Origin of the sequence: Streptococcus sp., from assembly GCF_041802885.1 — a bacterium.
Lineage (GTDB): Bacteria > Bacillota > Bacilli > Lactobacillales > Streptococcaceae > Streptococcus.
This window is the reverse complement of record NZ_JBHCHN010000066.1, coordinates 1-49,828: the sequence shown is the minus strand read 5'-3', so window position 1 is coordinate 49,828 and position 49,828 is coordinate 1. Positions and strand designations below refer to the sequence as shown.

At 47.2% G+C, this 49,828-nt stretch carries 55 protein-coding genes, 1 pseudogene and 1 riboswitch; of the genes and pseudogenes, 48 read left to right on the top strand and 8 right to left on the bottom strand.

Translation table 11 applies throughout. The features are described from left to right. From ACEYCN_RS08980 to ACEYCN_RS08880, 21 genes and pseudogenes are all read left to right on the top strand, one after another. Nucleotides 1–108 (top strand): IS3 family transposase (locus ACEYCN_RS08980; protein WP_373713498.1); only part of this gene is annotated, 108 nt, incomplete at its 5' end. Between the two features lie 114 nt (nt 109–222). Continuing rightward, nucleotides 223–720 carry an rRNA maturation RNase YbeY gene (gene ybeY, locus ACEYCN_RS08975; RefSeq protein ID WP_373713944.1) on the top strand — a complete coding sequence of 166 codons (498 nt, stop codon included), beginning with the start codon at nt 223–225 and terminating at the stop codon, nt 718–720. Beyond that, nucleotides 701–1,105 carry a diacylglycerol kinase gene (gene dagK / locus ACEYCN_RS08970; RefSeq protein ID WP_373713943.1) on the top strand — a complete coding sequence of 135 codons (405 nt, stop codon included), beginning with the start codon at nt 701–703 and terminating at the stop codon, nt 1,103–1,105. Before ybeY ends, dagK begins: the two co-directional genes overlap by 20 nt. A gap of 141 nt (nt 1,106–1,246) precedes the next feature. Beyond that, nucleotides 1,247–2,146 carry a GTPase Era gene (gene era, locus ACEYCN_RS08965; RefSeq protein WP_373713942.1) on the top strand — a complete coding sequence of 300 codons (900 nt, stop codon included), beginning with the start codon at nt 1,247–1,249 and terminating at the stop codon, nt 2,144–2,146. A 221-nt stretch (nt 2,147–2,367) separates the two neighbouring features. After that, nucleotides 2,368–3,877, top strand: a pseudogene (locus tag ACEYCN_RS08960) (C69 family dipeptidase); the annotation flags it as partial. Beyond that, entirely contained in the window at nt 3,865–4,530 is a 666-nt protein-coding gene (locus tag ACEYCN_RS08955) for an LPXTG cell wall anchor domain-containing protein (RefSeq protein WP_373713945.1), read from the top strand. The pseudogene ACEYCN_RS08960 and the gene ACEYCN_RS08955, both read left to right, overlap by 13 nt. Nucleotides 4,531–4,732: 202 nt before the next feature. Further along, nucleotides 4,733–5,509 carry an alpha/beta fold hydrolase gene (locus tag ACEYCN_RS08950; protein ID WP_373713941.1) on the top strand — a complete coding sequence of 259 codons (777 nt, stop codon included), beginning with the start codon at nt 4,733–4,735 and terminating at the stop codon, nt 5,507–5,509. Between the two features lie 2 nt (nt 5,510–5,511). Further along, nucleotides 5,512–5,982 carry an NUDIX hydrolase gene (locus ACEYCN_RS08945; protein WP_373713940.1) on the top strand — a complete coding sequence of 157 codons (471 nt, stop codon included), beginning with the start codon at nt 5,512–5,514 and terminating at the stop codon, nt 5,980–5,982. A gap of 115 nt (nt 5,983–6,097) precedes the next feature. Further along, nucleotides 6,098–7,216 carry an aminotransferase gene (locus ACEYCN_RS08940; RefSeq protein WP_373713939.1) on the top strand — a complete coding sequence of 373 codons (1,119 nt, stop codon included), beginning with the start codon at nt 6,098–6,100 and terminating at the stop codon, nt 7,214–7,216. A 104-nt stretch (nt 7,217–7,320) separates the two neighbouring features. Then, a complete protein-coding gene (locus ACEYCN_RS08935; protein WP_373713938.1) occupies nt 7,321–8,136 on the top strand; it encodes a transporter substrate-binding domain-containing protein in 816 nt (271 codons plus the stop codon). Between the two features lie 334 nt (nt 8,137–8,470). Next, entirely contained in the window at nt 8,471–8,962 is a 492-nt protein-coding gene (locus ACEYCN_RS08930) for a hypothetical protein (RefSeq protein WP_373713937.1), read from the top strand. Then, nucleotides 8,962–9,171: a helix-turn-helix domain-containing protein gene (locus ACEYCN_RS08925; protein ID WP_373713936.1), complete on the top strand. Its 210-nt coding sequence runs from the start codon at nt 8,962–8,964 to the stop codon at nt 9,169–9,171. The genes ACEYCN_RS08930 and ACEYCN_RS08925 overlap by 1 nt, the downstream gene beginning before the upstream one ends. 132 nt (nt 9,172–9,303) lie before the next feature. Then, nucleotides 9,304–10,179 (top strand): DNA-formamidopyrimidine glycosylase, encoded by an 876-nt coding sequence (gene mutM / locus ACEYCN_RS08920; protein WP_373713935.1) that lies wholly within the window; start codon nt 9,304–9,306, stop codon nt 10,177–10,179. Next, entirely contained in the window at nt 10,121–10,708 is a 588-nt protein-coding gene (gene coaE / locus ACEYCN_RS08915; RefSeq protein WP_373713934.1) for a dephospho-CoA kinase, read from the top strand. Before mutM ends, coaE begins: the two co-directional genes overlap by 59 nt. A 46-nt stretch (nt 10,709–10,754) precedes the next feature. After that, a complete protein-coding gene (locus ACEYCN_RS08910) occupies nt 10,755–11,990 on the top strand; it encodes a multidrug efflux MFS transporter (RefSeq protein WP_373713933.1) in 1,236 nt (411 codons plus the stop codon). Beyond that, nucleotides 11,987–12,136, top strand: a complete 150-nt coding sequence (gene rpmG, locus ACEYCN_RS08905) for a 50S ribosomal protein L33 (RefSeq protein ID WP_373713932.1) — start codon at nt 11,987–11,989, stop codon at nt 12,134–12,136. The genes ACEYCN_RS08910 and rpmG overlap by 4 nt, the downstream gene beginning before the upstream one ends. Before the next feature lie 46 nt (nt 12,137–12,182). Further along, on the top strand, nt 12,183–12,419 hold the full coding sequence (secG, locus tag ACEYCN_RS08900) for a preprotein translocase subunit SecG (protein ID WP_373713931.1): 237 nt from the start codon (nt 12,183–12,185) through the stop codon (nt 12,417–12,419). A 50-nt stretch (nt 12,420–12,469) separates the two neighbouring features. Beyond that, nucleotides 12,470–14,812 (top strand): ribonuclease R, encoded by a 2,343-nt coding sequence (gene rnr / locus ACEYCN_RS08895; RefSeq protein WP_373713930.1) that lies wholly within the window; start codon nt 12,470–12,472, stop codon nt 14,810–14,812. Then, nucleotides 14,775–15,242, top strand: a complete 468-nt coding sequence (gene smpB, locus ACEYCN_RS08890) for an SsrA-binding protein SmpB (protein WP_373713929.1) — start codon at nt 14,775–14,777, stop codon at nt 15,240–15,242. Before rnr ends, smpB begins: the two co-directional genes overlap by 38 nt. A 9-nt stretch (nt 15,243–15,251) precedes the next feature. Then, nucleotides 15,252–16,109 (top strand): SAM-dependent methyltransferase TehB, encoded by an 858-nt coding sequence (gene tehB, locus ACEYCN_RS08885; RefSeq protein WP_373713928.1) that lies wholly within the window; start codon nt 15,252–15,254, stop codon nt 16,107–16,109. A gap of 187 nt (nt 16,110–16,296) precedes the next feature. After that, the gene (locus ACEYCN_RS08880; protein ID WP_373713927.1) at nt 16,297–16,767 is read left to right on the top strand and encodes an N-acetyltransferase family protein; all 471 of its coding nucleotides are present in this window, start codon (nt 16,297–16,299) and stop codon (nt 16,765–16,767) included. Between the two features lie 7 nt (nt 16,768–16,774). Here the strand turns inward: ACEYCN_RS08880 and ACEYCN_RS08875 are convergent, their stop codons facing one another. From ACEYCN_RS08875 to ACEYCN_RS08865, 3 genes are all read right to left on the bottom strand, one after another. Next, nucleotides 16,775–18,046 carry a hydroxymethylglutaryl-CoA reductase, degradative gene (locus ACEYCN_RS08875; RefSeq protein WP_373713926.1) on the bottom strand — a complete coding sequence of 424 codons (1,272 nt, stop codon included), beginning with the start codon at nt 18,044–18,046 and terminating at the stop codon, nt 16,775–16,777. A 64-nt stretch (nt 18,047–18,110) separates the two neighbouring features. Then, nucleotides 18,111–19,271, bottom strand: a complete 1,161-nt coding sequence (locus ACEYCN_RS08870) for a hydroxymethylglutaryl-CoA synthase (RefSeq protein WP_373713925.1) — start codon at nt 19,269–19,271, stop codon at nt 18,111–18,113. Nucleotides 19,272–19,288: 17 nt separating this feature from the next. Further along, nucleotides 19,289–20,467, bottom strand: coding sequence for an acetyl-CoA C-acetyltransferase (locus ACEYCN_RS08865; protein ID WP_373713924.1), 1,179 nt, complete (start codon nt 20,465–20,467; stop codon nt 19,289–19,291). Between the two features lie 211 nt (nt 20,468–20,678). Between ACEYCN_RS08865 and ACEYCN_RS08860 the strand changes: the two genes are divergently transcribed. The 3 genes from ACEYCN_RS08860 to ACEYCN_RS08850 all read left to right on the top strand — a co-directional run bounded on the left by ACEYCN_RS08860 (nt 20,679) and on the right by ACEYCN_RS08850 (nt 23,393). Beyond that, nucleotides 20,679–21,374, top strand: coding sequence for a phosphoglycerate mutase (locus ACEYCN_RS08860; protein ID WP_373713923.1), 696 nt, complete (start codon nt 20,679–20,681; stop codon nt 21,372–21,374). An 83-nt stretch (nt 21,375–21,457) separates the two neighbouring features. Continuing rightward, the gene (locus ACEYCN_RS08855) at nt 21,458–21,841 is read left to right on the top strand and encodes a VOC family protein (RefSeq protein ID WP_373713922.1); all 384 of its coding nucleotides are present in this window, start codon (nt 21,458–21,460) and stop codon (nt 21,839–21,841) included. 157 nt (nt 21,842–21,998) lie between these two features. After that, the gene (locus ACEYCN_RS08850) at nt 21,999–23,393 is read left to right on the top strand and encodes a polysaccharide deacetylase family protein (RefSeq protein WP_373713921.1); all 1,395 of its coding nucleotides are present in this window, start codon (nt 21,999–22,001) and stop codon (nt 23,391–23,393) included. A gap of 28 nt (nt 23,394–23,421) precedes the next feature. Here ACEYCN_RS08850 and ACEYCN_RS08845 read toward each other — a convergent pair whose 3' ends face one another. Next, entirely contained in the window at nt 23,422–24,504 is a 1,083-nt protein-coding gene (locus tag ACEYCN_RS08845; protein WP_373713920.1) for a DEAD/DEAH box helicase, read from the bottom strand. Between the two features lie 124 nt (nt 24,505–24,628). Here ACEYCN_RS08845 and udk point away from each other — a divergent pair, with 124 nt between their 5' ends. The 10 genes from udk (at nt 24,629) to ACEYCN_RS08795 (ending at nt 33,404) form a co-directional block, all read left to right on the top strand. After that, nucleotides 24,629–25,258: a uridine kinase gene (gene udk, locus ACEYCN_RS08840; RefSeq protein ID WP_373713919.1), complete on the top strand. Its 630-nt coding sequence runs from the start codon at nt 24,629–24,631 to the stop codon at nt 25,256–25,258. A gap of 1 nt (nt 25,259) precedes the next feature. Continuing rightward, nucleotides 25,260–25,802, top strand: a complete 543-nt coding sequence (locus ACEYCN_RS08835) for a PadR family transcriptional regulator (RefSeq protein WP_373713918.1) — start codon at nt 25,260–25,262, stop codon at nt 25,800–25,802. A 269-nt stretch (nt 25,803–26,071) separates the two neighbouring features. Beyond that, nucleotides 26,072–27,619, top strand: a complete 1,548-nt coding sequence (locus ACEYCN_RS08830) for a 2-isopropylmalate synthase (protein WP_373713917.1) — start codon at nt 26,072–26,074, stop codon at nt 27,617–27,619. Nucleotides 27,620–27,637: 18 nt separating this feature from the next. After that, nucleotides 27,638–28,675, top strand: a complete 1,038-nt coding sequence (leuB, locus tag ACEYCN_RS08825) for a 3-isopropylmalate dehydrogenase (protein ID WP_373713916.1) — start codon at nt 27,638–27,640, stop codon at nt 28,673–28,675. Further along, nucleotides 28,672–28,944 carry a DUF1294 domain-containing protein gene (locus tag ACEYCN_RS08820; RefSeq protein WP_373713915.1) on the top strand — a complete coding sequence of 91 codons (273 nt, stop codon included), beginning with the start codon at nt 28,672–28,674 and terminating at the stop codon, nt 28,942–28,944. Before leuB ends, ACEYCN_RS08820 begins: the two co-directional genes overlap by 4 nt. Then, nucleotides 28,945–30,327, top strand: coding sequence for a 3-isopropylmalate dehydratase large subunit (gene leuC / locus ACEYCN_RS08815; protein ID WP_373713914.1), 1,383 nt, complete (start codon nt 28,945–28,947; stop codon nt 30,325–30,327). A gap of 5 nt (nt 30,328–30,332) precedes the next feature. Beyond that, nucleotides 30,333–30,926: a 3-isopropylmalate dehydratase small subunit gene (gene leuD / locus ACEYCN_RS08810; protein WP_373713913.1), complete on the top strand. Its 594-nt coding sequence runs from the start codon at nt 30,333–30,335 to the stop codon at nt 30,924–30,926. Between the two features lie 64 nt (nt 30,927–30,990). After that, a complete protein-coding gene (locus ACEYCN_RS08805; RefSeq protein ID WP_373713912.1) occupies nt 30,991–31,488 on the top strand; it encodes a GAF domain-containing protein in 498 nt (165 codons plus the stop codon). Then, nucleotides 31,488–33,161, top strand: coding sequence for a DNA polymerase III subunit gamma/tau (gene dnaX / locus ACEYCN_RS08800; RefSeq protein ID WP_373713911.1), 1,674 nt, complete (start codon nt 31,488–31,490; stop codon nt 33,159–33,161). Before ACEYCN_RS08805 ends, dnaX begins: the two co-directional genes overlap by 1 nt. 48 nt (nt 33,162–33,209) lie before the next feature. Further along, nucleotides 33,210–33,404 (top strand): DUF3272 family protein, encoded by a 195-nt coding sequence (locus ACEYCN_RS08795; RefSeq protein WP_373713910.1) that lies wholly within the window; start codon nt 33,210–33,212, stop codon nt 33,402–33,404. On the opposite strand, the gene birA is transcribed toward ACEYCN_RS08795, so the two are convergent. Further along, nucleotides 33,364–34,320 carry a bifunctional biotin--[acetyl-CoA-carboxylase] ligase/biotin operon repressor BirA gene (birA, locus tag ACEYCN_RS08790; protein WP_373713909.1) on the bottom strand — a complete coding sequence of 319 codons (957 nt, stop codon included), beginning with the start codon at nt 34,318–34,320 and terminating at the stop codon, nt 33,364–33,366. The two genes, ACEYCN_RS08795 and birA, sit on opposite strands and share 41 nt — an antisense overlap. A gap of 72 nt (nt 34,321–34,392) precedes the next feature. Here birA and ACEYCN_RS08785 point away from each other — a divergent pair, with 72 nt between their 5' ends. Beyond that, nucleotides 34,393–35,427 (top strand): M42 family metallopeptidase, encoded by a 1,035-nt coding sequence (locus ACEYCN_RS08785; RefSeq protein ID WP_373713908.1) that lies wholly within the window; start codon nt 34,393–34,395, stop codon nt 35,425–35,427. A 41-nt stretch (nt 35,428–35,468) separates the two neighbouring features. Here the strand turns inward: ACEYCN_RS08785 and ACEYCN_RS08780 are convergent, their stop codons facing one another. Further along, the gene (locus ACEYCN_RS08780; protein ID WP_373713907.1) at nt 35,469–35,825 is read right to left on the bottom strand and encodes a thioesterase family protein; all 357 of its coding nucleotides are present in this window, start codon (nt 35,823–35,825) and stop codon (nt 35,469–35,471) included. A gap of 8 nt (nt 35,826–35,833) precedes the next feature. Beyond that, nucleotides 35,834–36,739, bottom strand: a complete 906-nt coding sequence (locus tag ACEYCN_RS08775; protein ID WP_373713906.1) for a neutral zinc metallopeptidase — start codon at nt 36,737–36,739, stop codon at nt 35,834–35,836. Nucleotides 36,740–36,904: 165 nt separating this feature from the next. On the opposite strand from ACEYCN_RS08775, the gene ACEYCN_RS08770 reads away from it, so the two are divergent. The 11 genes from ACEYCN_RS08770 to ACEYCN_RS08720 all read left to right on the top strand — a co-directional run bounded on the left by ACEYCN_RS08770 (nt 36,905) and on the right by ACEYCN_RS08720 (nt 46,822). Continuing rightward, nucleotides 36,905–37,372, top strand: coding sequence for a cytidine/deoxycytidylate deaminase family protein (locus ACEYCN_RS08770; RefSeq protein WP_373713905.1), 468 nt, complete (start codon nt 36,905–36,907; stop codon nt 37,370–37,372). Between the two features lie 250 nt (nt 37,373–37,622). Then, a complete protein-coding gene (gene metK, locus ACEYCN_RS08765; RefSeq protein ID WP_373713904.1) occupies nt 37,623–38,813 on the top strand; it encodes a methionine adenosyltransferase in 1,191 nt (396 codons plus the stop codon). A gap of 130 nt (nt 38,814–38,943) precedes the next feature. Then, the gene (locus tag ACEYCN_RS08760) at nt 38,944–39,777 is read left to right on the top strand and encodes a GyrI-like domain-containing protein (protein ID WP_373713903.1); all 834 of its coding nucleotides are present in this window, start codon (nt 38,944–38,946) and stop codon (nt 39,775–39,777) included. Nucleotides 39,778–39,794: 17 nt separating this feature from the next. Further along, on the top strand, nt 39,795–40,724 hold the full coding sequence (locus ACEYCN_RS08755) for a DNA repair protein RadC (RefSeq protein ID WP_373713902.1): 930 nt from the start codon (nt 39,795–39,797) through the stop codon (nt 40,722–40,724). A 173-nt stretch (nt 40,725–40,897) separates the two neighbouring features. Next, complete coding sequence (locus tag ACEYCN_RS08750) at nt 40,898–42,157, top strand: UDP-N-acetylglucosamine 1-carboxyvinyltransferase (protein ID WP_373713901.1); 1,260 nt, start codon at nt 40,898–40,900, stop codon at nt 42,155–42,157. Nucleotides 42,158–42,228: 71 nt separating this feature from the next. Next, a complete protein-coding gene (locus ACEYCN_RS08745) occupies nt 42,229–42,807 on the top strand; it encodes a GNAT family N-acetyltransferase (protein ID WP_373713900.1) in 579 nt (192 codons plus the stop codon). After that, the gene (locus ACEYCN_RS08740; RefSeq protein WP_373713899.1) at nt 42,794–43,654 is read left to right on the top strand and encodes a methionyl aminopeptidase; all 861 of its coding nucleotides are present in this window, start codon (nt 42,794–42,796) and stop codon (nt 43,652–43,654) included. Before ACEYCN_RS08745 ends, ACEYCN_RS08740 begins: the two co-directional genes overlap by 14 nt. 61 nt (nt 43,655–43,715) lie before the next feature. Next, nucleotides 43,716–44,672: a YihY/virulence factor BrkB family protein gene (locus ACEYCN_RS08735; protein ID WP_373713898.1), complete on the top strand. Its 957-nt coding sequence runs from the start codon at nt 43,716–43,718 to the stop codon at nt 44,670–44,672. A 101-nt stretch (nt 44,673–44,773) separates the two neighbouring features. After that, the gene (locus tag ACEYCN_RS08730) at nt 44,774–45,394 is read left to right on the top strand and encodes a DNA alkylation repair protein (protein WP_373713897.1); all 621 of its coding nucleotides are present in this window, start codon (nt 44,774–44,776) and stop codon (nt 45,392–45,394) included. A 47-nt stretch (nt 45,395–45,441) separates the two neighbouring features. Then, a complete protein-coding gene (locus ACEYCN_RS08725) occupies nt 45,442–46,149 on the top strand; it encodes a B3/4 domain-containing protein (RefSeq protein ID WP_373713896.1) in 708 nt (235 codons plus the stop codon). A 61-nt stretch (nt 46,150–46,210) separates the two neighbouring features. Beyond that, a riboswitch (PreQ1 riboswitch) is annotated at nt 46,211–46,309 on the top strand. After that, nucleotides 46,307–46,822: a QueT transporter family protein gene (locus ACEYCN_RS08720; RefSeq protein WP_373713895.1), complete on the top strand. Its 516-nt coding sequence runs from the start codon at nt 46,307–46,309 to the stop codon at nt 46,820–46,822. (Overlaps the previous riboswitch by 3 nt.) Before the next feature lie 49 nt (nt 46,823–46,871). On the opposite strand, the gene ACEYCN_RS08715 is transcribed toward ACEYCN_RS08720, so the two are convergent. After that, on the bottom strand, nt 46,872–47,291 hold the full coding sequence (locus ACEYCN_RS08715) for a hypothetical protein (RefSeq protein WP_373713894.1): 420 nt from the start codon (nt 47,289–47,291) through the stop codon (nt 46,872–46,874). 81 nt (nt 47,292–47,372) lie between these two features. Between ACEYCN_RS08715 and ACEYCN_RS08710 the strand changes: the two genes are divergently transcribed. Next, nucleotides 47,373–49,502 (top strand): Tex family protein, encoded by a 2,130-nt coding sequence (locus ACEYCN_RS08710; protein ID WP_373713893.1) that lies wholly within the window; start codon nt 47,373–47,375, stop codon nt 49,500–49,502. After that, a partial coding sequence (locus ACEYCN_RS08705; protein WP_373713892.1) for a SprT family protein occupies nt 49,489–49,828 on the top strand: 340 nt, incomplete at its 3' end. The genes ACEYCN_RS08710 and ACEYCN_RS08705, both read left to right, overlap by 14 nt.

Here is a 49,828-nt window from a genome sequence, read left to right as displayed (position 1 = left end):
TTGGAACAAGCCATCACGGATTATATTTTTTACTACAACAACAAGCGCATTAAAGCAAAACTAAAAGGACTTAGTCCTGTTCAGTACAGAACCAAATCCTTTCACTAATTATTTTTTGTCTAACTTTTTGGGGGCAGTACAATTTCTCCCTTGGCTTTTTATCTTTCCATCTGATTTTGTGATATAATGAAGTGATAGAATCCTAGCGAAAGAAGAAAAACAATGTATGTAGAAATGGTGGATGAAACCGGTCAGGTTTCTCCAGAAATCATGAAACAAACCCTAGATTTGCTAAATTTTGCTGCAGAGAGACTGGGGAAGGAAAAAAAAGAGATGGCAGTGACCTTTGTGACCAATGAGCGCAGCCATCAACTCAATCTGGAATATCGGGACACCGACCGTCCGACCGATGTTATCAGCCTGGAGTACAAGCCAGAAATCCCCTTTACCTTTGAGGAGGAAGACTTGGCAGACAATCCTGAGCTGGCGGAGATGTTGGACGAGTTTGACAGCTATATCGGCGAGCTTTTTATCTCTGTCGATAAGGCCCAGGAGCAGGCGGCAGAGTACGGACACTCTTTTGAGCGGGAGATGGGCTTTCTTGCAGTACATGGCTTCCTTCACATCAACGGCTATGACCACTATACGCCTGAGGAAGAGAAGGAAATGTTTACCTTACAGGAAGAGATGTTAACAGCCTATGGACTTACGAGACAATAATCCACAGAAAAAGTGGAAAAATCGCGACTTGGTCGCCAGCATGGAATTTGCCATCACTGGTGTCCTGACAGCCTTTAAGGAAGAGCGCAACATGCGCAAGCATCTGGTATCAGCCATCTTGGCCTGTCTGGCAGGTCTGGTCTTTCAAATTTCTGCCATCGAATGGCTCTTTCTTCTCTTGGCTATTTTCTTGGTGATTTCCTTTGAAATTATCAACTCCGCCATTGAGAATGTAGTCGATCTGGCCAGTGGTTATCACTTTTCCATGTTGGCTAAAAATGCAAAAGACATGGCAGCTGGTGCCGTCCTGGTCATCTCAGGCTACGCTGTGCTGACCGGTTTGATTATTTTTATTCCAAAGATTTGGAAACTGCTTTTGGGATAAGACTGAAAAAAGAATAGAAAGGTGGGCAGCCTGTGTATCGAACATACATGGGCTGCGAACACTGTCACCATGAGAAAGGGCTCTGGATGCGGACCGTTTCATTGTTGGCTTTGTTTGCGGAACGCCCTTTGAATCATCATTATGACTTTTAAATCAGGCTTTGTAGCCATCTTAGGCCGCCCAAATGTTGGAAAATCAACATTTCTCAATCAAGTCATGGGGCAAAAAATCGCCATCATGAGCGATAAGGCCCAAACTACCCGCAATAAAATTATGGGGATTTATACAACCGAGACAGAGCAGATTGTCTTTATTGACACACCTGGAATCCACAAGCCCAAGACAGCCCTGGGGGATTTTATGGTGGAGTCTGCATACAGTACCCTGCGTGAGGTGGAAACGGTCCTCTTTATGGTACCTGCAGATGAGAAGCGGGGCAAGGGCGATGATATGATTATGGAGCGGCTCAAGGCTGCTAAAATCCCTGTTATTCTCGTCATTAACAAGATTGACAAGGTCCATCCAGACCAACTTTTGGAGCAGATTGATGATTTCCGTGGCCAGATGGATTTCAAGGAAGTAGTCCCAATTTCTGCCCTCCAAGGCAACAATGTGGAAACCCTGATGGCCATTCTCAAGGACAATTTGGAAGAAGGTTTTCAGTATTTTCCAGAAGACCAAATCACAGACCATCCAGAACGTTTCCTAGTCTCTGAGATGATCCGGGAGAAAATCCTCAAGCTGACAGAGCAGGAAGTTCCCCATTCCGTGGCGGTGGTGGTAGAGTCCATGAAACGGGATGAGGAAACGGACAAGGTCCATATTCGGGCTACCATCATGGTTGAGCGCGATAGCCAAAAGGGCATTATCATCGGCAAGCAAGGGGCCATGCTCAAGAAAATCGGCAAGATGGCCCGCCGCGACATCGAAATCATGCTGGGCGACAAGGTCTTCCTTGAAACCTGGGTCAAGGTCAAGAAAAACTGGCGCGACAAGAAACTAGACCTAGCCGACTTTGGGTATAATGAGAAAGAGTATTAAAAAACCATAGTGCGATGTTTTAATACTGCAATTTTCATCTAACCATTAGCAAATGCGGTATCTTATTGAACGAAAGACTTCCAGTAATGGTGGTCTTTTTATTTGGCTTAATAAAGTGGTGGAGCGTAAACTAGTAAGCGCTTGCAAAACCAAGCGTTTTTCGTTACACTAAAGGAGCAGAAGAAGAACAGGAAAATTAGACATTTAGAAAGGAGAAGTCTATGAAAAAGACTGTTATTCGCCTAGCGGTAGTTGTCCTATTGCTCTCTTTCCTCCCTTCCCAAGTGGTACAGGCCTGTTCGGGCTTTATCATTGGTAAGGGGCTGACGACAGACGGCTCGGTCATGTTTGGCCGAACGGAAGACTACCCCTATCCGCCAGATAATGGAGCACATAATAAGAATTACATTGTCAATCCTGCCAGAGATTATGCTGATGGGGATGTGTTAGTAGATGAAACCTTTGGCTTTACAGCTCCGCATTTAGCCCACGAGTTCAAATACACCTCCACGCCAGATGCGGCGCGTGGGGATGGATCCAATGGTATTTATGGCGCGCACGGTTTTAATGAACATGGCGTTTCCATGACAGCCACCGTGACAGCTATTCCAAATAATAAGGTTTTAAAAGTTGACCCCCTTGTTACCTCTGGAGGCTTGGGCGAACCCATCTTGATTGATTACGTTCTTCCCCGTGTTCAGACAGCCCGTGAGGGGGTGGAATTGATTGCAAAGACCATTGATGAAAAAGGTTCGGCAGAAGGCAATGTCATTATTCTGGCTGATAAAAATGAGTTATGGTACATGGAGGTTCTTTCAGGTCATCAGTACGTAGCCATCAAGTTCCCAGAAGACAAATATGCTATTTTCGCCAATACCTACTATTTGGGACATGTTGACTTGACGGATACCCCCAATGTTATTGCTTCAAAAGATGTTGAAAAAGTCGCCAAAGAAGCCAACAATTATGTTGAAATCGATGGCCAATTCCATATTGCCAAATCCTATGGTCCATCAAATTATGCGGAGGCAGACCGTTCCCGGGTCTATGCAGGCATTACCCTTTTGGATCCTCAAACGTCTGTGACCTATGAAGACAGTGTCTATGACCTCATGCGTTCCCCAACAGACCCTAACAGACGTTACAGCTTGCAGGATGTATTCGCCCTCCAGCGAAACCGTTTTGAACACCTGCCACAGTTTTTGCCAGATGACCTAGCTGGCAAGGTCAAGCAGGGGGATGACGGCTCCAATGACCAACCAACAGATGCCACCTACAAGTATGCCTTGGGGAATGAAAATGTAATTGACGCCCATGTCTATCAAATCAAGGACAGTCTGCCATCTGCCTTTGGCGGAGTGGTTTGGCTGGGCTTGGGTCAAACTCGCAATACACCCTATGTACCCTTCTATGGTATTGTGACCGATACCTACGAAGCCTTCAAGAACCGTAGCGCAAGCTATGACACCAACTCATGGTATTGGACAGTGCAGAATATCGATAAGATGGCATCCCAACATCCAGATGTTTTTGGTCGGGCCATCTTGGAAAAATGGCAGGCCTTGGAAGAGGAATGGATTGCCCATCAAGCCAATCTGGATAGTCAATATGCTGGCCTAACGGAAGAGGCCGCCATCGGTCTGGCCGACCCTATTACCAATGATACCCTTGCCCGTTCTGAACAAATCTTCCAACAATTGAAGGCAGTGGAAGCGGAAATGGCAGCCAAGCTGAAAGAAATCGATGATAATAAGAAGAATCCTGTAACCAAATTGACTGATGAGGCAACAGGCATTAGCATTGCCAACCCAAATCTAGCTGGTCTTGAAATGACCGTTCTTAGATTGGATTCAAATAGTGTCCAGGCACTGGCTGGTCAAAGCTACGATGCTTATGATATCCGTTTGGCAAAAACATCGAACAAGGAAGCTGTGACTCAACTTGAAGCAACCACCGTCACCATACCAGTCAAAGCAACGGCTCAAGTGGACAAGGTTGTCTATGTCAACGATGCAGGAGAAGTGCAATCTCTCAAGTTTACAAGTGATGCTGAAAAGAAAACAATCAGTTTTGTAACGTCACACTTCTCCATCTATGCAGTGGTCTATAAAGAGGCTCAAACAACAACAACGACCAGCGCTAGCACCAGCACTAAAACTGGAGCAACTACTGGGGCAGGCACGACCACAACCAGTGCCGTCACAAAACCAACGACAAGTTCTTCATCGGCATCAACTAAAACATCGAGTTCCACCACCACCTCAACCAAGAAAAAGGGGAAATTGCCAAGTACAGGAGAACAGATAAGCATGGTTCTTATCGGCGTTGGAATAGTTGGTTTGATAGCAGCCCTCTTCATCCTTAAGTCTAAGAAGAAGCAATAAAAAATAAAGGAGGGGCCTCCCTCCTTTTTGCGTGCCTTGACAAATGAAAGGGAGAGAGTATAATGGCATTAACTATAAGAAAAGTTTGAGTTTCGTGGAAAATCCAATGGAAAGAATCTCAATCACCAAAGAACACCAAAAACTAGGCTTTACAGAAGTGAGCGAAGTGTTCATTACATGTTGAACCTTACGGAGGAGGAATATGGTCAAACTGTTCACTAAGGAATATGGTCTTTCCAATGACCAAACGATTATTTTCCTGCATGCCTCGGGTTCAAGTAGCCGAATGTGGCGCCATCATGTAAAGGCCCTGAAAGAAGATTTTCACTGTATTACTGTTGATCTGCCAGGTCACGGCAATAGTCGAAATGTGGAGTGGACGACTTTTGACGAGGTGATAGGGCAGTTGGTTGAGCTTATTAAGGACAAGGCCCATGGCAAGCCTCATCTTGTCGGACTTTCCTTGGGCGGTAGCCTGATTTTAAAGCTTTTGGAACGAGAAGCGCATTTAGTGGATAGGGTCATTGTGGACGGAGCGTCCCCTCAGCCCATCAAAGGTTACCGAAAAGTGATTGCCTTGACCTATTTTTTATCTTTTTTAAAAAATACAAAACTGATTGCTGGCCTGATGACAAAAATGATGCAAGAGGATGGGGTTGCGGAAGAGGATTGCCGAACTTTTATTGCTGATTTGCAAAGGACCTCCAGAAAATCCTTTTGCCGGGCCATGTCTCAGGCCAATAGGCTCAAGATTGAAGGAAGATTTGACAACCCAGCCTTCTTCCTTTCGGGCGGCAAAGAATCTGAAACGATGCAGGAATCACATCGACTCCTAGCCCAACGAAATCACCAGTCGGAAGTTGCCATCTATCCTGACAAGGGCCATGCCTGGCTTTTCAGTGATGTTGAGACTCATATCCAATTGCTAAAGCATTTTCTGCAAGGAGCTGCTTTTCCAGAAAAACTAAGAGGTATTTGAAAATGGACTATATTTCCTACATCCGCTCCAAGGTGGGGCAGGAGAAGGTTATTTTGAATTTTGCTGGCGGGATTTTGGCCAATGAAGAGGGAAAAATCTTGCTCCAGCTCCGCGGGGATAAGAAGACTTGGGCCATACCAGGTGGTGCCATGGAATTGGGAGAGTCGACTCTGGATACTGCCAAACGTGAATTTTTTGAGGAAACAGGTATTCAGGTAGAGGCTCGCCGCCTTCTCAATGTTTACAGCAATTTTGAGGAGGTCTATCCCAATGGAGACATGGTTCAGACGGTTGTGTTTATCTATGAGATGGAGGCAGTTTCGCCCATCAGCCAGTTGGATTTTCATAATGAAGAAACCCTCCGATTGGACTTTTTCTCAAAGGAAGAAATCCAAGATTTAGAGAGTTTATCACCCAAGCACCGCCTCATGCTGGATGAATATTTCACCAATGAGTTTAAGATGGGGCATTAGAAATCGGAAAAACTGGATACTGGTCCAGTTTTTTTGCATGTCTATTCAGCTGACTTGCTTTTTTTGGCGGACTAACGTATACTGATTCAGATAAAAAGAAAGTGTAGAAAATAGTATGAAATTACCTCGTTTTGGTGTGGAGGAATGGCTCAATGTCCATGAACAGTCAGCTAGCTATGACCTGGCCTCAGTCTCTATCCGGTCCATGACTCTGGATGAACTGTTTGCGCTGACTCAGACAGACGGCTCTGCCTTTTTCCAAAAGCTTCAAAAGACAACCTTAAATTATGGATGGATCGAGGGGGCCCCGGCCTTCAAGGAGGCGGTGGCTAGCCTTTATGAGCACCAAAGTCCTGACAATATCCTGCAGACCAATGGGGCAACGGGGGGCAATCTGCTGGCCCTCTATAGTCTGGTGGAGCCTGGCGACCATGTGATTTCCCTCTATCCTAGCTACCAGCAGCTCTATGATATTCCCAAGTCTTTCGGGGCTGAAGTTGATTTTTGGCATATCCGGAAAGCCTTGAACTGGTTGCCAGACTTAGATGAGCTCCGTCGTTTGATTCGGCCCAATACCAAGCTCATCTGTATCAATAATGCCAATAATCCAACGGGGGCTGTGATGGATCGCGCTTTCCTGCTGGAATTGGTGGACATTGCCCGGTCTGTCGGGGCCTATATTCTCTCGGATGAAGTCTACAAGAGTTTTGATGACAGCTTGGAAGTGCCCGCTATCTGCGATCTCTATGATAAGGGGATTTCGGTCAATTCCCTCTCCAAAACCTATTCCCTGCCTGGGATTCGAGTTGGCTGGGTGGCTGCCAGCCCAAGTCTCTGTCAGGTCTTCCGTGATTACCGAGACTACACCCTGATCTGTGCGGGGGTCTTTGATGACATGGTGGCCAGCCTGGCCCTGCAGCATCAGGAGGCCATCCTCCAGCGCAATCGGGAACTTGTCCAGACCAATCTGAAAATCCTGACCGATTGGGTGGAGCAGGAGCCCCTGGTTTCCTTGATGGCACCGGCAGCAACCCCAACCTCTTTTATCCAGTTTCATTTGGACCAGGATGTGGAGGAGCTCTGCCTCTCCCTTTTGGAAGAGACGGGTGTCCTTCTGGTTCCTGGTAATCGCTTTGATATCCCTGGCCATGCTAGGCTGGGCTATTGCTGCGACACAGCTACCTTGCAAAAGGGTCTGGCCCTTCTGAGCAATTTTTTGAAAAAACGGGCATAGGTTTGAATTTTTATACAAAATTTTCTTGACTTTTGTATAAAAATAAGCTACACTAGAGTCTGTTGGACAACTCCAATGGATTTAGATGAAAATGAGGAATGATGATGAAACTGAAAAAACTTGCTCTTGGCCTCCTGACGGCCGTCTCCGCCCTAGCTCTGGCTGCCTGTGGTTCTTCGGCTGAAAAGACTGACAGTCTGACGGCTATCCAGGAAAAGGGAAAACTAGTAGTGGCTGTGAGCCCAGACTACGCTCCCTTTGAATTTCGTGCCCTAGTGGATGGTAAGGATACGGTGGTCGGCTCGGATATTGATTTGGCCCAAGCCATTGCTGATGAATTGGGTGTTGAACTGGAAATCTCCACCATGACCTTTGATAATGTCTTGTCCAGCCTCCAAACGGGCAAAGCAGACATCGCTATCTCTGGCCTTTCCTACACCGAAGAAAGAGCTAAGGTCTATGATTTCTCTGAAAGTTACTATACCACTGAAAATGCCATCTTGGTTGCGGCTGACAAGGCAGATCAGTTCCAAAGTTTGGATGATTTTTCTGGCAAAAGTATCGGTGTCCTAAAGGGTTCTATCGAAGAAACTCTGGCCAAGGAACAGCTGGAAGGTGCCAATGTGGTTTCTCTACCTGTGATGGGAGATGCCATCACCCAGCTCAAGGTTGGTCAGCTGGATGCTGTCGTGTTGGAAGCTCCAGTTGGGGAAGGTTATGTGGCCCAGAATCCTGATTTGGTGATGAGCCAAGCAGCCCTGACAGTTACTGAAGGAGATGCCAAGGTCATCGCCATGCCAAAAGACAGTCCAGAATTGAAAGCCGCCATCGACAAGGTGGTTGTCAAACTGGTCGAAGATGGTACCTACAAAGAATACATTTCAAAAGCGGCTGAGTTAACAGGGTCAGCCATTGAATAAGGCCTGTCTGCAAGTGGAGGAATTTCTATTTCCATGGGAGAATGAGTTTGGGACAAAATTAGTTCCAAACTCTTTTATGCTTGTTTTAGGTACTTATAGCACAGTGGTTGAGTGGGCTCTAATGCGCTGATAAATCAGCTTTTACAGCCCTACTCAACTGTGCGGAGGTGGGACAACGAAATCGAATTTCTTCGAAATTACCGATTTCTGTCCCACTCTCTTTTCTTTTGCTTGAAAAAATTATCGTTTTACGATAAAATGTTTGACAAAGGAAAATTATTGTTTTACAATAATTGTAAAAGAAGTATTTGCTCACATGATGTTGGAGGTGTCTATGAAAGCCAATCCGATTAAACAAGTTGTCACTGTCCTTTTCGGAATCGTTCAGGTATTTTGGATTGGATGGTTTTTCCTCCGTGCAGCCATCGCCTATCTGATGATAGCCTTGGACTGGCAAGGTTCTGGGATGACGCTCTATGAGCTAGGCTTTTGGAGTTTTGAGTTTTTCTGGGTAGGAGTTTTGCCCTTTGTCATCATCTGCCTTTCCAAAGGTCTGGTCCTGAGGCTGGTGGATAAAAAGGCATTTACCAATGAGGGATACAAGCTCAGCCTGTCTATCTTTATCTTGACAGGTCTAGTTGTTCTTTCCAGCCTGCTGCAAGATTTTTTCTATTATAAAAAACCTCATCAGGATTGGCTCACCGTGGTGGACCAGTACATTTTGCCTTATATAGGCGCATATCTGATTCTCTTGCTTCTGCTAATCTTGGTTTTTGTCATCAAAAATGGTAAAAGTGTGCAGGAAGATATGGATGGGATTGTCTGATGGGAAGGATTAAGGTGCATTTGGACAAGGTCCTGGAAGAAAGAGGCATGACCTCCAAGGAACTGGCTGAAATGATTGGCATTACCCAGGCCAATCTTTCCATTCTTAAGACCGGCAAGGCCAAGGGGCTTCGTTTTTCGACCTTGATAGCCATCTGCGAGATATTGGATTGCCAGCCAGCGGATATTTTAGAATATGTCAAAGACTAGAAAAACAGAAAGGCAAGCCCTCATGTCTTGAAGAAGGAACTCTGTGAAAATGGACACTTCATTCCAGGTAATTTGTTACCGTCCTTGAAGTTCCCTTTTCCTTGAGTTCCTAAAGGGCTTCGTATTGGAAATATGCCAGAATTACCTGAGGTGGAGACGGTTCGGCGAGGCTTGGAGCGCTTAGTTTTGGGCAGACGGATTGTCTCAGTAGATGTACGGGTGCCAAAGATGATCAGGACCAGTAGGGAGACCTTTTCCTTGGATCTGATGGGGCAAACCATTGAGGCGGTCCGCCGTCGGGGTAAATACCTGATTTTTGATTTGGGCCAGCAGGTCCTGATTTCTCATTTGCGGATGGAGGGCAAGTACCTGCTCTTCTTAGAGGAAGTTCCAGCCAACAAACATTTTCATTTTTTCTTTGGGCTGGATAATGGGGGGACCCTGGTTTATCAGGATGTGCGTAAGTTTGGCACCTTTGAGCTGATGGCCAAATCTCAAGAAGCAGCCTATTTTATCTCCAAAAAAATCGGCCCAGAACCGACCAGCCAGGATTTCAAATTAGCTCCTTTTGAGCGGGCAGTCCTAGCTTCTAAGAAAGCCATCAAGCCCCTGCTTCTGGAGCAAAAACTAGTGGCTGGTTTGGGCAATATCTATGTGGATGAAGTGCTTTGGGCAGCCAAGGTCCATCCAGAGCACCTAGCTGCTCAGCTGAAAAAGGCCGAAATCAAGCGGCTTCATGACGAGACCATCCGGATCTTGCAGCTGGGTATCGAAAAGGGTGGCTCCACCATTCGGACCTATCGCAATGCCTTAGGCCTGGATGGGACCATGCAGGACTACTTGCAGGTCTATGGTCAGACTGGTCAGCCTTGTCCACGTTGTGGCAGGGCCATTCAAAAGATTCAAGTAGGAGGGCGGGGCAGTCATTTTTGCCCCAAGTGTCAAAAAAATGACAAAAATAATCGGAATAACAGGGGGCATTGCCTCTGGCAAATCGACGGTTGTTGAGGAAATCCGCCAGGCAGGCTATCGGGTCATTGATGCGGATGCAGTCGTCCATGACTTGCAGGCCAAGGGAGGGCAACTCTATCAGGCCTTACTGGATTGGTTGGGCCCAGAAATCTTGACGGCAGATGGTCAGCTGAATAGGCCCAAGCTTTCCCAGCTGATTTTCTCCAGTCCTGAACATCAGGCCAGATCAGCTCAGCTGCAAAATGACATCATCCGCCAGACCCTGGCTAAGGAGCGGGATCGCCTGGCTCAGTCAGAAGACATTTTTTTCATGGATATTCCGCTCCTGGTGGAGTTGGATTATCTGGACTGGTTTGATGCCATCTGGCTGGTTTATGTGGATGAGGACAAGCAAGTCCAGCGACTCATGGAGCGAAATGGCTACAATCAGGCTCAGGCCCAACAGCGGATTGCTGCCCAAATGCCTCTTTTGGAAAAGAAAAAATATGCGACTTTGATTTTGGACAATCAGGGCAGTTTAGAGGATTTGCAACAACAAGTGCGGCAAGCCTTGAAAAATCTATAAGATAAGGAGAAAATGACCATTTTTCTCCTCTTTTTGTGTTATACTAATGACAGATAGTTGGAAAGAAGATGATTGTATCACAAGTGAAATAGATTGGAAGCAGAACTTACGAGTTACCTGGTTGGGTAACTTTTTGACTGGGGCCAGCTTTTCTCTGGTCATGCCTTTTATGTCTCTTTATGTGGAAGAGCTGGGCGCAAGGGGAAATGACATTGAATTATATGCCGGTCTGGCAGTATCTGTGACGGCCTTGGCCTCGACTATCATGTCGCCCATCTGGGGCTCCTTGGCTGACCGTTATGGCAACAAACCCATGATGGTACGGGCTTCGACCTGCATGCTCTTTACCATGGGTGGTCTGGCCTTTGTCCCCAATGTTTTTTGGCTCTTGCTGCTGAGACTCCTGACAGGGATATTTGCAGGCTATGTTCCCAATTCAACGGCCCTGATGGCCAGCCAAGTCCCTCGCCATCGGGCTGGCTATGCACTGGGAACCCTTTCCACTGGTTTGGTAGCTGGTAATCTCATGGGGCCTCTCTTGGGCGGCCTGTTGGCAGACACATTCGGGATGAGGTCCGTATTTCTCATCGTTGGCGGCCTTCTGTCGGTCTTAACTATCTTGACTATCTTTTTTGTCAAGGAAGACTTTACTCCACTCAAGGCTGGTCAGACCATGCCTATGAAGGAAGTCTTGAGTCGGGTCACAGATAGAAAGATTTTGCTGGGACTTTTTGTGACCAACATGATCATCCAAATGGCAGCCCAGTCTGTCATCCCCATTATGACCCTCTATATTCGCCACCTAGGGCAGGTCAACAACCTGATGTTTGTAGCTGGTCTCATCACCTCGGCCATGGGCATTTCCTCTATCCTGAGCTCTGGTTTTCTTGGGAAAATCGGCGACCGGATTGGGAATCACCGGCTCCTCTTGGCGGCCCTATTTTACAGTTTTATCATGTACTGGTTATCGGCCCATGCCCAGAACCCTCTCCAGTTGGGCCTGATTCGCTTCCTCTACGGCTTTGGAACAGGGGCCTTATTGCCATCGGTCAACTCTCTCTTGACCAAGATGGCGCCCAAGGAGGGCCTGGCTCGGATTTTTGCTTACAACCAGACCTTTACCTATATGGGAAGTGTCTTGGGGCCAATCTTTGGTTCTAGCGTGGCTGCCTATCTCGGCTACCCCTGGGTCTTTTATATGACGGCTGGCCTGGTCTTGATCAATCTGATCTGGTCGCTCATCATTTTTAGAAATTATGTGAAAGTTAAGGAAATCGTGTGAGAGTTAAAATCAATTTGCAATGTTCCCAATGTGGCAGCAAAAATTACCTAACCAGCAAGAACAGCAAGACCCATCCTCATAAGATTGAGGTCCTGAAATATTGCCCAAAGGAAAGAAAAGTAACCCTTCATATTGAAACAAAATAAGATTTGTGGTATACTGTTATGAGTTATCAAAGAAAGTGAAAGAAAAATGTATCAAGTTCTATTAACCACTCTTTTAGTTTTATCTGTTATTATTGTTGCTGTCATCTTCATGCAACCAGCAAAAAACCAATCCAGCAACGTCTTTGATGCGGCAGGCTCAGGAGCCCTGTTCGAGCGGACCAAGGCGCGTGGATTCGAGGCTGTGATGCAACGGTTGACTGCAATTCTGGTCTTCATTTGGCTCGTCATCGCACTAGCCTTGGTTGTCATTTCAAGTAGTTAAAACAGTGGGCTGGGACTTGTTCTTGGCTCTTTTTTATAGTAAAGGAAAAAATGAAAAACGACATTAAAGCATTATTAGAAAGCAGCGGTCCCCTACCCGTGGACCAGCTGGCAGATCAGCTAGGGGTTCTCAAGGCCAAAAACTTTACAGAACTGATTAAGTTGATTTCCAAGATGGAAAGCAGACGGGAGCTGGTCTTTACAAGGGATGGCAGGGTCGGCCTGCCTCCAAAAAAAGAAAAAAAAGCCCCTACTGTAACGGGGATTTTTAGGGCCCATAAAAATGGCTTCGGTTTTGTAACCGTGGATGAGGAAGAGGATGATCTCTTTGTCGGCCGAAACGATGTCAACCATGCCATCGAGGGTGACAAGGTCGAGGTTATCATCAAGAAGGTGGCCGACCGCATGAAAGGAACAGCAGCAGAAGCCAAGGTCATCGACATTTTGGAGCATGCCCTGACATCGGCTGTCGGCCTCCTGATTTTGGATGAGGAAAAACCTAAGTACGCTGGTTACATCAAGTCCAAAAACCAGAAAATCAGCCAACGGATTTATGTTAAAAAATCTCCTCTGGTTCTGGATGGCACTGAGATTATCAAGGTGGATATTGAAAAGTACCCCAGCAAAAAGCATGATTATTTCGTGGCCAGCCTGAGGGAAGTAGTGGGGCACAAGGACGATGTGGGCATGGATGTGCTGGAAATCTTGGAGTCCATGGACATTGTCTCTGAGTTTCCAGAGGCTGTCCTGGCAGAGGCTAATCAAGTGCCAGATGCCCCATCTGAGGCTGATATGGCAGGCCGGCTGGACCTGCGCCAAGAAATCACCTTCACCATCGATGGGGCTGATGCCAAGGACCTGGATGACGCTGTCCATATCAAGCAACTGAAAAATGGCAACCTGGAACTGGGTGTCCATATCGCAGATGTTTCCTACTATGTGACTGAAGGGTCAGCCCTGGATCAGGAAGCCCTCAGCCGAGGCACTTCCGTCTATGTGACCGACCGAGTGGTCCCAATGTTGCCAGAGCGCCTCTCCAACGGCATCTGTTCTCTGAATCCCCAAGTGGACCGCCTGACCCAGTCCGCCATTATGGAGATTGATCAAAAAGGGCGTGTCGTCCAGTCTTGGATTGGGCAGACGGTCATCAAGACCACTTATCGCATGACCTATTCAGATGTCAATGACATGCTGGCTGGTGATGCAGAAAAGATGACAGCCTATAAGTCAATTATGCCCAGCCTTGAGCTCATGGCTAAGCTCCATCATACTCTGGAAGCCATGCGGATTCGCCGTGGCGCCCTCAATTTTGACACCAGTGAAGCCAAAATCTTGGTCAATAAGGAAGGCCTGCCTGTTGATATTGTCCTGCGCCATCGGGGTATTGCAGAGCGGATGATTGAGTCCTTCATGCTGGCGGCCAATGAATGTGTGGCCGAACACTTTGCCAAGCTGGAGTTGCCCTTCATCTACCGAATTCATGAGGAGCCCAAGGCTGAGAAACTGCAGAAATTCATCGATTATGCCAGCAGTTTTGGTCTGGCCATTTATGGGACGGCCAATTCTATCAGCCAGCAAGCCCTGCAGGATCTGATGGAGCGAATCAAGGATGAGCCCTATGCGGATGTCCTCAGCATGATGCTCCTGCGCTCCATGCAGCAGGCCAGATACTCTGAGCACAATCAGGGCCACTATGGGCTGGGTGCGGACTTCTATACCCACTTTACCAGCCCCATCCGCCGCTATCCCGACCTCCTAGTCCATCGGATGGTACGGGAGTATGGCCAGCTGACCGATGAGAAAATCGCTCATTTTGACCAGATTATTCCTGAGATTGCCAAGCAGACTTCTAGCTTGGAGCGGAGAGCCATCGAGGCCGAGCGCGAGGTCGAGGCCATGAAAAAAGCCGAGTTTATGCAGGAATTTGTTGGTCAGGAGTTCGACGGCGTCATCTCCAGTGTGGTTAAATTTGGACTCTTTGTGGAACTGCCCAATACGGTGGAAGGTCTGATTCATATTACCAACCTGCCAGAATTTTTCCATTACAATGAACGGACCCTCAGTCTGCATGGGGAGAAGTCTGGCCTGGTCTTCCGGGTGGGTCAACCCATTCGCGTCCAGCTGACACGGGCCGACAAAATGACTGGAGAAATCGACTTTGCCCACGTATCGTCCGATTTAGATATTTTGGAAAAAGCCCCAAAAAGGGAGAAAAAAGCAGCCTTTCGTAAGGATCGAAAGACAGCTGACAGTAAGAAGGCTGGATTTACCCAGAAAAAAGACAAGAAAGCTTCGGCAGGCAAGTCAAGCAAGAAAAAGAAATTTTACAAGGAAGTAGCGAAAAAAGGAGGAAAGCATGGTCAAGGGCGAAGGAAAAGTCGTCGCGCAAAATAAAAAGGCACGTCATGATTACACCATTGTCGATACCATCGAGGCTGGCCTGGTCCTGACGGGGACAGAAATCAAGTCCGTCCGTGCCGCCAGAATCAACCTCAAGGATGGGTATGCCCAGATTAAAAAGGGAGAAGCCTGGCTGGTCAATGTCCACATCGCCCCTTATGAGGAAGGCAATATCTGGAACCAGGACCCAACCAGGACCCGAAAGCTCCTCCTCCACAAGAAGCAAATTGCCAAGTTGGAGGGAGAAGTCAAGGGCACCGGGATGACCCTGGTCCCCCTCAAGGTCTATATCAAGGACGGTTTTGCCAAGGTCCTGATTGGCCTGGCCAAGGGAAAACACGACTATGACAAGCGAGAATCCATCAAGCGCCGCGAGCAAGATCGAGATCTCAAACGGACCATGAAGGCTATCAATAGTCGTTAGGAGTAAGAGATGAAACGAATCGCCTACAAACGCATGCCTGTTTGGAATCGGGAAACGGTCCCGACTGAAATCACCCATAAGCACAATACCAAGGTGGGAACCTGGGCCAAAATCAAGGTTCTCAAGGGCCAGCTGCAATTTGAAGCCATTTCGGATGATAATGAGATCACATCTGTGACGGTCTATGATGCCCAATCAGATATCCCCATGGTCGAACCCCAGGCCTGGCATCGGGTGACCCTGCTGACAGAGGATACGGAATTTTTCCTGGAATTTTTCTGCACAGAAGAGGATTACTTGACCAAAAAATATGGCTATACCAGGACCCATTCGGAAGTCATCGAGGCTCTAGAAACTATCACCCAGCCCTGCAAGGTCTTGGATTTGGGCTGCGGCCAGGGCCGCAATGCCCTTTACCTGGCCAGAAAAGACTTTGATGTGATTGCGGTTGACCAAAATCTCCAGAGTCTGAACATCCTGCAGCAGGTCATGGAAGCCGAGGATTTGGACCTGCAAGTTGGGACCTACGATATCAACTCAGCTAGTCTGAGTCAGGACTATGACTGGATCATCTCGACGGTCGTCTTTATGTTTTTGCAAAAAGACCGAGTACCAGCTGTAATCCACAACATGCAGGAGAGGACCAAGCCTGGCGGTTACAACCTGATTGTGGCAGCCATGGATACCGCAGATGCTCCCTGCCCCATGAATTTCAACTTTACCTTCGCAGAAGGGGAGCTCAAGGAATATTACAAGGACTGGGAGCTCATCAAGTACAACGAAGACTTTGGCGAACTCCGCAAATTGGACGAACATGGCAACCGCCTGCGCCTGCGCTTTGCAACCATGTTGGCAAGGAAGAGATAAGGACCGATTTCGGATTAAAAAAACGAAAAATCCAGCTCAAAGCGAGCTGGATTTTTCAGGAGATTTATGAAAAATTTTAGGATACACTTATAGTATAAAGGATTTTTCAGATAAAACATCCGTCTTGAGACCTATTTTACAAAAAGAAGCTTTTCTGATAAGATAGAATACAAAATTGGAGGTTTTTATGGCGATTCGACAAGCGACAGTGGCAGATATTCCTGCCCTCAATCAACTTTTGCAGGAAATCTTATTGGTCCATCATGAGGCCAGACCAGATATTTTTCGACCGACCGGCCAGAAGTTTTCTTCTTCAGATTTGGCGGACATTCTATCCAATCCTGAAACCCCTATTTTTGTCTATGAGGTGGAAGGAAAGGTTGTGGGCCACATGTTTTGTCAGATTTCAGTTGCCAAGAGTCCAGTATTAGAGCCCGTCAAGACCTTTTTCATTGAGGATCTCTGTGTCGCTCAGGAGGCGCGTGGGCAGCAAATCGGGAAGAAGCTCTATGACTTTGCTGTGGACTTGGCCAAGAAGGAAGGCTGCCACAATCTGACCTTAGATGTTTGGGATGATAACCGTGGAGCCAAGACCTTCTACGAAAGGCAGGGGCTAGTAGCCCAAAAAACTAGAATGGAATTACGGTTAGACAACTAAAAGAGGCCTAGGCCTCTTTTTCTTTATCCCTTAATTGAGCCAAGAGTTGCTTGGCTGTTTCCAGGTTGGTATGCTTTTCCTTTCGCAGCTGCTGGGCGATGGTATCGGCTTCTTCCTCATTTGCTCCGGCTAAGATGGCTAGTGATTTGGCCTGGAGTTTCATGTGGCCGGCTTGAATGCCTGTCGTGACAAGGGCGCGAAGGGCTGCAAAGTTTTGACAGAGGCCGGTTGCCACGATAAGACTGGCAAGGGTTCTGGCATCTGGATGGCCCAGAATATCAAAAACTGCTTGAACCTTAGGATTGAGGCCGATTGAGCCACCGACCGTAGCAATCGGAAGAGGAAGGGTCATCTGCCCCAGAAGATAATCCCCCTCAAGGGTCCATGTCGACAGACCTCGGTACTGTCCATCCCGAGCAGCATAGGCATGGGCACTAGCTTCGACAGCCCGCCAGTCATTGCCCGTTGCGACCACCAAGGCATCGATGCCGTTGAAGATTCCCTTGTTATGGGTGGCGGCACGGTAGGTATCCACCTGAGCCAGTTGACTGGCCAGGGCGATTTTTTTGGCGGTTTCTTGGTTCAAAGCTGCGCTGGTTCCTAGACTGGAGATGGCTATCCGACAGCGAGCTGTGACCAGAGATTGACTGGCATAGTTGGAGAGAATGGCCATGAGGGCCTGCCCTTGACTCAGTTCCTCCAGATAATCCTTGATGCCTTCCAGCATGGTGTTGAGGATATTGGCACCCATGGCTTCTAATACATCAACTGACAGATAGACAATGAGGAACTGGTCCTTGATGTCGACCTGGATTTGACGGGCACCCCCTCCCCGCTTGACGATGGACGGGTGGGCCTGGTTGGCCAAAGATAGGATACTTTCCGTTTCTGCCAGAATCTTTTCTAGGGCTTCCTGAGGGTCAGGCACATCATAGAGGGCTACCTGGCCAATCATGAGCCTTTCCAGAATTTCTGAATGGAAGCCACCTGAGCGGCCGATGATTTTGGCTCCAAAAGAGCAGGCAGCTACGACAGACGGCTCTTCCGTGACCATGGGCAGGCTGTATTCTTGACCGTCCAGAAGGAACTCAGGAACGACTGAAAAGGGCAGCGAAAAGGTCCCCAAGTGGTTTTCCGTCATCTTGCCAGCGATTGCTTCTGGTAGATTTTGATCTTGCATCAGAATCTCCGCACTTTCTTGGCTGAAAGAGCGTTCTTGCTGGAGAATGGCAATCCGTTCCTGCCGTGTTTTTTTGTAAAATCCTGAAAATCGTGACATAGGGCCTCCTAATCTGCTAAAAAAATCAGCTGGCTTGCGCCAACTGACAGCCATTTGGCTAAGTTTATTTTTTGCGATAAATCCGTTTGTGATCTTGAATGTCAATGAGGGCAAAATCAGCTTCATCTGTAGGGATGTTAATAGCCTTTCCTGTCTCATCTACTTGGATTTCTTCAAAGAAGAGGGCTTCGTAATCCTCAACGGTCAATGGGGTGCGCTGGTTCAGACTTTCCAAGCGATTGTTGTCTAGCTGGTTTTGGTAACCCTCAACCAGGCGACCGCTAAAGAGTTCGCAGACCGCACCGCTGCCATAGCTGTAAAAGAGGATGTCATCTCCAGCTTTGAGGGCTTGGCTATTTTCCAGGAGGGAGAGGAGGGAGAGGAAGATAGAGCCAGTGTAGATGTTTCCGACTAGCTTATTGTAGACAATGGCTTCGTGGAAGCGGGCTGTTAGCCGATCCAAGGTTGCCTCATCCTCCTTGCCGATGGCCTGCAGGCCCTTGAGCCCTTGCTTGGAGAAGGGGATATGGAGGCACATGGCAGCAAAGTCTGCCAGTTTCTTGCCCGTCCGTTTTTGGTACTCAGCAAAGGTGGTGGTCAGGCAGTCCGTGTACTGCACTGTTGAAAATCTGCCATCAACGCGGGGATATTTGTCTTCGTTTGGTCGCCAGAAGTCCATGATATCACGGGTTTGGCAGACATTGTCATCGTGCAAGACCATGATGGCTGGATCTGCTGTCACCAACATGGCAACAGCCCCTGCTCCCTGGGTTGGCTCACCTGCAGAGGCAATACCATACTTGGCGATATCGCTGGCGATGACCAAGACCTTGGAGTTTGGAGACTGGGCGATGTGGCTCTTGGCTAATACCAGACCAGCTGTGGCCCCGTAGCAGGCTTCCTTGATTTCGATGGAGCGGGCAAAGGGGTTGATGCCCAGAAGCCCATGAATAAAGACTGCAGCGGCCTTACTCTGGTCAATGCTGGACTCTGTACCAACAATAATCATGTCAATTTGAGCCTTGTCCTCATTCGTAAGGATGGCTTGGGCAGCCTGGGCACCCAGAGTTACGATGTCTTGAGTAATAGGGGCAACAGCCATCTGGCTTTGAAGCAAGCCGAGTTTGTATTTATTGGGGTCAACCTGTCGGGCCAGGGCCAAATCTGCCAAATCTAAGACATAACCTGGGGCCGCAAAGCCGATTTTATCAATACCGATTTTCATCTTTATTCCTTATTGTGTTATTTTGCATTGGAAACAATCATGCTGATGCCTTGTCCGCCTCCGATACAGAGGGAACAGAGGCCCAGATGGCCATTTCTTTTTCCTAATTCATGAATCAAAGTCACCAGAATGCGGGCACCGCTGGCACCGATGGGGTGACCAAGAGCAATGGCACCGCCATTGACATTGGCTTTTTCAGGGTCAATGCCCAGTTCTGTCAGAACGGGAATAGACTGGGCTGCGAAGGCCTCGTTGATTTCAAAAAGGTCAATGTCTGCGGTGGTTTTCTGGATTTTTGCCAGGGCTTTTTTGCTGGCCTCAATCGGACCCAATCCCATATAATTGGGGTCTAGGCCACTGCTGGCAGAGGCTTCGATATAGGCTAATACTGGAATTCCAAGCTCGACTGCCTTATCTTGGGACATGAGAACCAAGATGGCGCAGCCGTCGTTGATGCCAGAAGCGTTTCCAGCCGTCACAGTACCATCTTTTTTGAAGGAAGGCCTCAGGTTTGCTAATTTCTCCAAGCTGGTTTCTCTAGGGTACTCATCTTGGTCAAAGAGGACTTCCTTGCGCCCCACCTTCACTGTCAGCGGCACAATTTCATCAGAAAAGCGGCCGTCTGCGATAGCCTTGAGGGCTTTTTCTTGGCTGGCCAAGGCAAATGCATCCTGTTCCTGGCGGGTCAGCTGGTATTTTTCAGCTACATTTTCAGCTGTGATGCCCATGTGTTCTCCGCTAAAGGCATCAGTCAGGCCATCTGTTAAGAGGCTGTCCTCAAGAGAAATGCCGCCTAATTTTTTACCGAAACGACTGTCTTTGGATAGGTAAGGGGCCTGGCTCATGATTTCGATGCCACCAGCCACCACTACATCCTGATCACCGGCCAAGATAGACTGGGCCGCCAGTTGGACGGCCTTTAGGCCAGATCCACAAACCTTGTTGACGACAAAGGCAGAAGTGGTTTCGGGAATGCCGGCACCCAGTGCAATCTGCCGGGCAACATTCTGTCCCTGACCTGCACCAAGTACATTGCCAATGATAACTTCCTCTACTAGATTAGGAGAAATAGTTGATTTTTCTAAGGCATAAGTAAGGACTTGCGCTCCCAAATCTGCCAGTTTTATATCTTTTAGACTGCCGCCAAAACTGCCAATAGCAGACCGGTAGGCAGCAACAATCGCAACTTTTTTCATGGATGCTAGTTCATCTTTCTGACAATATCATGTATTTCAACCTTACCATTATACCATTTTTAAGGATAAAATTGACAAAATAGTCTCGGTCTGGGGGCTGATTTTCTTCCAAAGGAGATGAAAACGCAAACAGGACATAGAAAGACTAGCTTTTTTTTAGGTTTTTGGGTAAAATAGAAACCGTAAGTAAATTAAATAGAGGAGTTTTACAATGGTAAAATTGGTTTTTGCTCGCCACGGTGAGTCCGAATGGAACAAGGCTAACCTTTTCACTGGTTGGGCTGATGTAGATTTGTCAGAAAAAGGCACTCAACAAGCCATCGATGCTGGTAAATTAATCAAAGAAGCTGGTATTGAATTTGACAAGGCCTACACTTCTGTATTGACACGCGCTATCAAGACTACAAACTTGGCTTTGGAACATTCAGACCAACTCTGGGTTCCAGTTGAAAAGTCATGGCGTTTGAACGAGCGTCACTATGGTGGCTTGACTGGTAAAAACAAGGCAGAAGCAGCTGCAGAATTTGGTGATGAGCAAGTTCACATCTGGCGTCGTTCATACGATACCCTGCCTCCAAACATGTCTAAAGATGATCCATACTCTGCTCACACAGACCGTCGTTATGCTCATCTTGATGACTCTGTTATCCCAGATGCAGAAAACTTGAAAGTAACCTTGGAACGTGCCCTTCCTTTCTGGGAAGATAAGATCGGTCCAGATTTGGTTGACGGCAAAAATGTTTTCGTGGGTGCACACGGTAACTCTATCCGTGCCCTTGTAAAACACATCAAAGGCTTGTCAGATGATGAAATCATGGATGTGGAAATTCCAAACTTCCCACCGCTTGTTTTCGAATTTGACGAAAAATTGAATGTAACTGCTGAGTACTACCTTGGTGGTGAATAAGAAGAAGAGGACTGAAATCTGATTTCAGTTCCTTTTTTCTAGCTTGTGATATACTAAAGTTATCAAAATAAAAGGAGTTTCTTATGGCTAGTTTAAAAATGTTGCATGCCTGCTTGCGGGTTGAAAATTTGGAAGCATCGCAGAAGTTCTATGAGGAAGGTTTTGGTTTCAAGGAGACCCGCCGCAAGGACTATCCAGACCATCAATTTACCCTTGTTTATTTGGCTCTTCCAGGCGATGACTTTGAAATCGAGTTGACCTATAACTATGATCATGGTCCCTACATCGTGGGAGATGGTTTCTCTCACCTGGCCCTCTCTTCAGATGACCTTGAGGCTGACAATGCCAAGCACAAGGCGCTTGGTTACCCAACAACAGATATCAAGGGCTTGCCTGGCAGTCCAGGCCGCTATTATTTCGTAACGGATCCAGATGGTTATCGGGTTGAAGTCATTCGGGCTGATTAATTTTTTGTAATGATTTGAACTTGGGCTCGGTTTGGTCCAAGTTTTTTTCTTTGTGAAGAAAATCGCAATTTTTTTCAAAAATTAGTGCCCTATCCATTGACAGGACAAAGCCAATATATTAGTATAGTTTGAGATAGGGAAGAGAGAGTTTTGAAAAGTGAAAAAGATTGTACTAATTATTGTAAACTTACTGCTGGTTACCCTTCTTTGTGTATCCAGTTTTTATTTGTATAAGGTCCTGCAAAATCGGCAAATTACTCGGTTTATCAAAGAAAAAGAGAGTCATTTACTGGTTCATGGCCAGTACGAAGTTGAGAATGGCAATATCGGACACCGTCATTTAACCGTTTGCTTTCCTAAAGATTCAGAAGGCAACCGCATTGTTCCAGTTGAAATATTGATGCGTCAACAAATCAAGGATTCATTAGGAAGCAACAAACCAACAGGAGAAATCGATGAGTTGGTTTTTGTGTCCACTTCGGATATGTCGACCAATATTCCAGGTGTGAGGCGTACGGAAATTTCCTCTCAGACTTACAAGGTTTCTGGTTTTAAGTTTCAATCTTTGGGAAAGAAAAAATCTCGGTCAATTTTACTAACAGCGGCTAATCAACGCTTTAGTCTAAGCGATTTATTGGCTGATTTTGGAAAGGGAAAATCCTTATTTACCGAACGTATCAAAACTGATTTAGAGGCCAAGCAAGTTGCTCCAGAGCAAGTTGGAACCTACCTTACTGCCTTTGAACAGATGGATTTACAACAGGCAGAATTTAGTTACGAAGCCAGTCAAGTGATTCTCCACTTATCAGAGCAAGCAGTCGGTCTTTCCCAAGTGACAGTAAATATCAGCAGCTTCTTTGATATGGTGAATGGGCAATATCTGACCGATACGGACCGCCAAGCCTATGAAGCTTATCAGGCTGAAAAACAGCGTCAGGCCACAGAGCGGATGGTTGCTCTAACATTTGACGATGGTCCCAATCCAAAGACAACTCCTATGCTCCTAGACATCTTGAAAAAATACAATGCCAAGGCAACCTTTTTCATCCTAGGGCAAAATATCCCTGGAAATGAAGAGATTGTTAAACGCATGGTGGCAGAGGGTCATGAGGTAGCCAATCACTCCTGGAGTCATCCTAATTTTAAAACACTCTCACCAGAACAAATCAAACAAGAGGTTGAGCAGACGCAATCTGCTCTTGAGAAGATTACGGGGCGCAGACCCATTATGATTCGCCCGCCATATGGTTCTGTGAATCAGATGGTTATGGATGCAATGAATCTGCCAGCAATGTATTGGTCTGTTGATAGCTTGGATTGGAAAAGTCGAGACCCTAAAGCTATTTTAGAGGTTGTAAAGGCCAATACCCGTCCAGGAAGTATCATCTTGATGCACGATATTCACCAATCAACTGTGGATTCGATGGATTCTGTGCTGCAACATCTGCAAGCACAGGGATATTCACTAGATACCCTTCCAAACTTGCTTGGTCCAAATCTTGATCCAAAGCTCATTTATTATGATCGTGACTCAAGACGGCCAGCTCAATAATAAGAAAAAACGACCTTCAGGGGTCGTTTTAGACTTTATACAATTGTTGGTTTTTCAGCACTAGTTCAGAAACGGGTGCATATTTTTTCAGGACTTTGAGGTCATTTGGATTGGAAATCAGGGTGATAACTAGACCTTCTTTACCCATGCGACCTGTTCGTCCAGCGCGGTGAGTGTAGGCTTCCTGATTACGTGGGAGGTCAAAGTTGAGGACACATTCCAAATTGTCAATATCAATACCCCGAGCAACCAAGTCGGTGGCCAAAAGCAGGGCGATTTCCTTGTTTTTGAATCGCTCGATGATGATCTTTCGGAACTTGACATTGACATCTGAGGCTAGGGAAACGACATTGGCCTGACGGTAGGTCAGCTTGTCTTCACTAGCTCCCAAATCTGATAAACTATTAAAGAAAGTTAGGGCTCGAAAATCAGAGATATTGGCAAATTTTCTCAGTAATTCTATTCGGTCCCGCTTGTCTACTAGGATATAGCTGTGCTGGATATTGTCCAAGGCTTGCTTGGTCAAATCAATGGTTAGAACATCTTCAGCAATTTTTTTGCGGTCAAATTTGGCTGTAGCACTCATGTAAATGAGCTGGTGGTCTCTTGCCACATGATGGAGAATCTTATCTACAAAGTGAAACTGGGAGTCGCTAAAAAGCTCATCAAATTCGTCCAGAACGATGGTTTCGACAGTCATCATCTTAATTTTTTTGAGCTTGATCAATTCATAGATGCGGCCCGGCGTCCCAATCAGGATTTCTGGGCCTTTTTTTAAACGTTCAATCTGCCGTTTCTGACTGGAGCCAGATAGAAAGAGCTGAGCAGTCAGACCTAATGGTTCAGCCCAGCTTTTACAAACCTCAAAGATTTGACCCGCTAGTTCGGTGTTGGGAGAAAGGATGAGAAGTTGCTGCGATTTTTTGGGAGTCAACTTTAGCAGGCTGGGCCAGAGATAGGCCAGAGTTTTTCCAGTACCTGTAGGACTGATCCCTAGCAGATTTTTTCCTGCAAAAATAGGTTTATATGCTTCTTTTTGAATGGGAGTGGCTTCTGAAAAGCCTAGTGTTTGGAGCTGGTCCCGCCAGCTTTTTGGAAATTCTTGGTACATGTTTGCTTCTTTCTAGTCTCTCAAACAGGAAATTATCTGATTTTTCCCTGTTTTTTGGACATTTCATCTTTTATTATACCATGTTTTGTGGTAATATAGGTGCAGTAAAAAATAGGAGAAAATAATGACTAATAAACCGATTATAATTGGTGTAACAGGTGGCTCAGGAAGCGGAAAAACAAGTGTATCTCGCGCCATCTTAGATAATTTCCCAGATGCCCGTATTTCCATGATTGAGCATGATTCTTATTACAAAAATCAATCTCATCTGACCTTTGAAGAGCGCGTGCGGACCAACTATGACCACCCGTTGGCCTTTGATACCGACCTGATGATTTATCATTTGAGTGAGCTCTTGGCTGGTCGTGCGGTGGATATCCCTATTTATGACTACACCCAGCATACTCGCAGTGATAAGACTTATCATCAGGAGCCGCAGGATGTCTTTATCGTCGAAGGGATTTTGGTTTTGGAAGACAAGCGCCTGAGGGATTTGATGGATATCAAACTCTTTGTGGATACGGATGATGATATTCGGATTATTCGTCGGATTAAACGCGATATGGTAGAGCGTGGCCGGAGTTTGGAGAGCGTTATTGAACAATATACTTCGGTTGTCAAACCCATGTACCATCAATTTATCGAGCCTAGCAAGCGGTATGCGGATATCGTCATTCCAGAAGGGGTATCCAATATTGTTGCTATTGACCTCATCAATACCAAGGTAGAAAGTATTTTACGGGAAAGAAACTAAGATGTCTAAACAAAGAATTTTACCTCATATCATTCTCGGTGTCATTTCGGCTAGCGGAAGTCGGATATCCGGCAAGCAGATTACAGATTATGTTTATCGGGAAATTGGTGAGTTTTGGCAGGTGGCCCACAGTCAAGTTTATCCTGAACTCAAGCGTATGGTGCAAGAAGGCCTACTAGAGGTTCATGCAGTTCCTGACAATGATAAAGAAAAGCATTACAGCATGACAGAACAAGGTCAATCCTTATTGGATGAGTGGCTGACAGTTCCCAACGAAGAGACCCCCCAACAAAAAGATATCTTCTCCTTGAAAATGTTCTTTATCAGCAAGATGGATGATGAGCGGATTGTAGGACATTTAGAGGGACAGATAGTCCTTTTAGAAAAGCACCTCCAGCATCTGCTCAACCGCAAGGAAACCCTCTTCGATGAAACCTACATTGCCAATAATTATGGTCACTACTTAGTCCTGGAAAGAGCCATCGCTAGAAATAAAGGTCAACTCAAGTGGCTCAAAACCACCTTAAAGAAACACAAAGGCTAACAGTAGTTGGTCTTTTGTTTTTGGATAAATTATCAGATAATTACAACAATAAAGAAAATTCTTGACATACCTTGCGAAATACAGTAAAATATAGCTATTCTATCTCAAGGAGTCAGCCAAATGAGTCGTTATAGCAGCCAAAATCTATTGTTGCGACGAGAGGACTAGTGCATACCAGCATTAGTCCTGTTTGGCTTACCAAGCGGGAATGAAAACATCCCGCTTGTAAAGTGGGATGTTTTTATTTTTTTAAGAAGCGAGGGAAGATTATGCGAACAGTTGAATTTTTAGATACCAGTCTTCGGGACGGTGAGCAGACACCGGGTGTCAATTTTTCCATCAAGGAAAAGATTGCCATTGCCAAGCAGTTAGAAAAATGGGGAGTCTCTGCCATCGAGGCTGGCTTTCCGGCGGCCAGTCCTGATTCTTTTGCGGCGGTTCAGGCTATTGCCAAAGTGATGACAAAGACGGCAGTGACGGGCTTGGCTCGCTCTGTCAAGTCAGATATCGATGCCTGCTATGAAGCTCTGAAGGATGCCAAATTCCCTCAGTGCCATGTCTTTATTGCGACCAGCCCTATCCACCGGGAGTTCAAGCTCAACAAGACCAAGGAAGAAATTTTGGCGGCCATCAAGGAGCATGTTTCCTATGCTCGGACCAAGTTTGATGTGGTCGAATTTTCACCAGAAGATGCGACTCGGACGGAGTTGGATTTCCTTTTGGAAGTGGTGCAAACAGCTGTCGACGCAGGAGCCAGCTACATCAACATCCCAGATACCGTCGGTTTTACAACACCAGAAGAGTATGGCTCTATCTTCAAGTATTTGATTGAAAATGTCAAAACGGACCGCGATATTCGCTACAGTCCCCACTGCCACAATGACTTGGGCATGGCCGTGGCCAATACCCTTTCTGCTATCAAAAATGGGGCAGGCCGAGTTGAGGGCACCATCAATGGAATCGGTGAGCGGGCAGGGAATGCAGCCCTGGAAGAAGTGGCCGTAGCCCTCAATATTCGTGAGGATTACTACCAGATCCAAATCCCCATCGTCCTCAAGGAAACCATCAATACTTCTGAAATGGTTTCTCGTTTTTCTGGTCTTCCTATTCCTAAAAACAAGGCTGTGGTGGGGGGCAATGCCTTCTCCCATGAGTCTGGGATCCACCAGGACGGTGTCCTTAAAAACCCTCTTACCTACGAAATCATTACACCAGAGTTGGTCGGTGTCAAGTCCAATTCCCTGCCACTTGGCAAGCTTTCTGGCCGTCATGCCTTTATCGAAAAGCTCAAGGAATTGCAGCTTGATTTTGAAGAAGCGGAAATCAAAACCCTCTTTGTCAAGTTTAAGAATCTGGCAGATAAGAAACATGACATCACTGATGCGGATATTCGCGCCCTTGTCGCAGGTACAACAGTTGAAAATGTGGAAGGCTTCCACTTCAGCAACCTCAAGCTGACCTCAAATGCGGATGAAACCATCACAGCCACTGTCACCATGATCAATCAGGAAGCTGAAACGGTTGACTTGCTGGCCAATGGTCAGGGTTCTGTCGAGGCAATCTTCAATGCGATTGATAAGTTCTTCAATCAAACAGTCCGTCTGGACACCTTCAACATTGATGCGGTGACAGAAGGAATTGATGCCCAGGCTGCTGTAAATGTAACCGTTGAAAATGTGGATACAGACACCATCTTCAATGCGACGGGTATTGATTTCGATGTTCTCAAAGCGGCTGCCATTGCCTACATCAACGCCAATATTATGGTGCAAAAGGAAAATGAAGGCCAATTGGCAAGGCTGTCTGAAAAAGACTAAGTTAGAAAGTGTTGTAAAATGACCAAAAAAATTGTAGCCCTGGCTGGTGACGGCATCGGGCCAGAAATCATGGCAGCAGGCTTGCAGGTCTTAGCTGCAACAGCAGAAAAGATTGGTTTTGATTACCAGGTTGAGGAGAAGCCTTTTGGTGGTGCAGGGATTGATGCCGTAGGCCATCCTCTGCCAGCAGATACCCTGGCAGCAGCCAAGGAGGCGGATGCCATCCTGCTAGCCGCCATCGGTGGTCCCCAGTATGATCTGGCCCCTGTTCGGCCAGAGCAGGGTCTCCTAGCCATCCGCAAGGAGCTGGAGCTCTATGCCAATATCCGTCCGGTCAAGATTTTTGAAACTCTGGCCCATCTTTCCCCCCTTAAGGCGGAACGGATTGCTGGCGTGGATTTTGTCATGGTGCGGGAATTGACAGGGGGCATCTACTTTGGCGACCATATTTTAGAAGAAGATAAGGCGCGGGATATCAATGATTATTCTGCAGAGGAAATCGAACGCATTGTCCGTCAGGCCTTTGAGATTGCCAGTCGCCGCCGTAAACTGGTGACCAGCATTGACAAGCAAAATGTTTTGGCAACCTCTAAACTGTGGCGCCAGGTAGCGGAACAGGTGGCCAAGGATTATCCAGATGTGACCTTGGAGCACCAGCTGGTAGACAGTGCAGCCATGCTCATGATTACCAAGCCATCCCATTTTGATGTCCTTGTGACAGAAAACCTCTTTGGGGATATTTTATCGGATGAGGCCAGTGTCTTGCCGGGCACCCTTGGGGTTATGCCATCGGCTTCCCACTCAGCAAATGGTCCTAGTCTTTATGAACCTATCCATGGTTCGGCCCCTGATATTGCAGGTCAAGGCATTGCTAATCCTGTCAGCATGATTCTCTCTGTGGCCATGATGCTGAGAGAATCCTTCGGTCGAGAGGAGGGGGCTGAACGCATTGAGCAGGCAGTGGATGCGGCCTTTAAAGAAGGGGTATTAACAGCAGATTTAGGAGGAAGGGCTTCGACGCAAGAAATGACGGAAGCCATCATCAAGAACTTATGACAAGACAGCAAATATTGAGCTTTGCCCTGTTACTCTGGAACCTTTTTGTCTTTTTGGTCTATGGTTTGGACAAGGGTAAGGCCCAGAAGGGGCAGTACCGGATTCCTGAAAAAGTCTTACTGGGTATGGCCCTGGCTTTGGGTGGTTTAGGAGCAGGATTTGCAGGCTACTTTTTCCACCACAAGACTCGCAAGTGGTATTTCAAACTGACCTGGCTGCTGGGAATCGGCTTGGTCTTGGGCTGCTTTTACATGATTTGGAGGTACTAAATGGCAGGACAATCGATTTTTGATAAACTTTGGGACCGCCATGTCGTGACAGGTACACTAGGCCAGCCCCAACTCATGTATGTGGACCAGCATTATATCCATGAGGTGACCAGTCCCCAGGCCTTTCAAGGTCTCAAGGAAAATGGTCGCAAGGTTCGCAGGCCCGATTTGACCTATGGAACCTTTGACCACAATGTTCCGACGGTGGATATTTTTGACATCCGGGATGCCATTTCCAAGGCTCAGATGGACAAATTGGCTGAAAATGTCATTGAGTTTGGCATTGACCATGCCGCCCATGGGTCAGAAAAACAGGGCATTGTTCACATGATTGGCCCAGAAACAGGCCGGACCCAGCCTGGGAAATTCATCGTCTGTGGTGATAGCCATACGGCCACCCACGGAGCCTTCGGTGCCCTAGCTTTTGGTATTGGCACCTCTGAGGTGGAGCACGTTTTTGCCACCCAGACCATCTGGCAGGTCAAGCCCAAGAAACTCTTGATTCGCTTTCTTGGCAGTCCGCCCAAGGGCGTCTATGCCAAAGATTATATTTTAGCCCTCATCGCCCAGCACGGGGTGGCTTTGGGAGTTGGTTATGCGGCCGAATTTGTGGGAGAGGCAGTGGATGCCCTCAGTATGGAAGAACGCATGACCATCTGCAATATGTCCATCGAATTTGGCTCTAAAATCGGCATCATGAACCCTGATCAGACCACCTTTGATTATCTGAAAGATAAGGCCTGTGTGCCAAAGGATTTTGAGGCGGCAGTAGCGGATTGGAAGACTTTGGTCTCGGATGCGGATGCCTCCTATGACAAGGTGATTACGCTGGATGTGTCGGATTTGGCACCCATGGTGACTTGGGGAACCAACCCTTCGATGGGCGTGTCTTTTGACCAAGCCTTTCCAGCCATCAAGGACATGAATGATGAGCGGGCCTATGCTTATATGGATTTGCAGCCTGGGCAAACACCAGCAGATATTGAGCTGGGCTATATTTTCATCGGCTCTTGTACCAATGCCAGACTCAGCGATTTGAAACTGGCCGCCAGCTTTGTAAAAGGTAAGAAGATTGCCCCAAATCTGACCGCTATTGTGGTGCCTGGTTCACGACCGGTCAAGCGGGCGGCGGAAAGCCTTGGTCTGGACAAGATCTTCATGGAGGCCGGCTTTGAATGGCGGGATCCAGGATGTTCCATGTGCCTGGGGATGAACCCTGATAAGGTACCAGAGGGTGTCCACTGCGCCTCCACCAGCAATCGGAACTTTGAGGACCGACAAGGCTTCGGGGCCAAAACCCACCTTTGCAGTCCAGCCATGGCAGCAGCTGCGGCCATTCATGGTCGCTTTGTGGATGTGAGAGAATTGGTAGAAGGGATGTGAGGGGCATGGAAAAATTTACAGTCTATACTGGAACAACTGTTCCTCTTATGAATGACAATATCGATACAGACCAGATTTTGCCCAAGCAGTTCCTCAAACTCATCGATAAAAAAGGCTTTGGCAAGTACCTCATGTATGCCTGGCGTTACTCAGACCATCTCTACACAGAAAATCCTGACTTTATCTTCAATAAGGAGGAGTACCGAAAGGCCACCATCTTAATCACCGGAGATAATTTCGGGGCAGGTTCTTCCCGAGAACATGCCGCCTGGGCCCTAGCGGACTATGGTTTTAAGGTGGTCATCGCAGGTTCCTTTGGGGACATTCACTACAACAACGAACTCAACAACGGCATGCTGCCCATCGTCCAACCACTAGAAGTGCGCCAAAAGCTGGCCCAGCTGGCTCCGACAGATGAGGTCACGGTTGACTTGTTCAAGCAGCAGATTATCAGCCCAGTTGGGACCTTTGATTTTGACATCGATGGTGACTGGAAGCACAAGCTCCTCAATGGCTTGGATGACATCGGCATCACCCTCCAATATGAGGACCTGATTGCCGCATACGAAAAAAATCGTCCAGCTTACTGGCAGGAATAAAGAAGTACCGAAAGGCTTGTGTCTTTCGGTTTTTTACTGGCTTGATTTGTGCTATAATGGTTTCATGACACATTCAGAAAAAATTTCAAACTACCAGCTCTTGCTGGCCCAGCTGGAGGCTCTCCTAGAGGGTGAATCCAATGCCCTGGCCAATCTAGCCAACGCTTCAGCCTTACTCAACCAAGCCCTGCCAAATTCGGTCTTTACAGGCTTTTACCTCTTTGATGGGGAGGAGTTGATTTTGGGGCCTTTTCAAGGCGGGGTTTCCTGCGTTCATATTGCCCTAGGTAAGGGCGTTTGCGGAGAATCTGCCCAGACCCAGAAAACCATCATCGTGGACGATGTGACCAGCCATGCCAATTACATTTCCTGCGATGCGGCGGCCATGTCAGAAATCGTGGTGCCCATGATAAAAGACGGTCAACTCTTGGGCGTTTTGGACTTGGATTCCCGCTTGAAAACCGATTATGATGCCATTGACCAAGAGTATCTGGAACAATTTGTTACCCTTTTGCTTGAAAAAACCGACTGGAATTTTGCTATGTTTGGAGAGAAAAGCTAATGTATCAAGCCCTTTATCGCAAGTACCGCAGCCAGACCTTTGAGGAAATGGTGGGCCAAGAGGTGGTCGCCACCACCCTTCGTCAGGCCATCGAGCAGGGAAAAATCAGCCATGCCTATCTGTTCTCAGGTCCGAGGGGAACGGGGAAGACTTCTGCTGCCAAAATCTTTGCTAAGGCTATGAACTGCCCCCATCAAGTGGGTGGGGAGCCTTGTAATGATTGCTATATCTGTCGTGCCATCACAGAAGGTAGTTTAGAAGATGTCATCGAGATTGACGCAGCCTCTAACAACGGGGTTGATGAAATCCGCGACATCAGAGACAAGTCCACCTATGCGCCTAGCCTGGCCCAGTATAAGGTCTACATCATCGATGAGGTTCATATGCTGTCCATGGGAGCCTTCAATGCCCTCTTGAAAACTTTGGAAGAACCGACGGAGAATGTGGTTTTTATCCTGGCGACGACGGAACTGCACAAGATTCCTGCCACCATTCTCTCGCGGGTCCAGCGCTTTGAATTCAAGTCCATCAAGGTTCAGGATATTGAGCGCCACCTAGCCTCCATTCTGGACAAGGAAGGTGTCCGCTATGATCCGCAAGCCGTCAGTATGATTGCCAGACGGGCCGAAGGCGGGATGCGGGACGCTCTTTCCATCTTGGATCAGGCCCTCAGTCTAACGGCTGAAAATCAGTTGACTCTGGAAACGGCAGAAGAGATAACAGGCTCCATCAGCCTGCGGGCTTTGGATGATTATGTGTCCTTTATCCGTCAGGGAGATGTCCCTCAGGCCCTCCAACAGCTCCAAATCATTTTTGACAATGGCAAGAGCATGAGCCGATTTGCGACTGACCTGCTCTACTACCTAAGAGACCTGCTCATGGTGCAGACGGGTGGGGAAAATACCCATGTCAGCCCAGTTTTTGAGGAAAATCTAGCCTTTTCCAGAGAGCAAATCTTTGCCATGATTGAGCGGGTGACGACGGGACTTCAGGATATCAAGACCAGTCCACAGCCCAAAATCTATGCAGAGATGATGACCATCCGGCTGGCAGATGCCCCTGAAAGCTCAAGTGCTACAAGCAAGCTACCGGCAAATCTCCTGGCAGAAATCGCCCAGCTCAAGAGCCAGGTAGCCCAGCTCCAAGAACAGCTGGCCCAAGGAGCCGCCAAACCTTCTGAGGCCAAGCCTGTATCACGCCAGCCCCAGCAGCCTAAGAAGTATCGCCTTGATACCAATCGGATCCACACCATCCTCCAAGAGGCCATGGAAAATCCCCATCAGGCCAGAGAAAATTTGACCCGCCTGCAAAATGCCTGGGGAGAAGTCATCGAAAGCCTGTCGGGGGCTGACAAGGCCCTGCTCAGCGGTTCTCAGCCTGTGGCGGCCAATGAAAATCATGCCATTCTGGCCTTTGATTCACCCTTTAATGCCGAGCAGACCATGAAGCGGGACAATCTCAATATCCTCTTTGGCAATATTCTCAGCCAGGCCGCTGGTTTTTCACCCCAAATCCTGGCTATTGCCCAGGAAGATTGGGTCCACATCCGGGCTGAATTTTCAGCCAAGGCTCGTGGCAGCAAGGAAGAAGAGGTGGTGGAAGAAGCGCCAGCCAATGACCTGCCCGAAGCCTTCCAATTTCTAGCCGATGAGGCGACGATTTTGGAGGACTAAAGAAAGCAAAAATCAGCCCTCGAGCTGATTTTTTGATATACTAGAAGTATGAGAATACCAGAATTTATCTTTCTAGCCTTGATAACGGGCCTGGCCACCTACTGGATGAATGAATCCATCCTGGCAGGTTCCTATCTCTGGGCTAGCCTTTACGGGGCTATTGTGGCCCGCAATCTTTATTTTTCCTATCGGGTCAGCCGCTTTATTCGTGTGGTGGAAAATCTGACCAAGAAGAAAGACTGATTTCTCCACTGGAGAGGATCTTTTCCTGACCATCCTCGAGGCGCACCACCAGATGACCAGCATCCGTTACCTGGGTGGCCAGGCCGTGATAGGTTTTTTCCTGCCGGACAAAGCTCACTTGTTTCCCTAAAACGAGTGAGTTTTCTTTATAGATGGCCATCAATTCCTCCTCTGAGGACTGAAAGAAATTGTTCCAGATTGCCGTTATCAGCTCTTGGCGGGTGATGGTCGGTTTTTCTTGGAAAAGATTACCGGCTTTTTTGGCCAAGTCTTTTGGAAAGCTGGGCAGATGGAAGTTGATGCCAACGCCAATGATAACATCAGTCACCGTTTGGGCCTCCATGGAAGAAATGGCCTCGGTCAGGACTCCAGCAATTTTTTTGCCCTGGAGATAAATATCATTGACCCATTTAATTTGAACGGGGAGCTGGGTCAGTTCCTGAATGGTTTTGACAATGGCAGCCGCCACTAGAATGGTATAGGGTTTGAACTCGGTCAAGGGAACATCTGGTGCCAGGTGTAGGCTCATGTAGATGCCCCCTGTTTTGGCAGCATAGAAGGGTCTGCCATAGCGGCCCTTGGCCGCTTCTTGATGGGGAGCCAGATAGAGGGCAGGTGTTGGATGGTTGTGGTCAATCCCCAACTTGGCGTCCATCTGGGTGGACTGGCTTTGGTCATGGTAAAAGACGGGGATATTTAAGTCCTGGCTGAGCTGGCTGGGCACCAGCAAATCCCCTTCGAGGAGCTTGTAGCCATGGTGTCTGGCGGATTCGATGACCAGACCTTTTTTTTCTAGAGTCTGAATGCCCTTCCAGATGGAAGTTCTGGAAACCTGAAGCTGCTGGGCCAGGTCCTCTCCGCTCACATAATCCTGTTTTTCCAAAAGGGTGTAATAGATTTTTTCGTAGGTTTTCATAGGTCCATTATAGCAAAAAAGCTGCTGAAAATGGTAGAATAGGATTTGACCAACTGTTTTGGAGGAGAAAAGATGAAGACCCTTGATTATATTGTAAAACTAACTACTACCCCGTCACCAACAGGCTATACAGCAGCCATTATGAACTACATTCAGTCCGAAGTGGAGTCCTTTGGTTACCAAGCTAGCAAAACTCCTAAAGGCGGTATCCTGGTCACTGTTCCAGGAATCAATAAGGACCAGCATCGCATGGTGACAGCCCATTTGGATACTCTGGGTGCCATGGTTCGAGCCATCAAGGCTGACGGCCGTCTCAAGATGGACCTGGTAGGTGGCTTTGGCTACCCCTCTATCGAAGGGGAAAATTGCCTGATCCATGTGGCCAAAAATGGACGGACCTATACAGGAACCATCCTTATGCACCAAACCTCAGTCCATGTCTACAAGGATGCCAGCACCGCGGAGCGCAACCAGACCAATATGGAAATTCGTCTGGATGAAAAGGTTAAGACAGCCGAAGAAACTAGGGCTTTAGGCATCGAAGTGGGGGATTTTATCTCCTTTGACCCTCGGACGGTAGTCACAGAAACGGGCTTTATCAAGAGCCGCCACTTGGATGACAAGGTGTCGGCCGCCATCCTCCTCCACCTGCTCAAAACCTACAAGGAAGAAGGCATCGAGCTACCATATACAACTCACTTCTATTTTTCAAACAATGAAGAAATCGGCTACGGGGCCAATTCCAGTATTCCCAAGCAAGTTGTCGAGTACCTGGCAGTCGATATGGGAGCCATGGGCGATGACCAGCAGACGGATGAATACACGGTCTCCATCTGTGTCAAGGATGGTTCGGGCCCCTATCATTATGAACTGCGTCAACACTTGGTTGCCCTGGCTGAATACCATCAGATTCCTTACAAGTTGGATATTTATCCCTACTATGGTTCCGATGCCTCAGCAGCCATGCGGGCTGGGGCGGATGTCCGCCATGCCCTTCTTGGAGCTGGTATCGAATCCAGCCATTCCTATGAACGGACTCATCTGGATTCAGTCCAGGCCACAGAACAAATGGTCGATGTCTACTTAAAATCGGCCATGGTGGAGTAGATTCTATGAAAAAACCGCCTCGGATTCCGGGGCGGTTAATTTTATGAACATTTTCCTAAAAAGCGCTCAACATTTACCACGAAGCGGCTATGCTGGGCGGTGGCAATGAGGCGATTACCAACATGGGCTTGGAGATGGAAAGTGTATTTGTGGCCTTCTGTCTGCCAATCAGTGATTTGAATGTGAATGGCTTGAGAAGTCAAGGATGGGGCCAGATGGTCTATAATCATTTGGGTTCCGACCGAAGATTTTTCAGGAGACAGTTGTTCCTGGAGAGCTTCAAAGGCCAGATTTTCCATAAAGGCCACAAGGGCTGGGGTGGCTAGGACTTCTAAACCACCTGATCCCATGATTTTGGCACTGTGTTCAGGCTGAGGTTGATAGACTTTTTCTTTCATTGATTCACCTAAATATTTCCCGAAAATGTATCGCCATGGCGAAGGTCGCCGTATTGGTAGCCGCGTTGGAACCATTTTTGGCGCTGCTCGGATGTGCCATGGGTAAAGCTGTCTGGAACCGTGGTACCATAAGCTGCTTCTTGCAAAGTATCATCGCCGACAGCGTGGGCGGCACTCATGGCCTCTTCGATATCGCCGACTTCTAGTAGACCTTGACCCTCAACATAATTGGCCCAGGCACCAGCGTAATAGTCGGCCTGCAATTCCAGGCGGACATTGAGGGAGTTGGCTGCTTTTTCAGACAGACCTTGCCGCTTTTGGTTGTAAGCATCCATGGTTCCCAGCTCATTTTGGACATGGTGGCCGACTTCATGAGCGATAACATAGGCCATGGCAAAGTCCCCAGCTGCTTGGTACTTGGTCGAAAGGTCCTGGTAGAAAGTCAGGTCAATGTATACCTTGTTATCCGCTGGGCAGTAGAAGGGACCTGCACTGGCCGAACCCATTCCACAGCCACCTGTCGGTGTCGATTGGTCATAGATGACCAGAGTCGGTGGATTGTAGGTCAGGCCTTCTTTTTCAAATTCCTGGGTCCAAAATTCTTCCGTGGAAGCAAAGACCTTACTGATGAAGATGGCATCCTCATCGGAAACCGTTGAAGGCGTGTAATTTTTTTCGTAACTGCTTTGGTAACTGTTGAGGCCAATCAAGTCACCCAACTGACCACCACCAGCAAAGAAACTAAGGAGCAAGATTGCGATAATAATCCATTTGCCTTTACCTCTTGAAAAAAGCAGTTGCACCAAAAGTCCGCCCATACCATTGCCGCCTGATGAACCGCCACCATAGGAGGAGCCAGACTGGCCTCGACGGTCCTCGACACGATTACTCTGTTTTAAATCATCTAATTTCATATTCTATCCTAACTTTCGATTTCTCCTCCTATTATAAAGGAAGTTAAGCCAAAAGGAAAGAAAATTTGTCGGAAATTCTCGATATTACTGGAGGAAAATGCAAATTTCACTTTGTTTATAGGCTCAGAAATTGTATAATGGTCAAAAAGAATTGTGAGGTGGATTATGTCAACAAATCGTTTAGCCTGGGATGAATATTTTGCGGCCCAAGCCCTACTTATTGCCAATCGGGCAACCTGCAAACGGGCCAAGGTCGGAGTAGTCTTGGTCAAGGACAACAAGGTGATTGCGACGGGCTACAATGGTTCTGTTTCTGGAACGGAGCACTGTTTGGATCAAGAATGCCTCATGGTGGATGGCCACTGTGTGCGGACCATTCATGCTGAAGTCAATGCTATCTTGCAGGGTGCTGAGCGTGGGATTCCCAAAGGTTTTACGGCCTACGTGACCCATTTTCCTTGCCTGAACTGCTCCAAGCAACTTTTGCAAGTAGGCTGCAAGCGGGTGGTTTATATCAATCCATACCGTATGGATGACTATGCCCAGTACCTGTATAATGAAAAAGGCTGTGAGCTTGTTCATCTTCCCCTTGAACAAGTCAAGCAAGCTATTGCAGACGCGGAGTTTATTTAAGGAAAACATGAAGATATGTTCTTCTATTTTAAAAAATAGCAATGATTTCCAGTTTTCTTGCTAACTTGTGGTACAATAGAGAGGTTATTAAGTCCCGAAAAGGCGACTGAAGGAGTGCTTTGCTCTTTGTCTTCGACAACTCGCAAATTCTGGAACAGCTTTGCGAGATGTCTTTGACATTTCCCGAGTCACTTCTTTCAGTCGGTGCTTTGTAACCTTGGTAACAATTTATTTTAAGGGGGACATTTTTATGTCAGAACGTAAACTTTTCACGTCTGAGTCTGTTTCGGAGGGGCATCCGGATAAGATTGCAGACCAGATTTCCGATGCGATTTTGGATGCCATTTTGGCCCAGGATCCGGAGGCCCATGTGGCTGCTGAAACGGCTGTTTATACCGGAAGCGTCCATGTTTTTGGAGAGATTTCAACCACAGCCTATGTGGACATTAACCGTGTGGTGCGCGATACCATTGCGGAAATTGGCTACACCAAGGGCGAATACGGTTTTGCGGCAGAATCTGTCGGGGTTCATCCGTCATTGGTTGAGCAGTCGCCTGATATTGCCCAAGGGGTCAATGAAGCCTTGGAGGCGCGTGAGGATGACAGTCAAGATCCACTGGATTTGATTGGAGCCGGTGACCAGGGGCTCATGTTTGGTTTTGCGGTGGATGAAACGCCTGAACTCATGCCACTGCCTATCTCGCTTTCGCATAAGCTGGTGAAAAAATTGGCTGATTTGCGCAAAGCTGGCACCATTTCCTACTTACGTCCAGATGCCAAGTCTCAGGTGACCGTCGAGTATGATGAGAATGGAAGACCAGCTCGAGTGGATACGGTTGTCATTTCGACCCAACACGATCCAGATGTGACCAATGAGCAAATTCATCAAGATGTGATAGAAAAAGTCGTCAAAGCAGTCATTCCTGCTGAATACCTGGACGAAAAAACCAAGTATTTCATCAATCCAACCGGCCGCTTTGTCATCGGTGGCCCGCAAGGGGATTCTGGTTTGACAGGTCGTAAGATTATCGTCGATACTTATGGCGGTTATGCCCGCCATGGTGGCGGTGCCTTCTCTGGTAAGGATGCGACCAAGGTAGACCGCTCGGCCTCCTATGCTGCTCGTTATATCGCTAAAAATATCGTGGCAGCAGGTTTAGCCAGCAAGGCAGAGGTGCAGTTGGCCTACGCCATCGGTGTGGCCCATCCAGTGTCTGTACGGGTGGATACCTTTGGCACCAATACGGTCCCTGAAAGCAAGATTGAAGCAGCTGTCCGTCAGATTTTTGACCTCCGTCCAGCAGGCATTATCCAAATGCTGGACCTCAATCGCCCGATTTACAGACAAACTGCGGCCTATGGGCACATGGGCCGGACCGACATTGATTTGCCTTGGGAAAAATTGGACAAGGTAGAGGCTTTGAAGGAAGCGACCAAATAAGATCGTCAGGACATCGTTCCAGCTTTGCTGGGGCGGTGTTTTTTACAATCAGAATCCCATTATCTTTGTTCAAAAAATCTGGGGCAGGCCAATGTGATTTCTGTTATACTGTCTATGAGAGGTGAAGAAGATGATGCATCATTTTAATCAAACCATGAAATATTTGGAGACTGTTCTGGATTCGGAAATGGATCCGAAGAAAATCCAGCAGCTGTCTGGCTATCCCTATGCCATGTTCAGTAGGCTTTTCTCCATTTTGGCGGATATGACCCTGGCAGAGTACCTGAGAAATCGCAGGCTTTCGCAAGCGGTCCATGATTTGACCCAAACATCTGCCAAGATTATTGACATCGCTCTAACATACGGCTACGATTCGGCCGATGCCTTTAGTGCGGCCTTCAAAAAGTTTCATGGGGTGACACCTTCTCAGGTTAGGAGCGGAAGTGCCTATAAGGTTTTTCCGACCCTGCAACTATCCTTGAAAATCACAGGAGGAAAAAATATGGATATCAAAATTGCACAAAAACCGGCCTTTGCTGTGGCTGGCGTCTTGCTAGAAGCTATCGACAATAGCCTGTGTCCCTCTGCTTGGAATCAGCTTTTTGAAAAACAGTCTTTTGAAACGCTGGCCAGTCTTGGAAATGGCCAATCTTATGGTGTCTGCTCAGATGTCAAAGAAGGAGAAATTATCAACTACATGGCTGGCTATGATGTGACCGATCAGAGAAAAGCCAAAGCATTGGGCCTGAATATCTTGGAAATTGAGGCAGCAGAATATGCCATCATCCCAGTTAAAGGACCCATTCCGGGTTCCATTCATCAGGCTTGGAAGTATGTTTTGGAAATCTTCTTCCCTGAAACAGGTTATCGCCATTCCGGAGCTCCAGACTTTGAAGTCTATGCAGAAGGAGATATGGATAGCCCTGACTATGAAATGGAACTTTGGATTCCCATTGTCAAATAGGGGAAGGAGCGATGCACATGCAGCTTTACTACGGGGATATTCCCCTCTGCTATACACATTCGGTGGCCATGGTCCTGCATGCCAATGGTTATGATTTTCAACCTCCCTATTTGGAAGCCTTGATGGCTATGGGAAACGGGGCAAGTTTTCTAAACGATGACCCAAAGCATCCCCTTGTTTTCTTTGACAATGGTGAACCGGATATTTCGATTAGCAACTGTTTGCAAATGCTGGGATTTGAATATGACGAGTATTACTTGAGACCTTCTGATGAAATGGATATCGTCAATATAAAAGAAAACTTGGCTTCTTCATTGAAAAATGGGCCTGTCATTGTCGGTCCTCTGGATATGGGGCATCTGACCTACAACCCCAATCATGGATATCTAAAAGAGGTAGATCATTTTGTCACCATCTATGATTCGATTGGGGATGAACTCTGTCTCCACGACCCAGCTGGCTATCCCTGCATGCAGATGAATTTTACTGATTTCTTGCCCGCCTGGCAGGCAGAATCAATCGCTTATAAGAGAGGTTCCTTTTCCATGTGGGGGAATTTGCGGCGAGCAGAAACTCCAAGTCCAGCGGAGATTTATCATAAACTCTCTCTAACCATGAAAAAGCGCTACGAATCTAGTCAAAGCAATGTGATACAAGCCTATGCAGATTCTATTCGAAGCCATGGTCTTAATTCGCAACAAAAGCAACTGCATGACTTCTTTTCATTCAGATTAGCATCTGCAAGAAGCAATTATCTGAGTCACTTCCTCCGAAAACACGATCTTGAAAGAGCAGTCTTGAAAGAAAAGATGGCTGACCTGTTCGGGCAGGTACATTTGGCTAGCTTGCGGGAGGATTTCATCTCGCTCGCAGACATCCTCCAGGATATTGCACAATTAGATAATCAATTTAAGGAAAAATGTCTACAATACAAGGGAAGAGAATAAACAAAAAACGCGCTTGAACAGGTCAGCAAGCGTGTTTTCATTCTTTCTTCTGCAGCCCCATCTTGGAAGAGGCTATGTGGCTTATTTAAATAACTCTACTAGCAATTTTTCAGCCATTGTGATACAATAAATCGTATGCCTTTTTGGCGAAAATGAGAAAGAGAATGATTCGTATGAGAAAAATCATCATAAATGGTGGGCGACCGTTAGAAGGAAGAGTGACGGTCAGTGGGGCAAAGAATTCAGTTGTTGCCCTGATTCCAGCCATTATCCTGGCAGACGGGGTTGTAACCTTGGATGGAGTCCCTGCCATTTCAGACGTTGACAGCTTGATTGACATAATGGAAACGATGGGGGCAAGTGTCCGCCGTGATGGAGAGTGTTTGGAGATTGATCCGCGTGGTGTCCAGGACATGCCTATGCCCTTTGGGAAGATCAATAGCCTTCGGGCATCTTATTATTTCTACGGTTCTTTGTTAGGTCGTTTTGGTCAGGCCATCGTTGGTTTGCCAGGTGGCTGTGATTTGGGACCACGTCCCATTGATTTACACATCAAGGCCTTTGAAGCCATGGGAGCCAGCATGACCTATGAGGGCTCCAACATGCACTTGGTAGCTAACGATAAGCAGCTCCGCGGTGCTCATATTTTCATGGACACTGTCAGTGTTGGAGCGACCATCAATACCATGTTGGCTGCTGTTAAGGCCAAAGGTCGAACAGTTATTGAAAATGCGGCCCGCGAGCCAGAAATCATTGATGTGGCGACCCTCCTCAACAACATGGGAGCCCGCGTTCGGGGTGCTGGTACAGATGTCATCATTATTGAAGGGGTGGACAGACTTCATGGAACACGTCATCAGGTCATTCCTGATCGGATTGAAGCTGGGACCTACATCGCTTTAGCCGCAGCAGTTGGCAACGGTATCCAGATTGACAATGTCCTCTATGAACACTTAGAGTCCTATATTGCCAAGCTGGAAGAAATGGGTGTTCGTATGACCATCTCGGAAGACAGTGTATTTGTCGAAAAACAAGATCAACTCAAGGCAGTGTCCATCAAAACATCACCTTATCCGGGAATGGCAACAGACTTGCAACAGCCTCTGACTCCGCTTTTGCTTAAGGCAAAAGGTAATGGGCGCGTTATCGATACCATTTACGAAAAGCGGATTGGGCATGTAGCTGAGTTGGCAAAAATGGGAGCACAGATTACTACCCGAGGCAACTATATTGCTTATCAAGGACCAAATAATCTAACTGGTGCAAGGGTGAAGGCGACAGACTTACGCGCTGGAGCAGCCATGGTTATCGCAGGTCTAATGGCCCAAGGTCAAACTGAAATCACCAATGTCGAATTTATCCTGCGTGGCTATTCCAATATCATCGAAAAATTGACGGACTTAGGTGCGGATATTCAGTTGGTGGAAGAATAAGCTATTCGAACTTGGGTGGGAAGAGACAGGTATTTCTGGGGATTCTCACTCTTTTTTCATAAAGGAAGCCTATGACGATATGGACAAAACTGGCCGCCTATGCCAGTCTCGAAACAAAGCATCTACTCTTGCGGCCCTTTACTTCCGCAGATGGACAAGCTTTTTACCAGATTGTTTCCAATCCTGATAATCTAGCCTTTATCTTTCCTGTAAAAACCAGTCAAGAAGAGGCCGAAAATTTGATGGTGGAGATGTTTATGAGAACTCCACTGGGTAAATGGGCGATTATAGCCAAGGAAACCCAGCAGCTGATAGGAGCCATTTCCTTTGAAAGATTAAACGAGCAGACTAGACAGGCTGAATTAGGTTATTTCCTCCATAGGGACTATTGGGGTCAGGGTCTAGCCACAGAGGCCGTCAAGAATATCAGTTTTCTGGCCCTTTATCAGCTGGGCTTGACCGATATCAGTATCATTGCTCATTTGGAAAATAGGGCCAGCCAGCGAGTTGCTGAAAAGGCTGGCTTTGTCCTCCTCAGACAGTATAAGGGAAGCGATCGCTACAGCCATAAGATGCGGACCTATCGGCACTACCACCTGACCAAAACCATATTACAAGAAGTAGAAAGAGAAATACATGATCACTATTAAATCTCAAAGAGAAATTGAAGCAATGGATCGGGCTGGAGATTTCCTGGCCAGCATTCATATTGGACTTCGCGACCTCATCAAGCCAGGTTTGGACCTCTGGGAAGTGGAAGAATATGTCCGCAGACGCTGTAAGGATGAGAACGTCCTCCCCCTCCAAATCGGTGTGGATGGTCATATGATGGATTATCCTTATGCGACCTGCTGTGGCATCAATGACGAAGTGGCCCATGCCTTTCCTCGCCATTATAAGTTGAAAGAGGGAGATCTGCTCAAGGTGGATATGGTCTTGAGTGAACCCCTGGACAAGTCAGTCCTGGATGTATCCAAGCTGGACTTCAACAATATCGCTCTCATGAAAAAATACACTGTTGATTACACAGGTGGTCTAGCGGATTCCTGCTGGGCATACGCAGTAGGAACTGTCTCCCAAGAAGTGAAAGACCTGATGGATGTGACCAAGGAATGCCTCTACATCGGCATCGAACAGGCCCAAGTCGGCAATCGAATCGGTGATATCGGTGCGGCCATCCAAGAATACGCTGAAAGCCGCGGTTATGGAGTCGTTCGTGACTTGGTTGGCCACGGTGTTGGCCCAACCATGCACGAGGAACCTATGGTACCGCACTTTGGACGGGCAGGAAGAGGCCTGCGTCTCAAGGAAGGCATGGTCTTAACGATTGAGCCTATGATTAACACAGGCACTTGGGAAATTGACACCGACCTGAAAACCGGCTGGGCCCACAAGACCATCGACGGAGGCCTGTCCTGCCAATACGAACACCAGTTTGTCATCACAAAGGATGGACCCCGTATCCTAACCAGTCAAGGTGAAGAAGGAACCTACTAGGTCACTCATTAAGGGAACTGTTTTTGGATAAGGAAGAGAGCGCTGAAAGAAAGGAGAACTGATGAAAAAGAAAGAAAAACCATCTAAATTCAAAGAATTTTTCAAAACCTTTCTTTCCCTATATGTATCTGCAGATATTGATATTACTAGTGTGGCTTCTGCCTACTATATCATCATCTCCATTTTCCCAGCCCTCATGTTGCTGGCCAGTCTTCTCCCTTACTTCCAGTTTGATGTCAACCAGATATTGGTCATTCTAAAGGATCTTTTCCCAGAAAAACTCTATCCGACAGTAGCAGGACTAGTGTCCTCAGCGCTGACTCAGCCCTCCTCTTCATGGCTGGGTATTTCCATCGTGACGACCCTCTGGGCTATTTCCAGGTCCATGTCTGCTCTTCAAAAGGCCTTTAACAAGGCTTATGGAGTAGAGGAGCACCGAGATTTTATCATCAGTCATATCGTCGGCATCTTTTTAGGGATTGGTCTGCAGCTCATTATTACGCTCAGTGTTCTGGTACTTGCTTTTGGAAAAACGGTCTTACAGACCTTACAGCGCTTTTTGGACTTGGATCAGGCTGTTTACCTAGACCTGGCCAATCAGACAACACCTATCGTCTATGCAGCCCTTTTCCTGGCCCTGCTCATGCTCTACTTTTTCCTGCCCAATATCCGCATCAAGAAAATCCGCTTTGTCCTGCCAGGAGCCATCTTTGTCATGGTGGTCATGGGCACCATCGGAAACCTCTTTGCCATCTATGTCAACGCCTATGCGGACCGACTCATGGACTTTCGTTTCGTGACCTCGGTGGTCATCTTGGTTCTCATGCTCTGGTTTGTCTTTATGGCCAATATCTTGATTACAGGAGCCGTCCTCAATGCCACTGTTCAAAGTTTCTTTGTAGATGAATTTTACACCCGAGATGGAGATGTCGTTTCCATCCTCAACCGCATCAAGGCCCGCTTTCGCAATATGGACAATAATAAGGATAAAGAAGAGATACCCGAAGATTCTAACTAAACCAGCAAGCTGTTCAGGCTTGCTTTTTTTGGCTTGAGAAAGTTAACTCATTAGGGTAGAATGATATTGAACACAGATAGTATTTGAGGAGGTAAAGGAACTTGGATAAATATATTTCAAATCTAGAAAAAGAATTTTCTTTGATAGAAAATGGGTTTAAAGAGGAAGAAAAAAGAGCCTTTGCTGATTATAAATCCAATGATAATGAATATAACAAAAAATTGGCATTTTTAGCTTATAAATCTAATGTATATCAAGTTAGAATGTACGGTGTTTTTCTATTTGGATACTTATCAGCAGATGAAAAAATTCTAATATTTATGAGAGATGAAGTTTCCAAAGATGATAATTGGAGAGTTCAAGAAGTATTAGCAAAAGCATTTGATGAATTTTGTAAGAAAAACGGTTATGAAAACTCACTTTCGATTATTGATGAATGGCTAGAAAGTGGCAATCCTAATACAAGGAGAGCAGTTACAGAAGGTCTGAGAATATGGACAAGTAGACCATATTTCAAAGAAAATCCAAAAGAAGCTATTAAACGAATTGCTTCTTTGAAAGAAGATATGAGCGACTATGTTAGAAAATCGGTTGGAAATGCTTTAAGAGATATTAGCAAGAAATTTCCAGAGTTAATTGAGGCTGAACTCAACAGCTGGGAATTAGCTAGCAAAGAAATCAACCAGGTCTATAAATTAGCAAGCAAATTTATTTATAATTAAAAAGGATATTAAGGTGAAAAGATACTGTACGCGGAAAGGAGCTTTTTATGAAAGTCATTGTAGATGAGAATTTCTGGGAAATTTTTCCAGATGCGCAGATTTCGGTCCTGTCGGTCAAGGGCTTGAATAATCAGTTGGATGAGAGCAAGGAGCCCTATTTTCAGGATTTGCTCAATAAAGCCAGCAAAAAGGCCCTGGCCTTTATACCTGATGAAGCCTTTACCCAGAATCAGGTGATTCAGGAGTGGCGGGAGGCCTTTAGTCGATTCAAGACCAAAAAGGGGGTCCGCTCCTCCATCGAAGCCCTGCTCAAACGGGTCAGTCAGGGCCGAGAATTTCGCCCTATCAATCCTTTGGTCGATCTCTACAACAGCATTTCTCTGACCTATGCCCTGCCCTGCGGTGGCGAAGATGTGGCCGCTATTCAGGGCGATTTGCATTTGGGCAAGGCCAAGGGAGGCGAAGCCTTTTTCCCATTGGGAGCAGAAGAGGATGCCCCAGCCCTACCTGAGGAAATCATCTATTACGATGAGGCAGGGGCGGTCTGCCGCAGTCTCAACTGGCGGGAGGCCCAGCGAACCATGCTGACGGAAGAGACTAGAGATGCGGTCTTGGTCATTGAAGCCATCAATCCCAACCAAAAAGAAAGGGCCCTGGAAGCCATTGAGGCCCTGAGCCAGCTCATCCAAGACTATTTTGGAGTGACTGGACAAATAACCCACCTGACGGCCCAAGACCCTTCAGTGGACATATAGAAAAGCCTGATTGCAGGCTTTTTCCATTTTTTGGCAAAAATACTCCCATTTCTTCTCCAAATATGCTATACTAGTCAACGTTGCGACAGCAACCCTTGGCACTTCCTCCCTTTAGCCAAGCATATTACAAGCGGTTCAGCCGCCAAAGGAGAAACAAATGAATACAAAAAAATGGACAGCCCTGGATTTGGTCCAGATTGCTTTAGTTGCGGCCCTCTATGTGGCCCTGACCCTGACCCCACCCCTCAATGCCATCGCATACGGGGCCTATCAGTTTCGGGTGTCAGAAATGCTCAATTTCCTTGCCTTTTATAATCCCAAGTACATTATCGCAGTCACCATCGGTTGTATGATTGCCAACTTTTACAGCTTTGAGTTGATCGATGTTTTTGTTGGCGGAGGCTCTACCCTGGTCTTTGTGACTCTGGGTGTCATCCTCTTTAAAAAATATATGAATGAGCGTATTCTAGGTGGACTTTTTAACAAGGCCTTTCTCTACTTTTCCATCTTCTTTGCCCTCAGTATGTTTACCATCGCCCTTGAGTTGACTATCCTCTACCAACTACCATTTTTCTTTACCTGGTTCACAACCGGTGTGGGTGAGTTGGCATCCCTCTTAGTCGGGGCCATGGTCATCGAACGCCTAGCCAAGCAGACTGATTTTACAAAATAAGACCATGATTGGGAGGTCAAGAAAGAGCCGAGATGTTTTCTCGGCTCTTTTAGTCTGTCATCAACAAACCCTCCTGGTCCAGCAGGGCTGTCAGTTTCTCCAGCCAGGCCTCATTCAGCGAGTAGACCGGGCATGCTTGGCTATTATCCAGCACCAAAAGACTGGTCTGCTCTGGCAGGAAGAGATAAACTGGCCAACCTTCCTTGGTCAGGGCGGCATAGATGACCTCCAATAAGGCTTCTTGGCTCCAATCTGCCAAGGGGATTAGGTCCTCCTGCTTGAGTTGGAAGAAGTGATAGGACTCTGAAGCCATGAGAAGGGCAAGAATGATTTTGAGCATCCTTCTGGCAAAGTCATCTGCCTTCACTAGCTCTTCCTCTTCAGACAGCTCTTCCGATTCCACAAGATGTGGCTCAATATAGCCTACCAAGCCCTCTTCTTCCAATCTTTCCAACACTCGCCAGTCCATCTGTCTTTCTCCCTCATTTTTATCTTCATTTTATACCAAGTCCTGGCTAGCGTCAAACTGGTCTTATGTTATAATAGTTTCATGGACAAAAAATATGAAAAAATTTCCCAAGATTTGGGTGTCAGTTTAAAACAAATCGATACAGTTTTGGCCCTAACGGCCGAAGGCAACACCATCCCTTTCATCGCCCGCTACCGCAAGGAAGCCACGGGTAATCTGGATGAGGTGGTCATTAAGGGCATCATCGATCTGGACAAGTCTCTGACCGCTCTGGCTGAGCGCAAGGAGGCTGTTCTGGCCAAGATTGAGGAGCAGGGCAAGCTGACGCCTGAGCTCAAAAAAGCCATTGAAGAGGCTGAGAAACTGGCGGATGTGGAGGAACTCTATCTTCCTTATAAGGAAAAACGCCGGACCAAGGCCACCATCGCCCGCGAAGCAGGGCTCTTTCCCTTGGCCCGCCTTATTCTGCAGAATCTGCCTGACTTGGAAAAGGAGGCGCAAGCCTTTGTCTGTGAAGGCTTTGAGACTCCAGAAGCCTGTTTAGCAGGGGCAGTGGATATTCTGACAGAGGCTATCTCTGAGGATACCAAGCTGAGAGCCTGGACCTATCAGGAAATCTTACAGCACTCCGCTATCTTATCCAACCTCAAGGACCAGGCAGCGGATGAAAAATTGGTCTTCCAAATCTACTATGATTTCTCAGAAAAGGTCAGCAAGATGCAGGGCTACCGAACTCTGGCCCTCAACCGCGGAGAGAAGATTGGTGCACTCAAAATATCCTTTGAGCACAATCTGGACAAGATTTTACGTTTCTTTGCCATCCGCTTCCCTCAGAAAAATAGTTATATCGAGGAAGCCATTTCCCAGGCGGTGAAAAAGAAGATTTTGCCAGCTATGGAGAGACGGATCCGGACAGAGTTGACAGAAGACGCCGAGTCAGGAGCCATCAGTCTCTTCTCTGAGAACCTGCGAAACCTCCTCCTCGTTCCTCCACTTAAGGGGAAAACGGTGCTGGGCTTTGACCCTGCCTTTCGGACAGGAGCCAAATTGGCTGTGGTGGATGCGACCGGAAAACTCTTGACCACCCAGGTCATCTATCCTGTCAAACCAGCATCAGCTGGGCAGATTGCCCAGGCCAAAGAAGACTTGGTAGCCCTCTTGGGCCAATATGATGTGGAAATCATTGCCATCGGAAACGGAACAGCCAGCCGGGAATCAGAAAATTTTGTGGCTGAAATTCTGCAAGATTTTCCGGATGTGAGCTATGTCATCGTCAATGAAAGTGGGGCCTCTGTCTACTCCGCCTCCGAATTGGCCCGTCATGAATTTCCAGATTTGACGGTAGAGAAACGCTCCGCCATCTCCATCGCCCGCAGGCTCCAGGATCCTCTGGCCGAGCTAGTTAAAATCGATCCAAAATCCATCGGTGTCGGCCAATACCAGCACGATGTCAACCAGAAAAAATTATCAGAAGGACTGGACTTCGTCGTCGATACAGTGGTCAACCAAGTCGGTGTCAATGTCAATACTGCCAGCTCCGCCCTTCTTTCCCATATCGCTGGTCTCAACAAGACTATCTCTGAAAATATTGTCAAGTACCGCGAAGAAAAGGGAGCCTTGAAAACCAGAGAGCAGCTGAAGGAAGTGCCACGCCTGGGGGACAAGGCCTTTGAGCAGGCGGCAGGCTTCTTGCGGATTCCAAATGGGGATAATTTCCTGGACAATACGGGAGTCCACCCAGAGTCCTATGGGGCTGTTGAAGAGCTCTTTAAGCTGCTGGGCATTACTGTCCTGGATGAGCAGGCTCAGGCTAGCCTGCGTGCGGTGCAGGTAGTAGAAACGGCTGAAAAGCTGGGTCTGGGCCAGGAAACCCTCAAAGATATTTTGGCAGACCTTCTCAAACCTGGCCGGGATTTGCGGGATGACTTTGCAGCCCCTGTCCTTCGTCAGGATGTTCTGGACTTCAAGGATTTACAGATTGGTCAGAAGTTGGAAGGGGTGATCCGCAACGTAGTGGACTTCGGTGCCTTTGTAGATATCGGTATCCACGAAGACGGCCTCATTCATATTTCCAATATGAGCAAGAACTTTATCAAGCACCCAAGTCAGCTGGTGTCCGTGGGTGATTTGGTCACGGTCTGGGTTCACAAGCTAGATACCGTGCGTGAAAAGGTCAATCTGACCCTGGTGGCTCCCCGTGAATCTGACTGAGTACGTTCAAGAGGTGTCTAGGGAGGATTTTGGCAGCCCCTTTCGGCATGAAGCGAGGTGGAATTCCCGTCTGCGGACAACGGGAGGCCGTTTCTTTCCTAAGGACGGCCACCTGGATTTCAATCCAAAGATGTTAGAAGCACATGGTCTGGATCTTTTTCGCAAGATAGTCCGCCATGAACTCTGTCATTATCACCTCTTTTTTGAAAAAAAAGGTTACCGACATGGCGACAGGGATTTCAAACAACTGCTCCAGGAAGTTGGGGGGCTGCGCTTTGCTCCCCAAATTGAGGAAAGGGTACAATCTTTTCATCACTATTGCTGTC

Bases quoted from the DNA above. Each gene is read 5' to 3' on its own strand.
- ACEYCN_RS08930 (WP_373713937.1), top strand. From the start codon at position 8,471: ATGAAAGCCAATCCGATTAAACAAGTTGTCACTGTCCTTTTCGGAATC.
- ACEYCN_RS08910 (WP_373713933.1), top strand. From the start codon at position 10,755: ATGACAGATAGTTGGAAAGAAGATGATTGTATCACAAGTGAAATAGAT.
- ACEYCN_RS08925 (WP_373713936.1), top strand. From the start codon at position 8,962: ATGGGAAGGATTAAGGTGCATTTGGACAAGGTCCTGGAAGAAAGAGGC.
- ACEYCN_RS08845 (WP_373713920.1), bottom strand. From the start codon at position 24,504: ATGTACCAAGAATTTCCAAAAAGCTGGCGGGACCAGCTCCAAACACTA.
- ACEYCN_RS08820 (WP_373713915.1), top strand. From the start codon at position 28,672: ATGACAAGACAGCAAATATTGAGCTTTGCCCTGTTACTCTGGAACCTT.
- ACEYCN_RS08805 (WP_373713912.1), top strand. From the start codon at position 30,991: ATGACACATTCAGAAAAAATTTCAAACTACCAGCTCTTGCTGGCCCAG.
- ACEYCN_RS08830 (WP_373713917.1), top strand. From the start codon at position 26,072: ATGCGAACAGTTGAATTTTTAGATACCAGTCTTCGGGACGGTGAGCAG.
- ACEYCN_RS08745 (WP_373713900.1), top strand. From the start codon at position 42,229: ATGACGATATGGACAAAACTGGCCGCCTATGCCAGTCTCGAAACAAAG.
- ACEYCN_RS08760 (WP_373713903.1), top strand. From the start codon at position 38,944: ATGATGCATCATTTTAATCAAACCATGAAATATTTGGAGACTGTTCTG.
- ACEYCN_RS08725 (WP_373713896.1), top strand. From the start codon at position 45,442: ATGAAAGTCATTGTAGATGAGAATTTCTGGGAAATTTTTCCAGATGCG.
- ACEYCN_RS08715 (WP_373713894.1), bottom strand. From the start codon at position 47,291: ATGGACTGGCGAGTGTTGGAAAGATTGGAAGAAGAGGGCTTGGTAGGC.
- ACEYCN_RS08935 (WP_373713938.1), top strand. From the start codon at position 7,321: ATGAAACTGAAAAAACTTGCTCTTGGCCTCCTGACGGCCGTCTCCGCC.
- dagK (WP_373713943.1), top strand. From the start codon at position 701: ATGGACTTACGAGACAATAATCCACAGAAAAAGTGGAAAAATCGCGAC.
- ACEYCN_RS08940 (WP_373713939.1), top strand. From the start codon at position 6,098: ATGAAATTACCTCGTTTTGGTGTGGAGGAATGGCTCAATGTCCATGAA.
- leuB (WP_373713916.1), top strand. From the start codon at position 27,638: ATGACCAAAAAAATTGTAGCCCTGGCTGGTGACGGCATCGGGCCAGAA.
- ACEYCN_RS08855 (WP_373713922.1), top strand. From the start codon at position 21,458: ATGGCTAGTTTAAAAATGTTGCATGCCTGCTTGCGGGTTGAAAATTTG.
- dnaX (WP_373713911.1), top strand. From the start codon at position 31,488: ATGTATCAAGCCCTTTATCGCAAGTACCGCAGCCAGACCTTTGAGGAA.
- tehB (WP_373713928.1), top strand. From the start codon at position 15,252: ATGAAACGAATCGCCTACAAACGCATGCCTGTTTGGAATCGGGAAACG.
- udk (WP_373713919.1), top strand. From the start codon at position 24,629: ATGACTAATAAACCGATTATAATTGGTGTAACAGGTGGCTCAGGAAGC.
- ybeY (WP_373713944.1), top strand. From the start codon at position 223: ATGTATGTAGAAATGGTGGATGAAACCGGTCAGGTTTCTCCAGAAATC.
- birA (WP_373713909.1), bottom strand. From the start codon at position 34,320: ATGAAAACCTACGAAAAAATCTATTACACCCTTTTGGAAAAACAGGAT.
- mutM (WP_373713935.1), top strand. From the start codon at position 9,304: ATGCCAGAATTACCTGAGGTGGAGACGGTTCGGCGAGGCTTGGAGCGC.
- leuC (WP_373713914.1), top strand. From the start codon at position 28,945: ATGGCAGGACAATCGATTTTTGATAAACTTTGGGACCGCCATGTCGTG.
- ACEYCN_RS08860 (WP_373713923.1), top strand. From the start codon at position 20,679: ATGGTAAAATTGGTTTTTGCTCGCCACGGTGAGTCCGAATGGAACAAG.
- secG (WP_373713931.1), top strand. From the start codon at position 12,183: ATGTATCAAGTTCTATTAACCACTCTTTTAGTTTTATCTGTTATTATT.
- smpB (WP_373713929.1), top strand. From the start codon at position 14,775: ATGGTCAAGGGCGAAGGAAAAGTCGTCGCGCAAAATAAAAAGGCACGT.
- ACEYCN_RS08785 (WP_373713908.1), top strand. From the start codon at position 34,393: ATGAAGACCCTTGATTATATTGTAAAACTAACTACTACCCCGTCACCA.
- ACEYCN_RS08740 (WP_373713899.1), top strand. From the start codon at position 42,794: ATGATCACTATTAAATCTCAAAGAGAAATTGAAGCAATGGATCGGGCT.
- ACEYCN_RS08865 (WP_373713924.1), bottom strand. From the start codon at position 20,467: ATGAAAAAAGTTGCGATTGTTGCTGCCTACCGGTCTGCTATTGGCAGT.
- ACEYCN_RS08780 (WP_373713907.1), bottom strand. From the start codon at position 35,825: ATGAAAGAAAAAGTCTATCAACCTCAGCCTGAACACAGTGCCAAAATC.
- ACEYCN_RS08755 (WP_373713902.1), top strand. From the start codon at position 39,795: ATGCAGCTTTACTACGGGGATATTCCCCTCTGCTATACACATTCGGTG.
- ACEYCN_RS08720 (WP_373713895.1), top strand. From the start codon at position 46,307: ATGAATACAAAAAAATGGACAGCCCTGGATTTGGTCCAGATTGCTTTA.
- ACEYCN_RS08750 (WP_373713901.1), top strand. From the start codon at position 40,898: ATGAGAAAAATCATCATAAATGGTGGGCGACCGTTAGAAGGAAGAGTG.
- leuD (WP_373713913.1), top strand. From the start codon at position 30,333: ATGGAAAAATTTACAGTCTATACTGGAACAACTGTTCCTCTTATGAAT.
- ACEYCN_RS08835 (WP_373713918.1), top strand. From the start codon at position 25,260: ATGTCTAAACAAAGAATTTTACCTCATATCATTCTCGGTGTCATTTCG.
- ACEYCN_RS08775 (WP_373713906.1), bottom strand. From the start codon at position 36,739: ATGAAATTAGATGATTTAAAACAGAGTAATCGTGTCGAGGACCGTCGA.
- ACEYCN_RS08955 (WP_373713945.1), top strand. From the start codon at position 3,865: ATGGCAGCCAAGCTGAAAGAAATCGATGATAATAAGAAGAATCCTGTA.
- coaE (WP_373713934.1), top strand. From the start codon at position 10,121: ATGACAAAAATAATCGGAATAACAGGGGGCATTGCCTCTGGCAAATCG.
- ACEYCN_RS08880 (WP_373713927.1), top strand. From the start codon at position 16,297: ATGGCGATTCGACAAGCGACAGTGGCAGATATTCCTGCCCTCAATCAA.
- ACEYCN_RS08710 (WP_373713893.1), top strand. From the start codon at position 47,373: ATGGACAAAAAATATGAAAAAATTTCCCAAGATTTGGGTGTCAGTTTA.
- ACEYCN_RS08870 (WP_373713925.1), bottom strand. From the start codon at position 19,271: ATGAAAATCGGTATTGATAAAATCGGCTTTGCGGCCCCAGGTTATGTC.
- ACEYCN_RS08770 (WP_373713905.1), top strand. From the start codon at position 36,905: ATGTCAACAAATCGTTTAGCCTGGGATGAATATTTTGCGGCCCAAGCC.
- ACEYCN_RS08945 (WP_373713940.1), top strand. From the start codon at position 5,512: ATGGACTATATTTCCTACATCCGCTCCAAGGTGGGGCAGGAGAAGGTT.
- ACEYCN_RS08795 (WP_373713910.1), top strand. From the start codon at position 33,210: ATGAGAATACCAGAATTTATCTTTCTAGCCTTGATAACGGGCCTGGCC.
- rnr (WP_373713930.1), top strand. From the start codon at position 12,470: ATGAAAAACGACATTAAAGCATTATTAGAAAGCAGCGGTCCCCTACCC.
- ACEYCN_RS08735 (WP_373713898.1), top strand. From the start codon at position 43,716: ATGAAAAAGAAAGAAAAACCATCTAAATTCAAAGAATTTTTCAAAACC.
- metK (WP_373713904.1), top strand. From the start codon at position 37,623: ATGTCAGAACGTAAACTTTTCACGTCTGAGTCTGTTTCGGAGGGGCAT.
- ACEYCN_RS08950 (WP_373713941.1), top strand. From the start codon at position 4,733: ATGGTCAAACTGTTCACTAAGGAATATGGTCTTTCCAATGACCAAACG.
- era (WP_373713942.1), top strand. From the start codon at position 1,247: ATGACTTTTAAATCAGGCTTTGTAGCCATCTTAGGCCGCCCAAATGTT.
- ACEYCN_RS08875 (WP_373713926.1), bottom strand. From the start codon at position 18,046: ATGTCACGATTTTCAGGATTTTACAAAAAAACACGGCAGGAACGGATT.